General features: G+C 66.0%; 60 protein-coding genes and 1 pseudogene (1 of these 61 cut by a window edge). 28 read left to right on the forward strand and 33 right to left on the reverse strand.

The window, feature by feature from the left end; genetic code table 11:
• Positions 1 to 2: 2 nt before the first annotated feature.
• From FV230_RS30455 to FV230_RS01045, 4 genes are all read left to right on the forward strand, one after another.
• Positions 3 to 1,427, forward strand: a complete 1,425-nt coding sequence (locus FV230_RS30455; RefSeq protein ID WP_246694678.1) for a DNA polymerase Y family protein — start codon at positions 3 to 5, stop codon at positions 1,425 to 1,427.
• Positions 1,424 to 4,747, forward strand: coding sequence for an error-prone DNA polymerase (locus FV230_RS01035; protein WP_246694679.1), 3,324 nt, complete (start codon positions 1,424 to 1,426; stop codon positions 4,745 to 4,747). The genes FV230_RS30455 and FV230_RS01035 overlap by 4 nt, the downstream gene beginning before the upstream one ends.
• 53 nt (positions 4,748 to 4,800) lie before the next feature.
• Positions 4,801 to 5,238, forward strand: coding sequence for a hypothetical protein (locus FV230_RS01040; RefSeq protein ID WP_147840873.1), 438 nt, complete (start codon positions 4,801 to 4,803; stop codon positions 5,236 to 5,238).
• A gap of 67 nt (positions 5,239 to 5,305) precedes the next feature.
• Positions 5,306 to 5,932: a Uma2 family endonuclease gene (locus FV230_RS01045; RefSeq protein ID WP_147840874.1), complete on the forward strand. Its 627-nt coding sequence runs from the start codon at positions 5,306 to 5,308 to the stop codon at positions 5,930 to 5,932.
• A gap of 9 nt (positions 5,933 to 5,941) precedes the next feature.
• On the opposite strand, the gene fae is transcribed toward FV230_RS01045, so the two are convergent.
• Complete coding sequence (fae, locus tag FV230_RS01050; protein WP_147840875.1) at positions 5,942 to 6,481, reverse strand: formaldehyde-activating enzyme; 540 nt, start codon at positions 6,479 to 6,481, stop codon at positions 5,942 to 5,944.
• Positions 6,482 to 6,660: 179 nt separating this feature from the next.
• Here fae and FV230_RS01055 point away from each other — a divergent pair, with 179 nt between their 5' ends.
• The gene (locus FV230_RS01055) at positions 6,661 to 6,894 is read left to right on the forward strand and encodes a hypothetical protein (RefSeq protein WP_147840876.1); all 234 of its coding nucleotides are present in this window, start codon (positions 6,661 to 6,663) and stop codon (positions 6,892 to 6,894) included.
• Between the two features lie 4 nt (positions 6,895 to 6,898).
• Here FV230_RS01055 and FV230_RS01060 read toward each other — a convergent pair whose 3' ends face one another.
• The 8 genes from FV230_RS01060 to FV230_RS01095 form a co-directional block, all read right to left on the reverse strand.
• Complete coding sequence (locus tag FV230_RS01060; RefSeq protein WP_147728159.1) at positions 6,899 to 7,345, reverse strand: hypothetical protein; 447 nt, start codon at positions 7,343 to 7,345, stop codon at positions 6,899 to 6,901.
• A 95-nt stretch (positions 7,346 to 7,440) separates the two neighbouring features.
• A complete protein-coding gene (locus FV230_RS01065) occupies positions 7,441 to 7,842 on the reverse strand; it encodes a type II toxin-antitoxin system VapC family toxin (protein ID WP_147840877.1) in 402 nt (133 codons plus the stop codon).
• A complete protein-coding gene (locus FV230_RS01070; protein WP_147840878.1) occupies positions 7,842 to 8,096 on the reverse strand; it encodes an AbrB/MazE/SpoVT family DNA-binding domain-containing protein in 255 nt (84 codons plus the stop codon). The genes FV230_RS01065 and FV230_RS01070 overlap by 1 nt, the downstream gene beginning before the upstream one ends.
• 64 nt (positions 8,097 to 8,160) lie before the next feature.
• The gene (metH, locus tag FV230_RS01075) at positions 8,161 to 11,913 is read right to left on the reverse strand and encodes a methionine synthase (RefSeq protein WP_147840879.1); all 3,753 of its coding nucleotides are present in this window, start codon (positions 11,911 to 11,913) and stop codon (positions 8,161 to 8,163) included.
• Positions 11,914 to 12,080: 167 nt separating this feature from the next.
• Positions 12,081 to 13,001 (reverse strand): methylenetetrahydrofolate reductase [NAD(P)H], encoded by a 921-nt coding sequence (gene metF, locus FV230_RS01080; protein ID WP_147840880.1) that lies wholly within the window; start codon positions 12,999 to 13,001, stop codon positions 12,081 to 12,083.
• Positions 13,002 to 13,057: 56 nt separating this feature from the next.
• Positions 13,058 to 14,068, reverse strand: a complete 1,011-nt coding sequence (locus tag FV230_RS01085; RefSeq protein WP_147840881.1) for a metalloregulator ArsR/SmtB family transcription factor — start codon at positions 14,066 to 14,068, stop codon at positions 13,058 to 13,060.
• A gap of 69 nt (positions 14,069 to 14,137) precedes the next feature.
• On the reverse strand, positions 14,138 to 15,064 hold the full coding sequence (locus tag FV230_RS01090) for an ROK family protein (RefSeq protein ID WP_147840882.1): 927 nt from the start codon (positions 15,062 to 15,064) through the stop codon (positions 14,138 to 14,140).
• Positions 15,061 to 16,452, reverse strand: coding sequence for a dicarboxylate/amino acid:cation symporter (locus tag FV230_RS01095; protein ID WP_147840883.1), 1,392 nt, complete (start codon positions 16,450 to 16,452; stop codon positions 15,061 to 15,063). Before FV230_RS01095 ends, FV230_RS01090 begins: the two co-directional genes overlap by 4 nt.
• 258 nt (positions 16,453 to 16,710) lie before the next feature.
• Here FV230_RS01095 and FV230_RS31325 point away from each other — a divergent pair, with 258 nt between their 5' ends.
• Together FV230_RS31325 and FV230_RS31330 are read left to right on the forward strand one after the other, a co-directional pair.
• The gene (locus tag FV230_RS31325; RefSeq protein ID WP_348642115.1) at positions 16,711 to 16,935 is read left to right on the forward strand and encodes a L,D-transpeptidase; all 225 of its coding nucleotides are present in this window, start codon (positions 16,711 to 16,713) and stop codon (positions 16,933 to 16,935) included.
• A 27-nt stretch (positions 16,936 to 16,962) separates the two neighbouring features.
• Positions 16,963 to 17,136 carry a L,D-transpeptidase gene (locus FV230_RS31330; protein ID WP_348642116.1) on the forward strand — a complete coding sequence of 58 codons (174 nt, stop codon included), beginning with the start codon at positions 16,963 to 16,965 and terminating at the stop codon, positions 17,134 to 17,136.
• A gap of 89 nt (positions 17,137 to 17,225) precedes the next feature.
• Here the strand turns inward: FV230_RS31330 and FV230_RS01105 are convergent, their stop codons facing one another.
• Positions 17,226 to 17,441, reverse strand: a complete 216-nt coding sequence (locus FV230_RS01105; RefSeq protein WP_147840884.1) for a hypothetical protein — start codon at positions 17,439 to 17,441, stop codon at positions 17,226 to 17,228.
• A gap of 75 nt (positions 17,442 to 17,516) precedes the next feature.
• On the opposite strand from FV230_RS01105, the gene FV230_RS01110 reads away from it, so the two are divergent.
• Genes FV230_RS01110 through FV230_RS01120 form a run of 3 tightly spaced genes read left to right on the forward strand, consistent with a single transcriptional unit; the run spans position 17,517 to position 18,913 of the window.
• Positions 17,517 to 18,110 carry a hypothetical protein gene (locus tag FV230_RS01110; protein WP_147840885.1) on the forward strand — a complete coding sequence of 198 codons (594 nt, stop codon included), beginning with the start codon at positions 17,517 to 17,519 and terminating at the stop codon, positions 18,108 to 18,110.
• Positions 18,111 to 18,113: 3 nt separating this feature from the next.
• Positions 18,114 to 18,509, forward strand: a complete 396-nt coding sequence (locus FV230_RS01115) for a hypothetical protein (protein WP_147840886.1) — start codon at positions 18,114 to 18,116, stop codon at positions 18,507 to 18,509.
• The gene (locus FV230_RS01120; protein ID WP_147840887.1) at positions 18,506 to 18,913 is read left to right on the forward strand and encodes a hypothetical protein; all 408 of its coding nucleotides are present in this window, start codon (positions 18,506 to 18,508) and stop codon (positions 18,911 to 18,913) included. Before FV230_RS01115 ends, FV230_RS01120 begins: the two co-directional genes overlap by 4 nt.
• Before the next feature lie 450 nt (positions 18,914 to 19,363).
• On the opposite strand, the gene FV230_RS01130 is transcribed toward FV230_RS01120, so the two are convergent.
• On the reverse strand, positions 19,364 to 19,690 hold the full coding sequence (locus FV230_RS01130; protein WP_147840889.1) for a hypothetical protein: 327 nt from the start codon (positions 19,688 to 19,690) through the stop codon (positions 19,364 to 19,366).
• Positions 19,687 to 20,313, reverse strand: coding sequence for a ParA family protein (locus FV230_RS01135; protein ID WP_147840890.1), 627 nt, complete (start codon positions 20,311 to 20,313; stop codon positions 19,687 to 19,689). The genes FV230_RS01130 and FV230_RS01135 overlap by 4 nt, the downstream gene beginning before the upstream one ends.
• A gap of 413 nt (positions 20,314 to 20,726) precedes the next feature.
• Between FV230_RS01135 and FV230_RS01140 the strand changes: the two genes are divergently transcribed.
• Positions 20,727 to 21,323, forward strand: coding sequence for an AraC family transcriptional regulator (locus FV230_RS01140; protein ID WP_187275336.1), 597 nt, complete (start codon positions 20,727 to 20,729; stop codon positions 21,321 to 21,323).
• 65 nt (positions 21,324 to 21,388) lie between these two features.
• Positions 21,389 to 22,147: a sulfite exporter TauE/SafE family protein gene (locus tag FV230_RS01145; RefSeq protein ID WP_082559464.1), complete on the forward strand. Its 759-nt coding sequence runs from the start codon at positions 21,389 to 21,391 to the stop codon at positions 22,145 to 22,147.
• Positions 22,148 to 22,463: 316 nt separating this feature from the next.
• On the opposite strand, the pseudogene FV230_RS30460 reads toward FV230_RS01145, so the two are convergent.
• Both FV230_RS30460 and FV230_RS01150 read right to left on the reverse strand, forming a co-directional pair.
• Positions 22,464 to 22,568, reverse strand: a pseudogene (locus FV230_RS30460) (LysR family transcriptional regulator); the annotation flags it as partial.
• A 202-nt stretch (positions 22,569 to 22,770) separates the two neighbouring features.
• Positions 22,771 to 23,481: a TetR/AcrR family transcriptional regulator gene (locus tag FV230_RS01150; RefSeq protein ID WP_187275337.1), complete on the reverse strand. Its 711-nt coding sequence runs from the start codon at positions 23,479 to 23,481 to the stop codon at positions 22,771 to 22,773.
• A gap of 90 nt (positions 23,482 to 23,571) precedes the next feature.
• On the opposite strand from FV230_RS01150, the gene FV230_RS01155 reads away from it, so the two are divergent.
• On the forward strand, positions 23,572 to 24,060 hold the full coding sequence (locus FV230_RS01155) for a DUF892 family protein (protein ID WP_147840893.1): 489 nt from the start codon (positions 23,572 to 23,574) through the stop codon (positions 24,058 to 24,060).
• Positions 24,061 to 24,213: 153 nt separating this feature from the next.
• On the forward strand, positions 24,214 to 24,660 hold the full coding sequence (locus tag FV230_RS01160; protein WP_243953560.1) for a hypothetical protein: 447 nt from the start codon (positions 24,214 to 24,216) through the stop codon (positions 24,658 to 24,660).
• A gap of 269 nt (positions 24,661 to 24,929) precedes the next feature.
• On the opposite strand, the gene FV230_RS01165 is transcribed toward FV230_RS01160, so the two are convergent.
• On the reverse strand, positions 24,930 to 25,172 hold the full coding sequence (locus tag FV230_RS01165; RefSeq protein ID WP_147840894.1) for a hypothetical protein: 243 nt from the start codon (positions 25,170 to 25,172) through the stop codon (positions 24,930 to 24,932).
• A gap of 308 nt (positions 25,173 to 25,480) precedes the next feature.
• Here FV230_RS01165 and FV230_RS01170 point away from each other — a divergent pair, with 308 nt between their 5' ends.
• From FV230_RS01170 to FV230_RS01190, 5 genes are all read left to right on the forward strand, one after another.
• Positions 25,481 to 26,125: a hypothetical protein gene (locus FV230_RS01170; RefSeq protein WP_147840895.1), complete on the forward strand. Its 645-nt coding sequence runs from the start codon at positions 25,481 to 25,483 to the stop codon at positions 26,123 to 26,125.
• Complete coding sequence (locus FV230_RS01175; protein ID WP_147840896.1) at positions 26,122 to 27,090, forward strand: site-specific integrase; 969 nt, start codon at positions 26,122 to 26,124, stop codon at positions 27,088 to 27,090. Before FV230_RS01170 ends, FV230_RS01175 begins: the two co-directional genes overlap by 4 nt.
• The gene (locus tag FV230_RS01180) at positions 27,087 to 27,485 is read left to right on the forward strand and encodes a DUF2513 domain-containing protein (protein ID WP_147840897.1); all 399 of its coding nucleotides are present in this window, start codon (positions 27,087 to 27,089) and stop codon (positions 27,483 to 27,485) included. Before FV230_RS01175 ends, FV230_RS01180 begins: the two co-directional genes overlap by 4 nt.
• Positions 27,486 to 28,038: 553 nt before the next feature.
• Positions 28,039 to 28,839, forward strand: coding sequence for a hypothetical protein (locus FV230_RS01185; RefSeq protein WP_147840898.1), 801 nt, complete (start codon positions 28,039 to 28,041; stop codon positions 28,837 to 28,839).
• Between the two features lie 90 nt (positions 28,840 to 28,929).
• The gene (locus FV230_RS01190) at positions 28,930 to 29,154 is read left to right on the forward strand and encodes a hypothetical protein (RefSeq protein WP_147840899.1); all 225 of its coding nucleotides are present in this window, start codon (positions 28,930 to 28,932) and stop codon (positions 29,152 to 29,154) included.
• Between the two features lie 11 nt (positions 29,155 to 29,165).
• On the opposite strand, the gene terL is transcribed toward FV230_RS01190, so the two are convergent.
• From terL to FV230_RS01245, 12 genes are all read right to left on the reverse strand, one after another.
• A complete protein-coding gene (terL, locus tag FV230_RS01195; protein ID WP_187275338.1) occupies positions 29,166 to 30,626 on the reverse strand; it encodes a phage terminase large subunit in 1,461 nt (486 codons plus the stop codon).
• Complete coding sequence (locus FV230_RS29320) at positions 30,580 to 30,951, reverse strand: DUF5681 domain-containing protein (RefSeq protein ID WP_187275339.1); 372 nt, start codon at positions 30,949 to 30,951, stop codon at positions 30,580 to 30,582. The genes terL and FV230_RS29320 overlap by 47 nt, the downstream gene beginning before the upstream one ends.
• A 95-nt stretch (positions 30,952 to 31,046) precedes the next feature.
• Complete coding sequence (locus FV230_RS01200) at positions 31,047 to 31,586, reverse strand: hypothetical protein (protein ID WP_147840901.1); 540 nt, start codon at positions 31,584 to 31,586, stop codon at positions 31,047 to 31,049.
• A complete protein-coding gene (locus FV230_RS01205) occupies positions 31,586 to 31,888 on the reverse strand; it encodes a hypothetical protein (protein WP_147840902.1) in 303 nt (100 codons plus the stop codon). The genes FV230_RS01200 and FV230_RS01205 overlap by 1 nt, the downstream gene beginning before the upstream one ends.
• Positions 31,885 to 32,376, reverse strand: a complete 492-nt coding sequence (locus FV230_RS01210; protein WP_246694680.1) for a helix-turn-helix domain-containing protein — start codon at positions 32,374 to 32,376, stop codon at positions 31,885 to 31,887. Before FV230_RS01210 ends, FV230_RS01205 begins: the two co-directional genes overlap by 4 nt.
• Positions 32,373 to 32,624 carry a hypothetical protein gene (locus FV230_RS01215; protein ID WP_147840903.1) on the reverse strand — a complete coding sequence of 84 codons (252 nt, stop codon included), beginning with the start codon at positions 32,622 to 32,624 and terminating at the stop codon, positions 32,373 to 32,375. Before FV230_RS01215 ends, FV230_RS01210 begins: the two co-directional genes overlap by 4 nt.
• An 8-nt stretch (positions 32,625 to 32,632) precedes the next feature.
• On the reverse strand, positions 32,633 to 32,890 hold the full coding sequence (locus FV230_RS01220) for a hypothetical protein (protein ID WP_147840904.1): 258 nt from the start codon (positions 32,888 to 32,890) through the stop codon (positions 32,633 to 32,635).
• Positions 32,887 to 33,717 (reverse strand): hypothetical protein, encoded by an 831-nt coding sequence (locus tag FV230_RS30465; RefSeq protein WP_246694681.1) that lies wholly within the window; start codon positions 33,715 to 33,717, stop codon positions 32,887 to 32,889. The genes FV230_RS01220 and FV230_RS30465 overlap by 4 nt, the downstream gene beginning before the upstream one ends.
• Positions 33,717 to 36,677 (reverse strand): DUF927 domain-containing protein, encoded by a 2,961-nt coding sequence (locus FV230_RS01230; RefSeq protein ID WP_147840905.1) that lies wholly within the window; start codon positions 36,675 to 36,677, stop codon positions 33,717 to 33,719. Before FV230_RS01230 ends, FV230_RS30465 begins: the two co-directional genes overlap by 1 nt.
• Positions 36,678 to 36,942: 265 nt before the next feature.
• A complete protein-coding gene (locus FV230_RS01235) occupies positions 36,943 to 37,365 on the reverse strand; it encodes a hypothetical protein (protein ID WP_147840906.1) in 423 nt (140 codons plus the stop codon).
• Entirely contained in the window at positions 37,362 to 37,610 is a 249-nt protein-coding gene (locus FV230_RS01240) for a hypothetical protein (protein ID WP_147840907.1), read from the reverse strand. The genes FV230_RS01235 and FV230_RS01240 overlap by 4 nt, the downstream gene beginning before the upstream one ends.
• Positions 37,611 to 37,897: 287 nt before the next feature.
• Positions 37,898 to 38,149 carry a hypothetical protein gene (locus FV230_RS01245; RefSeq protein ID WP_147840908.1) on the reverse strand — a complete coding sequence of 84 codons (252 nt, stop codon included), beginning with the start codon at positions 38,147 to 38,149 and terminating at the stop codon, positions 37,898 to 37,900.
• Between the two features lie 296 nt (positions 38,150 to 38,445).
• On the opposite strand from FV230_RS01245, the gene FV230_RS01250 reads away from it, so the two are divergent.
• The 5 genes from FV230_RS01250 (at position 38,446) to FV230_RS01270 (ending at position 46,669) form a co-directional block, all read left to right on the forward strand.
• Positions 38,446 to 38,955 (forward strand): hypothetical protein, encoded by a 510-nt coding sequence (locus tag FV230_RS01250; RefSeq protein ID WP_147840909.1) that lies wholly within the window; start codon positions 38,446 to 38,448, stop codon positions 38,953 to 38,955.
• A 318-nt stretch (positions 38,956 to 39,273) separates the two neighbouring features.
• Positions 39,274 to 39,906 (forward strand): hypothetical protein, encoded by a 633-nt coding sequence (locus tag FV230_RS01255; RefSeq protein ID WP_147840910.1) that lies wholly within the window; start codon positions 39,274 to 39,276, stop codon positions 39,904 to 39,906.
• A complete protein-coding gene (locus FV230_RS01260) occupies positions 39,906 to 40,835 on the forward strand; it encodes a hypothetical protein (protein ID WP_147840911.1) in 930 nt (309 codons plus the stop codon). Before FV230_RS01255 ends, FV230_RS01260 begins: the two co-directional genes overlap by 1 nt.
• Before the next feature lie 7 nt (positions 40,836 to 40,842).
• On the forward strand, positions 40,843 to 43,155 hold the full coding sequence (locus tag FV230_RS01265) for a hypothetical protein (RefSeq protein WP_147840912.1): 2,313 nt from the start codon (positions 40,843 to 40,845) through the stop codon (positions 43,153 to 43,155).
• Position 43,156: 1 nt separating this feature from the next.
• Complete coding sequence (locus FV230_RS01270) at positions 43,157 to 46,669, forward strand: hypothetical protein (protein WP_147840913.1); 3,513 nt, start codon at positions 43,157 to 43,159, stop codon at positions 46,667 to 46,669.
• A gap of 4 nt (positions 46,670 to 46,673) precedes the next feature.
• Here FV230_RS01270 and FV230_RS01275 read toward each other — a convergent pair whose 3' ends face one another.
• Positions 46,674 to 47,063 carry a hypothetical protein gene (locus FV230_RS01275; protein ID WP_147840914.1) on the reverse strand — a complete coding sequence of 130 codons (390 nt, stop codon included), beginning with the start codon at positions 47,061 to 47,063 and terminating at the stop codon, positions 46,674 to 46,676.
• A gap of 37 nt (positions 47,064 to 47,100) precedes the next feature.
• Positions 47,101 to 47,304 carry a hypothetical protein gene (locus FV230_RS01280; RefSeq protein ID WP_147840915.1) on the reverse strand — a complete coding sequence of 68 codons (204 nt, stop codon included), beginning with the start codon at positions 47,302 to 47,304 and terminating at the stop codon, positions 47,101 to 47,103.
• 97 nt (positions 47,305 to 47,401) lie between these two features.
• Here FV230_RS01280 and FV230_RS01285 point away from each other — a divergent pair, with 97 nt between their 5' ends.
• Complete coding sequence (locus FV230_RS01285; RefSeq protein ID WP_147840916.1) at positions 47,402 to 48,217, forward strand: hypothetical protein; 816 nt, start codon at positions 47,402 to 47,404, stop codon at positions 48,215 to 48,217.
• An 86-nt stretch (positions 48,218 to 48,303) separates the two neighbouring features.
• Here the strand turns inward: FV230_RS01285 and FV230_RS29325 are convergent, their stop codons facing one another.
• From FV230_RS29325 to FV230_RS01305, 4 genes are all read right to left on the reverse strand, one after another.
• Positions 48,304 to 48,633 (reverse strand): hypothetical protein, encoded by a 330-nt coding sequence (locus tag FV230_RS29325; protein ID WP_187275340.1) that lies wholly within the window; start codon positions 48,631 to 48,633, stop codon positions 48,304 to 48,306.
• 675 nt (positions 48,634 to 49,308) lie between these two features.
• Positions 49,309 to 49,803, reverse strand: a complete 495-nt coding sequence (locus FV230_RS01295) for a hypothetical protein (RefSeq protein WP_147840917.1) — start codon at positions 49,801 to 49,803, stop codon at positions 49,309 to 49,311.
• An 81-nt stretch (positions 49,804 to 49,884) separates the two neighbouring features.
• Entirely contained in the window at positions 49,885 to 50,103 is a 219-nt protein-coding gene (locus tag FV230_RS01300; RefSeq protein WP_147840918.1) for a hypothetical protein, read from the reverse strand.
• A gap of 48 nt (positions 50,104 to 50,151) precedes the next feature.
• Entirely contained in the window at positions 50,152 to 50,928 is a 777-nt protein-coding gene (locus FV230_RS01305; protein ID WP_147840919.1) for a helix-turn-helix domain-containing protein, read from the reverse strand.
• 708 nt (positions 50,929 to 51,636) lie between these two features.
• Here FV230_RS01305 and FV230_RS01310 point away from each other — a divergent pair.
• From FV230_RS01310 to FV230_RS01320, 3 genes are all read left to right on the forward strand, one after another.
• On the forward strand, positions 51,637 to 52,521 hold the full coding sequence (locus tag FV230_RS01310; RefSeq protein ID WP_147840920.1) for a hypothetical protein: 885 nt from the start codon (positions 51,637 to 51,639) through the stop codon (positions 52,519 to 52,521).
• A 490-nt stretch (positions 52,522 to 53,011) separates the two neighbouring features.
• Positions 53,012 to 53,392 carry a hypothetical protein gene (locus FV230_RS01315; protein ID WP_147840921.1) on the forward strand — a complete coding sequence of 127 codons (381 nt, stop codon included), beginning with the start codon at positions 53,012 to 53,014 and terminating at the stop codon, positions 53,390 to 53,392.
• 2 nt (positions 53,393 to 53,394) lie between these two features.
• Positions 53,395 to 53,557 carry the 5' portion of a hypothetical protein gene (locus tag FV230_RS01320; RefSeq protein WP_147840922.1) on the forward strand. The gene runs 44 nt beyond the window's last position, so 163 of the gene's 207 nt are visible here — the first part of the coding sequence; it begins with the start codon at positions 53,395 to 53,397; its stop codon lies beyond the right edge, outside the window.

Consider the following 53,557-nt stretch of genomic DNA (forward strand, 5'->3'; position numbering starts at 1 on the left):
CCGTGAACCCCGCCGCAGCCGCCCTCGGCCTGCGACGCGGCGAGCCGCTGGGCCGCGTGCAGGCGCGGATCTCGACCCCGCTCCACGTCCACCCGGCCGATCCGGCCGCCGACGCAGCGGCGTTCGCCAGGCTCTGCCTCTGGGCGCAGCGCTACACGCCGTGCGTCGTCCCCTTCGGCCCGGCCGAGGCCTGCGACGGCCTGTACCTCGACGTCACGGGGGCGGCCCACCTCCTGGGCGGCGAAGCCGATCTGGTCGCGGACCTCGCCGCGCGCCTCGCGCGATCCGGGATCCCGGCACGGATCGCACTCGCCGACACTCCCGGCGCGGCCTTCGCCCTCGCGCGATACGGGCGCGGCGAGACCATGTGCGTCCCATCGGAGAGGACCGAGCAGGCCCTGAGGCCCCTCCCCGTCGAGGCCCTGCGCTGCGAGCCAGCCGTCGCCGTCGCCCTGAAGCGGCTCGGCCTGCGCAGGATCGGCGCCGTCCTCGACGCGCCGCGCCCGCCGCTGGCCCGCCGCTTCGGCGCAGCGCTCCTCGTTCGCCTCGACCAGGCGGCCGGGTGCCGGCCGGAGCCGCTCGTCCCGGTCACGGAGCCCGTGCGCTACGGCGCCGCCCGCGGCTTCCTCGATCCGATCGGCAGCCAGGAGATCATCGTCGCCACGGTGCGGAGGCTGATGGCCGAGATCGCGCCGCGCCTGGAGGCGGACGGGCTCGGCGCCCGCGGCTTTCGCCTGTCGCTGCACCGGGTCGACGACGTGGTGCGCGCCCTCGACCTCGGCCTGTCCGAGCCGAGCCGCAGCCCCGACCATGTCGCGCGCCTGCTGCAGCTTCGGCTCGAACGGCTCGGCTCTGGCCTAGATGCCGGCTTCGGCTTCGAGACGGTCCGCCTGGACGTGTCCGCCACCGGCCCGATGCCCGGCCGGCAAGCTACCCTCGCCACCGGCCCCGCCCCTCAGGACGACCGGACCGCCGGCCTCGCCGACGCCCTACGCCAGCGCTTCGGCCGACCCGTGATCCGCCTGAGCCCCCGTGCGAGCCACGTGCCCGAGCGCGCCGACCGCATCGCCCCCTGGGACACCGAACCTTGGCGCATCGAGCGCGTCGTCCTGCACTGGCCCGATCCCGATGCCGGCATCGGTCCCCGGCCGCTGGTGCTGTTCGACCGCGGCGAGGCGGCCGAGGACGTGATCGCCCTGGTGCCGGAGGGGCCGCCGCGCCGTTTCCGCTGGCGCTCCCGCCTCCATCGGATCGCGCATTCGGAAGGGCCGGAACGGATCGAGCCCGAATGGTGGCGCGAGTCCGGCGTCCCGCGCGACTACTACGTCGTCGAGTGCGAATCCGGCCGCCGGCTCTGGCTCTACCGCGACGGCCCGAACCTGGCCGACCGGCCGGCCGCCTGGTTCGTGCACGGGCTGTTCGCGTGACGGCGGCGGCTTACGCGGAACTGGCCGTCTCGACCAACTTCTCGTTCCTGCGCGGCGCCTCGCATCCGCAGGAATACGTCGAGCAGGCGATCGCCTACGGGCTTCGCGCCATCGGCATCGCCGACCGCAACACCTTCGCCGGGGTGGTCCGCGCCTATGCGGCGGCGCGGGTGAAGCCGGAGCGACCGGGCGCGAAGGACATCTGGAACATCCCGTTCCTGCCGGGGGTGCGGCTCGTCACCGAGGACGGGTTCGAGGCGGTGACCTACCCGATGGATCGAGCGGGCTACGGCCGCCTGTGCCGGCTGCTGTCCTCGGGCAACCGGCGGGCGCGCAAGGGCGGATGCCGCTTCTCCTTCGCGGAGATGCTGGAGGCGGCCGAGGGACAGGTCTTCATTGCGATGCCCCCCGGGCGGCGGCTGGTGCCGCCCGCGGCCTTCTCCGCCCGGGTCGAGGCGCTGGCAGCCGCCGCCCCCGGAAGGGTCTGGCTCGGTGCCAGCCACCGCCACCGCGGCGACGAGCGCCGGCGTCTCGGCCTCCTCGCCGAGCTCGGGCATCGCCTCGGCGCGCCGATGGTCGCGGTGTCCGACGCGCTCTACCACCATCCCGACCGGCGTCCGCTGCAGGACGTGATCGCCTGCATCCGCGAGGGCTGCACCCTCGCGGAGGCCGGCTACCGCCTGGAAGCCAACGCCGAGCGCCATCTCAAGCCGCCTTCGGAGATGGCGCGGCTGTTCGCCGACCATCCTGAGGCGCTCGCCCGCACGGTCGAGATCGCGGAGGCCTGCGGCTTCTCCCTCGGGATGCTGAGCTACGAGTACCCCGAGGAGCCGGTGCCGCCGAACCGGACGCCTCAGGACTACCTGGAGGAACGGGTCTGGGACTGCGCGCGCTGGCGCTTCCCCGACGGCGTCCCCGTGGACATCGAGAGGACCCTTCATGGGGAGCTCGCCCTCATCGCGAAGATGAACTACGCGCAGTACTTCCTCACCATCCGCGACATCGTGGAGTTCGCGCGCGGCCGGGGCATCCTGTGCCAGGGCCGCGGCTCGGCCGCCAACTCCGCCGTGTGCTTCTGCCTCGGCATCACCGCGGTCGACCCGACCCAGATCCGCCTGCTGTTCGCCCGCTTCATCTCCGAGAACCGCGACGAGCCGCCCGACATCGACGTCGACTTCGAGCACGAGCGCCGCGAGGAGGTGATCCAGTACCTCTACGGCAAGTACGGCCGCGAGCGCGCGGCGATCTGCTCGACGGTGATCCACTACCGCCCGCGCTCGGCCATCCGCGAGGTCGGCAAGGTGCTAGGGCTGACCGAGGACATCACCGACTCGCTCGCCGAGACGGTGTGGGGGTCGTGGGGCAAGGACCTGCCGGACAAGCACGTGGCCCAGGCCGGCCTCGATCCCGGAAACCCGGCGATCCGGCAGGCGGTGGACCTCGCGGTCTCGCTGATCGGCTTCCCACGGCACTTGTCGCAGCACGTCGGCGGGTTCGTTCTGACCCGCGGGCGGCTCGACGAGACCGTGCCGGTCGGCAACGCCGCGATGCCCGACCGCACCTTCATCGAATGGGACAAGGACGACATCGACGTGGTCGGCCTGATGAAGGTCGACGTGCTGGCGCTCGGCATGCTCACCTGCATCCGCCGCGGGCTCGATTTCCTGGCCCGCGACTACGGCCTCGACTACCCGACCCTCGCCGACCTGCCGCCGGAGGATCCGGAGGTCTACGCGATGCTGTCGAAGGCCGATTCCGTCGGCGTGTTCCAGGTCGAAAGCCGGGCGCAGATGTCGATGCTGCCGCGGCTGAAGCCGAACGCATTCTACGACCTCGTGGTGCAGGTTGCGATCGTCCGCCCCGGCCCGATCCAGGGGGACATGGTGCACCCCTACCTGCGGCGGCGGTCGGGTGCCGAACCGGTGGAATACCCGGCCCCCCACCCCGATCACGGGCCGGCCAACGAGTTGGAGAAGGTCCTCGAAAAGACTTTCGGCGTGCCGCTGTTCCAGGAGCACGCCATGCAGATCGCGATCACCGCGGCCGGCTTCACCCCGGCCGAGGCCGACGGCCTGCGCCGGGCGATGGCGACCTTCCGGCACGTCGGCACGATCGGCGGCTTCGAGCAGAAGTTCATCGGCGGGATGACTGGACGGGGCTACCCGAGGGACTTCGCTGAGCGCTGCTTCGCGCAGATCCGCGGGTTCTCCACCTACGGCTTCCCGGAGAGCCATGCGGCGAGCTTCGCGCTTCTGGTCTACGCCTCGGCCTGGCTGAAATGCCGGCACCCGGACGTGTTCCTGGCCGCGATCCTCAATTCGCAGCCGATGGGCTTCTACCAGCCGGCGCAGCTGGTGCGCGACGCCCGCGCCCACGGCGTCGAGGTGCGCGGGCCCGACGTCAACGCCAGCGACTGGGACTGCACCCTGGAGCCGGCCGCAGAGGCTCCCCCGCCCGGGGTGCCGAAGCGGCTCGCGGTGCGGATCGGCCTGCGGCAGATCACCGGGCTGCCGCAGGCTGCGATGCGCCGGCTCGTGGCGTTGCGGGCCAACGGCTATGCCAGCATCGAGGGCCTGCAGGCGGCCCTGGCGCTGCCCCGCAACGCGCTGGAGCGGCTGGCCGAGGCCGACGCGTTCCGCTCCCTCGACCTCGACCGGCGGGCGGCCCTGTGGATGGTGCGGACGCTGGAGGGCGGTCGCATCGCCAAGCCCGTGCCGGACGAAGCCCTCGGCCGCCGCGCGCACCTGCTGGAGGCGCCGTTGCCGCTCTTCGCCTTCCATGCCGACGACGGGCTCTTCCACGACGAGCCGACCGTGGCGCTGCCGCCGATGCCGGCTTCCGAGCAGGTGGCCGAGGATTATTCCGCCACCGGGCTCTCGCTGAAGGGCCACCCGGTCGCGTTCTTCCGCGCCCGGCTCGCCCGGATCGGCGCCGTTCCGGCCCGCGAGCACCACGATCTAGGCTTTCCCCAGAACGGCCGCGTCACCGTGGCCGGGCTGGTGCTGACGCGGCAGCGGCCCGGCACCGCCAAGGGCGTGGTGTTCCTGACCCTCGAGGACGAGACCGGCATCGCCAACGTTATCGTCTGGAAGAAGGTGTTCGAGGCCAACCGCCGCGCCGCGATGAACGCCCGCTTCCTGGCGGTGCAGGGCCTGGTGCAGCGGGCCGAGGGCGTGGTCCACCTCGTCGCCGAGCGGTTCCGCGACCTGACGGAGGAGTTGCGCGAGCTTCGCGCCGGCGGCGTGCGCCTGCCGCCCGAGACCAACGATTTCGGGGCTCCCACCGACCGGCGGACCTATCGCAGCCGGGATTTCCATTGAGGGCGCCGCGCGCCGAGCCTCGACAGCCGACCGGCTGCGCGTATGGTGCGGCCATGCTTCGCTTCGCCCTCGCCTGCCTCCTGCTGATCCCCGCCGCTGCCCGCGCCGACGAATGCGACGGCCTCGCCCAGAGGATCGCCGCCGCCACAGGCGGCAAGGTCGGGCGCCGCGCCGGCCCCAGCATCGACATCCGGGTGCCCGGCGCGATCAAGCTCGACCTGACCTGCCGGGCCGAGCCGATCGTCCAGGCGAGCTCCGGCGAGACGACGCCGTCGGCCGCCTTCTTCCGCGACCTGTCGATCGCCTCCGAGCTGCTCGTCGGCGAGTCGGCCGGCGCGGTCCAGGCCATCATCGCCACGGCGCATGCCACCGCGCTCTCGGAGCGGCGCAAGTCGTTCATCCAGCAGAACGGCTGGTCGGCGAGCTGCTACACCGACAGCACCGGCTCGATCCGCACCCTCTGCTCGGTCGGCCGCATCCCGCCGGGCTGACATGCGCTTGACCGGTCGTGCGGTCGGGCCGATCTCTCTCGCAGACGTTCTCGGCACGGAGCCCATCATGCCCGCCTTGCTGACGGACGCTTCCCGCCTCGACGCGCATCGAACCTTCTGGGACTTCGTCGCGTCCCGCCCCGACGAGGAGAAATGGGAACTCATCGAAGGGCGTTTCGTCATGCAGGCGCAGCCGAGCATCGATCATCAGATCATCGCCGGAAACCTCGACCGGCGGCTGAGTGAGGGCCTCGAACGGATCGGCTCGGACCGGGTGGTCCTGCAGAACCCGGCGATCGACCTGCGGCCGGTGATCGAGGGGAACGCCTACGTTCCCGACGCCGCCGTGATCGATCGATCCGACGTCGAGCCCGGCCGAAGCGTTTCCGGGACCTGCTACCTCGCCGCCGAGATCATCTCCCCCAGCGACCGCCGGAAGCCCTCGAGCTCGAACCGCGGGAAGATCGCGATCAAGTTGGCGGGCTACCAGGCCCTGCCGATGTGCGACGTCGTCCTGCTGATCGAGCAGCGGGTCGTCGCGGTGACGCTCGCCATCCGCGACGCGGGCGGCTGGATCACGCGACGCCTGACCGATCCCGGCGAGCGCCTGATCCTGCCCGCCGCCGGCCTGGATTGCCGGGTCCTCGACCTCTACGCGCGCACCTCCCTGGCACGCGCGCGGAGGACGGCCTGAGCGTTCGCCTCAGTACTCGACGACGTCCTCGAGCGCGTAGTGCTTCACCGTCTTGCGGTTGGCGATCAGCTCCTTGATCGTCGGCTCGCCCCGCATGGCGCGGCCGATGGCGAGCTTCGTCGCCTCGTAGTTGGTGCGGTAGAGGTCCTTGCGGTCCACGTTCGGATCGGCGCCGCAGCGCTCGTCGAGCCAGATCATGATGATCATGCACAGCTCGTCCAAGCCGTCCTTGGGCAGGATGCCCTCGATCACGCAATCGACGATCGCGTCGCCGGTTGCGGCCTGAACCACGCCGCCGAGAAGCTCGGCGTATTCCGCGGTGTGGATCGTGACCTTCGTGGTCATCATCGTCGCCGGGCGCACGAGCTGGTTGAGGTCGCGCACCACGAACATCCGGGTGTGGCCCTGCACCTGGCCCATCATGCCGGCGAAGGCCTGGCCGACCGGGCCCCGCGTCGAGCCGATCAGCACCTCGGGCATCGCGTCGGTGTATTGCCCCTCGGCGGCGAGCACCGTCGCCTCGCCCGTGCGGAACCAGATCTCGGACATGTCTCTCGGCCTTGGAAGCGGCGCCCCGGCGAGGCGCGGTCGGCCGCGCAGACATCATCCCCGGAGGGCTTCGTCAACCGCCGGACCGGGCGGCCGCCTCGATAAAGCCCGGCGCCGGCTCTGGCCTCCGCGGGCGCGATCGGTCATGCAGGACGGCGACCGAACGGGAATGCACGACGATGAGCGATCCGGAGCAGGAACCGGGCCCCGCGGGCGAACGCGGCTGGAGTCTGTCCGCGGCTGCGGCGGGCGACGGCGTGCGCCTCGAGCTCGGGCTGCCCGACCTCGACGGCAAGCCGGTCACCGCCATCCTCAGCCTGAGCCGGGCGGAGGCGCGCGCCTTCGCCCGCACGTTGCTCGCCGCCTCGGGCGACGCCGCCGAGCGCAGCTTCCCGCGGCCCGCCAAGCGATAGCGGCTCAACGCAGCCCGATGCCGGGATTGGTGCGCCCGGGCAGGCGCGGCACCTTCGCGGTGCGCGGCTCGATCGGGGCGCCGCAGGCGTAGACGAACTCGGTCTGCAGGTCGGTGAACACCGTCTCGCCGGTGATCCTGCAATCCTCGCGCACCGTCTCGTCGAGGTAGGTCCGCGCCGCCAGGCGGAAGCGCGCCGCCCGCGTCTCGCCGGGGTCGCGGTCGGCATAGCGGTCGCCGATACCGCAGCCGGTGAACTCGCGTACCGCGTTCGAGACGATCAGCATCCGTCGTTGCTGGCGCTGGTCGTAGACCTCGTACGGGTCGTTGCAGGAGATCGTCACGACCTGGGGCGTCAGGCTGACATAGGTCTTGGAGATGTGGGAAAACCCGGTGCATCCGGTGACCGCGAGGCCCGTCGCGACGGCGATGACAAACGCCAGCCGCTTCATACCCGTCTCCACGCAACCGACCCGCGGACGACCCGCACGGGCATTGAAGCCGCGACGGCCGTTCGGTCAAGCTCCGCCGGGACACAGGCGCCGGCTTATGCGCCGCCGCCTTCCCAATCCTCGACCCGCAGGCCGGGGACGCGCGAGAATTCGCGGACGTTGCGGGTGACGAGCGTCACGTCGCGCGCGAGTGCCTGCCCGGCGATCAGGACGTCGTAGGGGCCGATCGGCGTTCCGGCCGCGGCGAGGACCGCACGGATCTCGCCGGCCTTGCGGGCGTCGGCGACGGTGAAATCGATCACGGGGAAGCGCAGGGCATCGATCCCGGCGAGCGTTTCGTCTTGGCGATCACCATGATAGGCGCCGAAGAACAACTCGTGCGAAACGATCGCCGAAACGCCGGAATCGCGCCGCCGATGTGCTCGCAACCGCTCCCAAACCCGTTGTCGTTGCTTCAGCAAAGCCACTACGACATTGGTATCAAGCAGATAGAGCATCAGAGTTCGTCGAGCGCCGGGCGGTCTTGCTGCGGCACATCTTCATCCGTGGCTTCCAGGATGGCATCGAGGACGTCAGGGTCGAGCTTGACGGCGATGGCTTCGAGCCAAGCCCACTCATCCACGATCGGTTCGAGGATGACCGCCTCGCCGTCGCGTCGGATCCGCACCGTGTCGCCCTCGAACTGGAAACCGGGCGGCAATTGTACCGCCTCCTCCCCGTCCGATCGGATGATCTTCGCGATGTTCGACATGCCGACCTCCCGATGTCCGTCACGAGGATAGATCGGGAGGCCGGAGCCGCAAAGTCGAGGCGGCCTACTCCGCCGCCACCGCCAGGTAGCGCACCGGATCGTAGTTGAGGATCGGCCCGAGCCAGCGCTCCACGGCGTGCAGGTCCATGCCCTTGCGCATCGCGTAGTCCTCGACCTGGTCGCGCTCCACCTTGGCGACGCCGAAGTAGTGCGCCTTCGGGTGGGCAATGTAGAGCCCTGAGACCGACGAGCCCGGCCACATCGCGTAGGATTCGGTGAGCTTCACGCCGATGCGGCGCTCGGCCTGGAGCAGGTCGAACAGCGTGACCTTCTCGGTGTGATCGGGCTGCGACGGGTAGCCCGGGGCCGGGCGGATGCCGTCGTATTCCTCGCGCACCAGCTCTTCCGGCGTGTAGGTCTCGTCCGCCGCGTAGCCCCAGAACTCGCGCCGCACGCGCTCGTGCATGCGCTCGGCAAACGCCTCGGCGATGCGGTCGGCGAGCGCCTTGACCAGGATCGAGCGGTAGTCGTCGTTGGCGCGCTCGAACTTCTCGGCGATCCGCACCTCTTCCAGGCCCGCCGTGACGACGAAGCCGCCGACGTAGTCGGCGATCCCGGTCTCGGCAGGCGCCACGAAGTCCGACAGGCACGTGTTCGGCCGCCCGTCGCGCTTCGACAGCTGCTGGCGCAGGCCGTGGAAGGTCGCCAGCGTCTCCGAGCGGCTCTCGCCGGTGTAGAGGCGGATGTCGTCGCCGACCGCGTTGGCCGGCCAGAAGCCGAGGATCGCCTTCGGGTTGAACCAGCGCTCGGCGACGATCTGCTTGAGCATCGCCTGCGCGTCCTCGAACAGGGCCTTGGCCGCCGGGCCCTGGTTCGGGTCCTCGAAGATCGCGGGGTAGCGGCCCTTGAACTCGTAGGTCTGCAGGAACGGCGTCCAGTCGATGTAGGGCACGAGGTCGGCCACCTCGTACGAGCCGTAGACGCGCGTCCCGGTGAAGCTCGGCTTCTTCGGCGCGTAATCGGTCCAGTCGATCTTGAACGCGTTGGCGCGGGCCTTGGCCAACGGCAGGCGCTGCTTGTCGAGCTCCGAGCGGGCGTGGGCGTCGGCGACCTTGGCGTATTCCGCCTGCACCTTCTCGATCACCCCGCCGCGGGTCTCCTTCGAGATCAGGCTCGAGACCACGCCGACCGCGCGGCTGGCATCGGTGACGTAGATCGCCTGCCCGCGCTGGTAGGACGGGTGGATCTTCACCGCGGTGTGGACGCGGCTGGTGGTCGCGCCGCCGATCAGCAGCGGCACGTCGAAGCCCTCGCGCTCCATCTCGGCGGCGACGTGCACCATCTCGTCCAGCGACGGCGTGATCAGCCCGGAGAGGCCGACGATGTCGACGTTCTCGCGCTTGGCGACCTCGAGGATCTTGGTCGCCGGCACCATCACGCCGAGGTCGATGATCTCATAGTTGTTGCAGGCCAGGACCACGCCGACGATGTTCTTGCCGATGTCGTGGACGTCGCCCTTCACGGTGGCCATCAGCACCTTGCCGGCGGCGCGGCGCTGCCCGTCGCCGCCGTTGGCGAGCTTTTCCGCCTCCATGTACGGCTCGAGGTAGGCCACCGCCTGCTTCATCACGCGGGCGGACTTCACCACCTGCGGCAGGAACATCTTGCCCGAGCCGAACAGGTCGCCGACCACGTTCATGCCGGCCATGAGGGGGCCCTCGATGACGTGGAGCGGCCGCGCCACGCCCTGGCGGGCCTCCTCGGTGTCGGCGAGGATGTACTCGGTGATGCCGTTGACCAGCGCGTGCTCGATGCGCTTCTCGACGGTGCCCTCGCGCCAGGTCAGGTCGGCAGTCTTGGCCTGGGCCGAGGCGCCGCTCTTGAAGCGCTCGGCCGCCTCCAGAAGGCGGTCGGTGGCGTCGTCGCGCCGGTTCAGGACCACGTCCTCGCACAGCTCGCGCAGCTCCGCCGGCAGCTGGTCGTAGACCGCGAGCTGGCCCGCGTTGACGATGCCCATGTCCATGCCGACCTTGATCGCGTGGTACAGGAACACCGCGTGCATCGCCTCGCGCACCGGCTCGTTGCCGCGGAAGGCGAAGCTCAGGTTCGAGATGCCGCCCGAGATGTGGGCGTGGGGCAACGTCTCGCGGATGATGCGGGTCGCCTCGATGAAGGCGACGCCGTAGCCGTTGTGCTCCTCGATGCCGGTCGCGACCGCGAACACGTTCGGATCGAAGATGATGTCCTCGGGCGGGAAGCCGACCTCCTCGGTCAGCACCTTGTAGGCCCGGGTGCAGATCTCGACTTTGCGCTCGAGCGTGTCGGCCTGGCCGTCCTCGTCGAAGGCCATCACCACCACGGCCGCGCCGTAGGAGCGGCACACCTTCGCGTCGTGAACGAACTTCTCGATGCCCTCCTTCATCGAGATCGAGTTCACGATCGCCTTGCCCTGGATGCACTTCAGGCCGGCTTCGATGACTTGGAACTTCGAGGAATCGACCATCACCGGCACGCGGGCGATGTCGGGCTCGGCGGCGACCAGGTTGAGGAACTCGACCATCGCCTTCTCGGAATCGAGCAGGCCCTCGTCCATATTGATGTCGATGATGCTGGCCCCGGCCGCGACCTGGTCGCGGGCGACGTCGAGGGCGGCGGCGTAGTCGCCGGCGGTGACGAGCTTCCTGAACTTGGCCGAGCCGGTGACGTTGGTGCGCTCGCCGACGTTCACGAAGGGGATTTCCTTCGTCAGCGTGAACGGCTCCAAGCCGGACAGGCGCATCAGCGGCGCGATCTCAGGAATTACCCGCGGCGTCTTGCCGGCGACGGCCTCGGAGATGGCGCGGATGTGGTCCGGCGTGGTGCCGCAGCAGCCGCCGACCATGTTGACGATGCCGCCCTCGGCGAACTCGGCGACGAGCTTGGCCATCGCCTCCGGGCTCTCGTCGTAGAGGCCGAACTCGTTGGGCAGGCCGGCATTCGGGTAGGCGCAGACCAGCGTGTCGCAGACGCGGGACAGCTCCGAAATGTGGCCGCGCATCTCGCGGGCGCCCAGCGCGCAGTTGAGGCCGAAGGTCAGCGGCCGGCAATGGCGCAGCGCGTTCCAGAACGCCTCGGGGGTCTGGCCCGACAGGGTGCGCCCGGACAGGTCGGTGATCGTGCCGGAGATCTGGATCGGCAGGGTGACGCCGCGCTCGTCGAACACCTGCCAGGTGGCGGCGATCGCCGCCTTGGCGTTCAGCGTGTCGAAGATCGTCTCGATCAGGATCAGCTCGGCGCCGCCGTCCATCAGGCCGCGGACCTGCTCGGCATAGGCCTGCTTGACCTGATCGAAGGTCACGGCGCGGTAGCCGGGGTTGTTCACGTCCGGCGAGATCGAGAGCGTGCGGTTGGTCGGGCCGACGGCGCCGGCGACGAACCGGCGGCGGCCGTCCTGCTCCTCGGCGAGCTTGGCGGCCTCGCGGGCGAGGCGCGCGCCCTGCGCGTTCAGCTCGTGGATCACCGATTCCATGCCGTAATCGGCTTGCGCGATCGTGGTGCCGGAGAAGGTGTTGGTTTCGCAGACGTCGGCGCCGGCGAGGAAGTAGTCGAGGTGGATCTGCCGGATCGCATCGGGCTGCGTCAGGATCAGAAGGTCGTTGTTGCCCTTCTGGTCGTGGGCGTGGTCCTTGAAGCGCTCGCCGCGGAAGTCGGCCTCGCCGTAGCCGAGGCGCTGGATCACGGTGCCCATCGCCCCGTCGAGGACGAGGATCTTCTCCCGCGCGCGCTGGCGCAGGGCGGCTTCGATCTCGGTGCCGTCGACGGGACGAAGGTCGTTCATGGATGTCTCACTCGTCATTCCGGGGCCGCGCAGCGGAGCCCGGAATCCAGAACCGCGACGGGTCCGGAAGGCCGGTTTCGGCTGCCGTCAAAGACTTGTCGGCAAGGTTCGCGCGTCTGGATCCCGGGCGCGCCCGCGGCGCCCCGGGATGACGGGAGGTCGATCGATCAGGCCGCCTTCGCCGTCGCCACCTTCGGTGCCTGGGCGCGCAGGCCAAGCAGGTGGCAGATCGCGTAGACGAGGTCCGAGCGGTTCATCGAGTAGAAGTGGAAGTCGTTGACGCCCTCGTCGACGAGGTCGAGCACCTGCTCGGCCGCCACCGCCGCCGCCACCAGCCGCCGGGTCTCGACGTCGCCCTCGAGCCCGTCGAAGCGCGCCGCCAGCCAATACGGCACCGAAGCGCCGGTGCGGCGGGCGAAGTTGGCGGCCTGCTTGAAGTTCTGCACCGGCAGGATGCCGGGGATGATCGGGATGTCGATGCCGGCGGCGCGCACCTTGTCGACGTAGCGCAGGTAGACGTCGTTCTCGAAGAAGAACTGCGTGATCGCTTGGTCTGCGCCGGCGTCGACCTTGGCCTTCAGCGCGTCGATGTCGGCGTCGAGCGAGGCGGCCTCGGGGTGCTTCTCGGGATAGGCCGAGACCGAGACCTTGAAGTCGCCGATGCGCTTGATGCCGGCGACGAGGTCCGAGGTCTGCGCGTAGCCGCCGGGATGCGGGCGATAGGCGTGGCCGACGCCCTCGGCGGGATCGCCGCGCAGCGCCACGATGTGGCGCACGCCGGCATCCCAGTAGGACTGCACCACCGCGTCGATCTCGTCGCGGGTCGCGTCCACGCAGGTCAGGTGGGCGGCCGGTTTGAGGCCGGTCTCGGTCACCATGCGGGCCACGGTGTTGTGGGTGCGCTCGCGGGTCGAGCCGCCGGCCCCGTAGGTCACCGAGACGAATTTCGGCCCGAGCGGCGCCAGCCGCTCGATCGAGGACCACAGGATCTTCTCCATCTCCTCGGTCTTCGGCGGGAAGAACTCGATCGAGACGCGGATCGGGTGGTAGCCGTCGCGGCTGGCGCGGTGGCGGTTGGCGTTCGGCATGGGCTTCGTCCTCAATGTCGTTCGGTTCAGACGATCGTGGAAGGGCGTCGGCCGCCTCAGGCGACGGCGCGTTCGGGCTGGATGGCTTCGGGGGCGACACGGCCGTCCGCCGCGAGCCAGAGGGTGACGGTGAGCTGGGCCTGCTCGGTCGGTGCGAGGTCGCGGGTCACCACGGTGTCGAGCCCGGCGTCGGACAGCCAGCCCGAGACCTGATCGGCGGCGAAGCCGAGACGGCGGTGGGCCTGCGACTCGCGCAGGAACTCGAGGTCGTGCGGGGCGAAGTCGACCACCAGCAGGCGGCCGCCCGGCGCCACGAGGCGGGCGGCCTCGCGCAGCGCCCGCGCCGGCTCGTCGAGGTAATGCAGCACCTGATGCACCACCACGAGGTCGAAGCTGCCGCGGGCGAAGGGCGGGGCGTGGATGTCGCCCTGGCGCAGGTCGACCCGCGCCAACCCCATCCGTTCCAGGTTGGCGCGCGCGACCGAGAGCATGGCGTGGCTCGAATCGAGCCCGGTCGCCCGGCCGGCGAGCGGCGCCAGCAGCCCGAGCATCCGCCCGGTGCCGGTCCCGAGATCGATCAGGCTGCGGACCGGACGATTGCCCAAGGCCGCCAGCACCGCCGCCTCGACGGTGGCCTCGGGCACGTGGAGCGAGCGCAGCTCGTCCCATTTCGGTGCCAGCCGCGCGAAGAAGCTCTTTGCGGTCTCCGCCCGCTGGCTGCGGACCGCGTCGAGGCGGGCGCGGTCCTCGGACAACGGCGCGCCGTCGCGCGACAGGCCGGCGATCAGCGGGTCGACCAGGCCGGCGCGGGTCTCCGCGAGCCGAAAGAACGCCCATGCCCCCTCGCGGTGGCGCTCGATCAGCCCGGCTTCGACCAGGAGCTTGAGATGGCGCGAGATCCGCGGCTGGGACTGGCCGAGGATGTCGGTAAGGTCGGAGACGGAGAGCTCGCCCTCGGACAGCAGCGCCAGGATGCGCAGGCGCGTCTCCTCCGCCGCCGCCCGCAACACGCCCAGCGCGTCGGGGAAGGAGACCGGTGCCGTCGGGCTGGCGCGATCGTTAGACATAAAGATATCTTTATGTCCGATCGCGGCCGGTGACAAGTGCCTTTTCGCGCGTCGCGGGCGAGCGCCGCGCTATCCGGCGTTCCACAGCCAAGCTGCACCGCGCACGCCCGAGGCGTCGCCATGCAGGCTCTCGCGGATCGGCGTGTCGAAGCGGTCCGAGAAGACGTGCGGTGCGGTCGCCGCCGGCAGGCCGGCGATCAGTTCCGGGACCCGCGAGAGCCCGCCGCCGATCACGACGACGTCGGGATCGAGGATGTTGACCACGTGCGCGACGCTGCGGCCAAGCCGGTCGAGATAGGCGGCGAAGGTCGCTTTCGCGACGACGTCGCCCTCGCGCATCGCCGCGACCACCGCCTCGGCCGAGACTGCGATCCCGGTGCGGCGGGCGTGGTCGGCCGCGAGGCCCGGCCCCGACACCCAGATTTCGATGCAGCCGCGACGTCCGCAATAGCAGGCCGGCCCAGGCCGCTCGTCGTCGCCGGGCCGCGGCAGCGGGTTGTGGCCCCATTCCCCGGTGATGCGGCCGCGGCCGGCGAGCGGGCGCCGATCCCAGGCGATGCCCGATCCGACGCCGGTCCCGAGGATCACCGCCCAGACCAGGCTCGCCCCGGCGCCTGCGCCGTCGACCGCCTCGGACACGGCGAGGCAGTTCGCGTCGTTCTCGATGCGGACGGACCGCCCGAGCGCGGTCTCGAGGTCGGCACCGAACCGTTGCCCGTTGAGCCAGTGCGAGTTCGCGTTCTTCACGAGGCCGGTGGCCGGCGAGGTTGCGCCCGGCATCCCGATGCCGACCGTGCAGGTGCCGCCCGCCGCCGCCTCCAGCCGGGCGACGAGGTCAGCGATCGTCCGCACCGTGCCGGCGTAATCGTTCCGGGGTGTCGGAACGCGGGCCTCGGCCAGAACGCGACCGCCGGCATCGAGGACGATGCCGGCGGTCTTGGTGCCTCCGAGATCGATGCCGAGGCGGTGAACCGCCCCGGTATGCGATGCGCTCACTCCGCGGCGGCGACCTTCGGCGCGCGCGGACCGCTCTCGACCGTCATCGGCTCGGGCGTCTCGTCGGAGATGTGCGTGCCGATCGAGACGGGGTGCGCCATCACCTGGTTGAGCTTGGCCTTGTCGAGCTCGCCCTCCCAGCGGGAGACGACCACGGTCGCGACGCCGTTGCCGATCAGGTTGGTCAGCGCGCGGCACTCGGACATGAACTTGTCGACGCCGAGCACCAGCGTCATCGCCGCCACCGGCACCGGGGTGCCCGGGATCGCGGCCAGCGTCGCCGCCAGGGTGATGAAGCCCGCGCCGGTGACGCCCGAGGCGCCCTTCGAGGTCAGCATCGCGACGAGGAAGATCGTCGCGTACTGCCCGAAGGTCAGGTCCGCGCCCACCGCCTGCGCCAGGAACAGCGTCGTGAGCGTCATGTAGATGTTGGTGCCGTCGAGATTGAACGAGTAGCCCGTCGGGATCACGAGGCCGACGACCGAATCCGAGGCGCCGAGGCGCTTCATCTTGGTCATCATGTGCGGCAGCACCGTCTCCGACGAGGAGGTGCCGAGGACGATCAGGAGCTCGTCCTTGATGTAGGCGAGGAACTTGAAGATCGAGAAGCCGCAGAAGGCCGCGATCCCGCCGAGCACCACGAAGATGAACAGCAGCGAGGTGGTGTAGAAGGTGCCGACCAGCCAGGCGAGGTCGATGACCTTGCCGATGCCGTACTGGCCCACCGTGAAGGCCATTGCGCCGAACGCGCCGATGGGAGCGAGCTTCACGATCAGCCCGATGATGCGGAAGAACACCTGGCCGGCCGCGTCGATGCCTTTGGTGATCGCCTCGCCCTTCGCGCCCATCCCGGTCAGCACGCAGCCGGTGAGGATCGAGATTAGCAGCACCTGCAGCAGGTCGCCGGTCGCCATCGCGTCGAAGAAGCTCTTCGGGATCAGGCCGAGGATGTGCGCGACGGTGGAGTCGGCGGCCGCCTTGCTGGCGTAGCCCTCGACCGCCTTGGCATCGAGCTTGGACAGGTCGGCGCCGAAGCCTGCGCCCGGCCGGACCACCTCGCCGACGATGATGCCGATCAGCAGCGCGAAGCTCGAGACGACCTCGAAATAGATCAGCGCCTTGAGGCCGACGCGGCCGACCTTCTTCAGGTCGCCGATCGAGGCGATGCCGTGCACGATGGTGCAGAAGATGATCGGCGCGATCATCATCTTGATCAGGGCGATGAAGCCGTCGCCGAGCCACTTCATCGACTTGCCCCAATCGGGGCTGAGGTAGCCGAGCAGGATGCCGAGCGCGATCGCGATCAGCACCTGGATGTAGAGCACCTTGTACCAGGGATCCGGGCGTATCGCCTTCTCGGTCACCGCTACGTTCGTCGAACCGTGCATCGCCTGCGCCATAATCTCGCCCGTGCACGCTTGCCGTGCACCCTCCCATTTGGCCGGAGGCTAGCGAAGTTGGCTTCGGGCCTCAACGGCGGCTGAGTATTTCGACACGCCGAAGGTGTGACAAAAACCTGTTCCTACAGGAAAAACGGTCTTTTCGCGGCAGAGTACAGTGGGCACTGAAGTCATCGCGGTCGCGTCGAAGTCGACGCCGGACGTCCGCGTCCGTCGGCCGACTTTCCCGAGCGCCGGAGCTTCGTCGTGCCCCTCGTCCGTGCCGTCTTCACCGCCGCGAGCGGTCTCCTGAGCCTGGCCCTCGTCGTTCCCGCGAGCGCCGGCATCGTCGCCCAGATCGACCAGTCGCGCCAACGCATGCGCGTCTACGTCGACGGGGCGCTCTCGCACGATTGGCCGGTCTCGACCGCACGGAACGGCTACGTCACCCCGAACGGCAACTTCCGGGTCGGGCTGATGGCACCGATGTGACGCTCGCACAAGTATCACGGCTCGCCGATGCCGCACGCAATGTTCTTCCGGGGCGGCTACGCGATCCACGGCACCTACGCGGTGGGCCATCTCGGACGGCGCGCCAGCCACGGCTGCATCCGCCTCGCGCCCGGCCATGCCAGCCGGCTGTTCAGCCTCGCCCGCAGCCACGGCGGCGCCAGCGTGATCATCCGCAACTGAGGTCGCCCGCCGAACGCGAAGGACCGCCGCTGCGGGGGCAACGGCGGTCCTCGAAGGTCGGTGACGTCGGGGTCCGAAGCGGCAGACGCTCAGGTCTGCTGCGTGCGCCGGGGGCGGACGGTCCAGCGTTCGAAGGTCGAGGCCGGATCGTCGGAGGCGGGCTCCTGCGGCTGCTGGATCGCGGCGCCGAGGGCCTGGGACAGGCTCTCGATCACGTCGTCGATCCGCGCATCCTGAGGCGGCGTCTCGGCTACGGCTCGCAGCTTCGGCAGCGGAAGGAGGAGTGCGACGCCCGCGCCGAGCAAGAGCGCGCCGCGTTCCTAGAGCTTCTTCACACTCCGCTCGCCACTGAGGCCGAACGCCTCGCCTACGCCACGGCCGTGATCGCGCGTGCCTCGGGCGCCTACGGTCTCGAATGCCATGGCAGCGGTCGCGCCGCTTGGATGCCGACCGCTTACCGCAACCTCGCCTTTGGCGAATACGCGCCGGAACCCGACACGGCAGATCATCAGCCTGCCGCCCTTGCGACGCCCGCTAGCCTGTCCACCGTGGAGGCCGGATTGACGGCTCTAGTCGCGGAATATGAGGGGTTTGCCCGCGTTAGCGATGAAGCCATGACCCGTGAGGACGAGGCCGACTTGCCGCGCCCCGATGATTTGGACAACGCGATTGATCGGGTTCGCCTTTTCACGAACCTGGGCCGTGAGGATGCCGTTCGGCACGCCATGGCTCTCCCGGCGACCACGCTTCTCGGCTTCGGGCTTAAAGCTCAGATCCTAGAGCACGATGCAGGCGCGGCCTGGGACGCGAGCGACGCCGATGCAGACAGCGCGCGCTGCCGGGCGCTCTTGCACGGGCTGATCGCAGCGGCCGGGCTCTCGCCGATCCCGCGGCTTGAAGTGACCTCGGATGAAATCCGCGGCTGGCTCGCGAAGCCTGAAACCGCCCCCGGCGCCCCGCGCGTGAAAGCCTGACCTATGAGCAACGTTCTGACCTTCCGTCCGCGCGCCCCGCAGGCGCAACCCGCTTCGGCGGCATTGCCCGCCGCTATCCGTGCTCAGATCGAGGAAGCGGCACAGACCGCCCTCGACACCGCCGACACCCTGCTCGGCATCCTCGACCGCCTGGACGGGGACACGGACGCCGAGGACACGGAACCCGCCCTCGCCGCTCCGGAGAACCATCACGGCAGCCAGATCGTGTGGCTGCATGGGAACGGCGGGGACCGGGAGGCCGAGGCGCCCGAGACGGTGCCGCCGGTCGTCGTGGCCGAGCACGTGGTTATCCCGTTCGCACCGCTTCCCTGGCGCGGCTCTGGCAACGTCGTGGCGGCTGCTGGCGTCGCGCTGCTTGAAATGGTGGTGGGGCGGTGAAGAGACCGCACCGCATTCCCGACGCATCGGAGATCACCGACGAGACGCCGTTACTCCTGGAGGTTGCCGCGCGTCTCGCCTTCCCCGATGGCTCGGTTTCGGGCCTGGCGCTGCGCAACGCGGCCGGGCGCGGTGAACTCGGGTATGAGCGGATCGGCGGCCGGATCTACACCACCCTCGCGGCGATCGGAGAGATGCGCGAAGCATGTCGGCGAAAGCCAAAGCCCCGACGCGCGGAAGCATCGGTGCTGCCGGCGATCAGCGACCAAGAGCCTGAACCATCCCCGACGAAAGAGGATTTCGAGGCCGCACGGGCATCCGCACTTCTTGTCGTGGAAAGGCTTCTGGCCGAGCACAAAGCAAAATCACCGAGCGGCCGTCGTAAGGCTAGGCGGCCGGCTTGAACGCACCCGACCGCGTACTAGCTGGTACGCAGCTATGTGGTCGCGCATTCATGTAATCACATAGCTATGTAAGCTAACGCATTCTCTGAGCTTGTTATCTCGCCTCATCATTGCCCAGCGCCCGGATAAGATCCCGCCCGGATCGTGTGAGGAACCGGGCCATCTCGTCCGGCCTCGCCGAAGGCCACCGTGCTTGCCGTTCCTCGACCAGCCCGAGTTCGATCAGCGCCGGCATGGCGGATGGATGGGCGGAAAGGCGTAAGCCTTGGGGCGATGCGGTAGCGACGGCGCGGAGGGCGGTGAGGGCGCGGCCGCGGATGGGAGCATCGGACATCCTGGCCGTTTAGAGCTGCCCGGCCCGCCACGCGAATACTCTGATCGCGACGGTGATGAGGGATGCGCAGATTAAATCACGCACCAACGTAATCACATAGCTGCGTGCTCGTGTGTTTATATGTCCTCGGGATCGTTCCCTCTCGCGTGCCCGCGCTTCTGGAGCATGAGGAACAGCCCCTCGCGGTAGAGCGCCTGGGCCGTGGTGTTGGTCTCGAAGGCCAGCCGGCGGATCAGGTCGAACGTCTCGGGCTTCGCGTAGAGGCTTCGGTGAACGTCGCCCTCTCGCGTGCCGCGCGCCGCCCTACCCTGCCCCTTACCGCCAGGGATCTCATCATCACGTAATTGCGTAGGCACATCTTCAGGTGACTGCGTAGCTATGTGATCAGGTGACTTCCGAAAGATGCCCTGCTCCGAGAGCTTTGGGACCGGAGGCTTGCTCACGCGGTGGTCTCCATCTGAGCCTTGGTCCATTCCCATAGCGCGACGATCTCGGCCGCTGCTTTCCCGGTCGGGTTGATCTCGGTCACGCCGAGCCCCGATGCGGCTGCGTCCCGGAAGTCGGTCCGGTCGGCGACCGGAGGGGCGACGACGCCGCCGGCCTCAAGCGCGGCTAGAGCGTCGGCGGTCCGTCCCTGAGTGACGGGGTTTGTAGCGTTGAGCACGAAGCCGAACCGTCGCTTCAGCGCTTCGATGCGTTCCACGGTCGGCCGAGCTGCGCGAAGGTCTAGCGCGGACGGACGGACCGGGACGAGTATGAAATCGGACTGCTTCAGGGCTGTATCGACCTCGGGTCCGAACGTGCCGGCCGTGTCGAGTATGACCAGGGACACACCCTTGATCTTCCGCGTGTCGGCGATCCAGCGGACCAGAGCGGCTGGCTGGATCTCGCGGAAGATGATGCCTTTCGCCTCGCGCGTCCGGCCCCACTCCGCGAGGGAGCCCTGAGGGTCCAGATCGACGACGACGGCACGCTCCCCGGCCTGCTGGGCAGCAACTGCTACGGAGGCGGCGAGCGTGCTCTTGCCGCTGCCGCCCTTCTGGCTAGCGAAGCAAAGGACTTTCATGCGGTCAGGTAGTCACATGACTGCGCGACCGTGCAAGCGCGTAGATATGTGGCTGTACGATTTTGGGGCCGGCTGTGGCATGCAGGTGCCAGGCACTTCCAGTGATAAAAACCTGACGGATGGCACCCATCCGAAGCGTCCGAGAAGGGTGGGGAGCAGACCCAGACCCTTCGCCCGGAAGCGGACGTTCCGTCTCCGACCCAACCCAGCCGCTAGGACCGCTGTCGGCGCTTCTCCTAAGCGGTCGCCAGCCAGCGTCCGGCAACTTCGGCTCGGGGTGGCTTTTTGCCGGTCCGCTCTTGGATGAGATAGCATGTGAAGCGGACGTTTGTGCGAGGGGTGGCATCCTGAACGCAGTCGCGGACTATCTCAACGGGTGTAGTCGGTCCCATCATGTGAGAGGAGGAGGTTCCGTGTCATGGCGCTACGTGCGGTCAAGTATTAATCAAGATATCGAGCTGGCTGTGTGCTGTGATGGCTACAATAAATCTCTCGTCCTGCATTTCCATCAAGAAGCGCAGATCAGCTTCGTTCTAACCGGTTGGCGTCAGTTTCTGGTCGGCGGCCGCTACATCGATGTACCGGCTGGAAGCTCCTGCATCATACCTGCTGGTGTCCCACACCGGGGGATTAATTGTGCTCCAGACACGGTATCCCTCAATCTCTACGTTCACTCTGACCACTTCATAGCCCTGATGAGCATGACGAGGCCGCTGGCGGAACTCTTCCCAGATATGCCTTCCTCTAACGGGGCTGCGTCAATCGCTTGCGTCGCAGCCCAGGCTGGCTTGAGCCGAGAGGGTTTCACGCGCCGCTTCTCGCGCCACCACGGCATGCCACCTCATGCTTACAGACGCATGCTCCGCCTCAATAATGCCCGTCAGATGCTACGGACGGGTACGCCCCCCGCACAGGTGGCTGCGGCGACAGATTTTGCTGACCAAAGCCATTTCGGCCGCTCGTTCAGGCATGCCTTTGGGACCACCCCCTCCCGCTACCAGCTTGCCTGAGAGCGGTCACAAACGTTCCAGACATCTCGTCTCGCAGCCATCACAACCGGTGCTGGAGGTGCGTGATGGATTGGATGACGGCACTGTTTCTGATGGGGGCAGGAGCGGTCGGCGGCGTGATCAACGCGGTAGCGGGCGGCGCGACGCTGATCACGTTTCCAGCTATGCTCCAAGTCGGCCTGCCTCCCGTGATCGCCAATGCTTCGAATGCCGTGGCCATCATGCCGGGTCATCTTATCGCTGTCCTCGCGGACCCTGGTCGATGGCCGCCCTTTGACCGCCGCCTCGGGTGGCTGACTGCCGCATCCCTCCTCGGAGGCGCGTCAGGTGCACTTCTCCTGCTCTGGCTTCCCGAAGCCTTGTTCACCGGCCCTGTGCCGGTGCTCATCGCGTTCGCCACGATCTTGTTTGCGTTCGCACCAACGATACAGGCCCACCAGGCGAAACGTGGCCCGAGACCCGTCGATACAATGACTGGTCCTGCGGTGATCGGAGTGGCTTCCATCTACGGCGGCTTCTTCGGTGCGGGGCTCGGTGTCATCCTGACTGCACTTTTGTCGATCAGTGTCAGCCGGGATATTCGCACGGTTAAGGTGCTCAAAAACCTACTTGCGACTGTTGTTAGCGTCGCATCCACGACGATATTTATTACTCAAGGCGCAATAAGTTGGCCGGAAACTTTTATTATGTTGCTAGGAGCGCTTATAGGCGGCTTTATGGGAGGTTATCTCATAAGGATTTTGCCAGCCGAATGGGTGCGGCGGGCGGTGATTGTTGCTGGATGCTTGATGTCCATAACATATGGAATTAAATATTGGGCGTAAGATACACAATCTCACATGCCCATTCCGTAAGCCTTTACGGGGAAGGTCCGTTTCTGAGGACGATAGAAACGACCTTCAACTACCAAGTTGGGTCGCGAGCGGTCCCTGCGGCTATGTCCGCTTCGATGCATCTGCCGCCCGAAACCGGAACAGCGGAAAACCACCCACCTTGGACATCGGTCCTAGCGGGTCTGATGTCGCGTACCCGGATCGGCGGCAAGGGCGTCGTGAGCATGGATTAGGAAGCTTGCGCTCAGCTTCCGGCGATTATGACGCCCGTATCCTACCGAGCTGCCTGGATACGGGAGACAGACCGTCAGCCTCGGCGGCGCAAGGCCTCGACCAGGACGGCGAAGACCGGCGCCTGCCGGCGGCGGCCGGGATAGTAGGGATGGTATCCCGGAAAGGGTTGGCACCAATCCGCAGGTAGCCCTTCGGGCGACAGGGATCACGGGGCCACTGGCCTCGTGATGACGGCGACCGACCAGCGCTCCGCCCCCTCGCGCAGGTCGGTCGCCGCTCACCATGATAGGTGATCGGCCGCATGGAACGCTTTGGCTTGGCCGTGTGATGGCACCACCTTCAATAAAGGCATTTTGGGGGGCGTCGCGTCGATCCCGAGGTCAGCGTACGCCCGGCCCACCCCAATCGGACATCCCGTCCGGACCCGTTTCCCCGAACGGGATCAGGCCGTCCGCCACCATGTCGACGACGCTTGAAACGTCACGGCGGGCACGCTCGCGCAGCGGGGCCAGATCGACGCCGTAGAGCGCGTGGATCTGAAGCGGTAGCAACGCCATTTCAACGATCCGAGTGGCGATGGGGATGGCCGCAGAAACCCGGTCCGGCGCATGGACGCCTCCGGCGATGGCCTCGGCGACGCATCCGACGCATCCCCCGAACCCGATTTCGTAGGAGGCCCGGGCCATGTCGGGGAAGCGCTCCGTCTCGACGATGGTGATACGCATCAGCGCGATGACGTCCGGAACGAAGGTCTCGTCGGCGAGCATGACGCACGCCCGCAGTATCCTATCCCTGACGGTACCGCCGTCGCCACCGTCCGAGATCCGCGCGAGCGAGAGCGCCACCCTGCGCCGGACCACCTCCTTGAACAACGCTTCCTTAGTCGGGTAGCGGGCGTACAGAGTCGCCTTGCCGGCATGGGCCAGCTCCGCGATTCCCTCGTACGTCGTTCGGTCGAAACCCTGCTGTAGGAAGAGACGGGTCGCGATGTCGAGCACCCTCGCCTCGACCTCGCCCGTTTGGTCAGCGCGAGGCCGCCCCCGTCGGCGAACCGACACGATGCCGGTCGGATCTTCGATCCGCTCACTCACAATTATCTCCCTGGCCCCGGAACAAGCAGACACCCCAAACGCTTCATTAAATGAACGCTACCGTTCATTTAATGATCCGGGATATTCGACATGGCAGAGAACGCATACGCCGACTGGTACGTCACGGGCCTGCAGGCAATCAAAAGCGCCGACGAGCAGGGCAAGGAGGCCGCGCAGGCGGCCACTAAGGACCTGAGCGATCCCGAGCTTCGGAAAATCGCCGAGGAAGGCGCCGCCGCCGCCGAACGGCACTCGGAGACGATCTCGCGCCTCCTGAAGGATGCCGGAGGCCAGCCGGGCGGCATGCCCAACGTTATCATGGAAGGCATCCGGGCCGGTACCATCCAGACGATGGACGCCGCTAAGGACCCCGAGGTGAAGGACGCCAGCGGCGTCGCCGCGGCCCAGATCTCGATCCACTACTACATCGCCGTCTATGGCACCCTTGCGTCCACCGCCAAGCACCTCGGTCGCGAAGAGGACGCCGCGGAGCTCAAGCGCATGACCGACGAGATGATCGCCTTCGACACGCGCTACACCGAAATCTCCGAGGCGCGGACCAACAAGCGCGCCAGCTAGCCGCTTCTTCGTCCCAAAGGTCGATGCGACGGCCGGCATATTCCCAACTCGGGTGTGCCGGCTCCGTCTCCCGACGATGTCGACACGTCCGCCGTCCGGCGGGCCTCGTTGCGAACCACCTGAGGGGGTGAGACGCATCAGGGTACCCTCAAGATGATCATCAAGTTCTCGACCTCGGTTTTTCTCCTGACCTGCCTTGCAGGTCCCGCGCTGGCCCAATCGGCGTCGCCGCCAAGCCCGATGCTTCACGGGAATTATTGCGGACCGGGCAACAACGCTCCGTTGGCGCCCGTCGATGCACTCGACGCCGCATGTGCCCGTCACGACGCCTGCACGCCGAACGGCGCTTTGGCGTCCAAGGCCTGCAACCTTCGCCTTCAGCAGGAAGCGGCACTGATCGCACGGGATCCTCGCCAGCCCGAGGACGTCAAGACGATGGCCGGCTTCGTCTCGGCAGGTGCGGCCATGATGCCGTCCGACGACTCGGCGCAAACTGAAACGGTCGCGATGCCGTCCCTGGAGGATCAGGTTCATCGGCCAAAAGCGATCCGTCGGATGGAACGCCATGTGGCGTTCCACCACTCGGCGACACGCGACTGAGGCGTCGGTTTGTCGACCGTCGATTTGGTCGACCGACCTACGGGTTCGGTGCCCGTCATCCCGACGGGCATGTCAGCACACCACTGAAAGCAGCCAGACTGCTCTCCACCCATCCCGGACGCTGGCCTCTACCTCAATAGCCAGGAACCGGACCTTCCGAAGGTCGCCAAAGGGTCGGGAGCGGACCCAGCCGCGGGGGGCAAGCGTCATATTTCTCCCCTAGCCTTCGTTCAGGACTAAGGGAGAGCTTTTGGCTGCGCCTAGCAACTCTAATCCTTGATCCCGCCAACTTCGGGATCGTAAACATTTTCAATCGCCGCCCATACCTCATCGTGGAGCAAATCATCATCTAGTTCTGGATCGCTTAGATCTAAACCCGCTGTTCGCGCGTCCGCTTTCAGTTTTACTATTTCCGCAGCAGTCCGCTCACCTATTCTATCACCCCATGTCGGGTCATTATGGATGTTTTCCGAGATCCAATCTCGCATGAAACTCGATGCGCTTTCCGCCATGGCCTACCTTCCTGCTGGGCGCCAAGCGTAGGCTACGAAGAGGAAGCAAGCCAGCGAGTGGAATGGAAACCCGAGCCAACCCCGCCCCCCCCCGATGCAATAGCCCTGCGATTATGTGCTCACATAACTACGCGAAAACGCGACTGCGCTAGTGCATGAGCAGGTAACTTCCGATAAACGTCCTTCTCGGAAGTTTGAAGAAGGTGCGATCGCAAGGGCCGTGAAAGAATGAAGCAGAGGCTATGTCGAGGAACCTAGTGAATGGTCGCCGCCCGCTCGCTTGCCACCACGAAGCCGGCCATGCCTTGGTGCACTGGTACTTCGGCTACAGCATCAACCAAGTTGTGGTCCTAACCGCTGATGAGTTTCTGGACGGCGTTCCGATCGTGACGAGTAGGGGGTTTGAGGTTCGGTGCGAGGCACACTGTGACGCCGATGACATCCATGATGCCCCCTACGGACCACGCATTGCGCCTAGTTGGGATGAGGAAGATCTGGCAGAGCACAACCGACTGCGGGCGGCCTCACGGGACGTTGAGCTAATCAACTGTCTTGCTGGCGCCTATGCGGAAGCTGCTTTCCGTGGCGTTTCGGTCGCTACCTGCCTGAAAGGTGGAGGCAAGGGCGATCTGAGCCACTTCCACACCATTGCTGGTGCGTGGGGGTGGGGCCAGCGCTCGACTGAGAGTGCAAGGGCTAAGCAACTCGCTGGTGCTAGGGCCGAGGCACTTATCCGATCTCCGATGGGGGCGGCGGCGATCAAGAGCATCGCGGAATCCCTCCTTGAGCGCGGCAAGGTTGATGAGGACGAAATTGGCCGCCTTTGCCGGACCGCCTATGGCGATAAGCAATGCAAGCCGGCGGTGTGGCCCGGTCACTGGCCGCCTACGCTGGCTCAGATCCACGCGGGACATATCCCTGAAAGTGCAGACCGTTTGCGGGCCGCGTCATGACCGCCAACGCGCTGCCCGTCGAGTTTTCTGCCGGGTTGGGCGCGAGCCTGCCGGCCGATACCCTCGCCCTCGTGCGGGACTATCAGCGCGCCTCGAAGGCCAGCGCCACGATCCGCGCCTACAAGTCGGACGCGGCGGCGTTCACAGCCTGGTGCGACGGCCATGGCGTCTCGTCGCTGCCAGCCTCGCCGGAGACAGTGGCGGCGTTCCTCTCGCACGAGGCGGCAGCCGGGCGGGCTTCATCCACGATCGGCCGGCGTCTCGCGGCTATCGCCTACGCGCACAAGCTCGCTGGCCTGCCGGACCCTGGCGCGCACGAGACAGTGCACGCGGTCATCAAGGGTATTCGGCGTCGGCCGGACATGGAGATCCGACAGAAGACGGCCGCGACCGCCGAGGTGCTGGCGGCCATGCTCTCGCACGCCCCACCTGGTCTCGCGGGCAAGCGCGACCGGGCTCTGCTCGGGCTCGGGTTCGCGGGGGCTTTCCGGCGATCGGAGTTGGCCGCGTTGCTGGTCTCGGACCTGACTGACCACCCAGACGGCATGCGGGTGCTGATCCGGCGGTCGAAGACGGATCAGGAGGGCAGGGGGGCCGAGAAGGCAATCCCGCACGGTCGGCACGTTCGACCGGTGGCGCTGCTGCGAGAATGGCTCGCGGCTGCCGAGATCACGGATGGCCCGGTGTTCCGCCCGGTGTCGCGGTCCGGTCGGATCAGAGCCGAGGCCCTGACCGATCGCAGCATTGGGGACATCGTGAAGCGCTACGCGGGGGCGGCAGGGTTCGACCCGGCGGCGTTCGGCGGTCACAGCCTACGCGCCGGCTTCGTGACGACGGCGGCCGAGCGCGGGGCCGACCTCGCTCGCATCATGCAGGTGTCGGGCCATCGAGACCCGCGAACCGTCCTCGGGTACGTTCGCCGAGCGAACGCCTTCAAGGATCATGCGGGAAGTGGATTTCTATGAAGCGCGATATGAGCTTGATCCGCGAATTGCTCTTGAAGCTTGAAGTACTTGAAAAATCAACGTTTGACATTGCCACAGTTAGCTCCTCAGAGCCGGAAATTACCATTGATGGATACAGTGTGGATCAGACTGATTACCATATGAGCCTGCTGTACGAGGCCGGTCTAATTACTAGCGGCGCCGACACAGACATGATGATGGACGGAACGTGGATCTTCCGGCGTCTGACTTGGAGCGGTCACGATTTTATTGAGACTGTGCGCGATCCCGAAGTCTGGAAGCGTACAAAATCGGGAGCCGGCAAGTTGGGCGGTCTCGCGTTCGAAGGCATAAAGAACATGGCGACTGCCTATGCCAAGCACCTTGCCAAGGAACGATTGGGGCTGGACCTTTGATCGGCGCCGACCTCATCAGGATCATGGATCAGCCAGACCACCGCGATCTGCGGGCAGTGATCGGTCAAATCCAGAGGGCGAACGGGTTCAAGCGCTATTCGGTGAGCGAGTCTTTATGAAGGAAAATCCCGCGCTTACCGTGGAGGAGCATGATGATCAGGCCGCCATCTATAAACCCTACTAAGGAACTTCGCGCTGAACTCACACGCCTTGTGCAGTTCGGGCCTGGAAGAACTTATGGGCTATCTTATGAAGAAATCCGGGCAAGGTTCGGAGGAGTGGGATGGGGCGATCCCCGAATTCAGCAACGGCTTCGAAGAATCGCACGATTTCATGGTTGTCGCCTACGAGACAGTGCAGGACAGCAGATAATACGCTTCCGCCAAATCCTCCCTTCAGCAGGAAACCCTTACGCACATAGTCAAAGCAGTTTTTCCCGTCGCCGAAGGTTGGTTCGCGGTGCTTAGTGCGCTTTTCGAACCTCAAAGCTAATATGATCCTGTTATAATTATGCATTTATCTTTGTATTTCGGTATGCCGATCAAGGAACTAGATGCCTGAAGGCGACGCCCTGCATCAATCTTTCTTCCCGGAAGCGGAGCTTGAAAGGCTTAACTCGGCCTACGAAAGCGTTGGTGAATTTATAAATAAGCTCGCTGAACCGTTCCTAATAAGGCCATACAAAACGGACAAAGGACGCGTGAACGCGCATCACGGTTTCGTTCGAAGGTTATCTATACTGAAGCGCTCGATCGAAACGGTGTTCGAGCTTATACCGCCCAATCTTTCCGAGATACCCTCTCGTGATGTCGTTGGCGATGCAACGATACATCTCCACGCCTTCGTTTTGAACGTTTTTGGTGCAGTCGATAATTTAGCTTGGGTTTGGGTCTCGGAGAGAGGACTGAAGGACGCAAAGGACAAGCCTATACCGGACACGTGGGTCGGACTTCGGCCGTCGAACACATTAATCCGAGAATCCTTCTCCGAGCAATTTCGAACAGAGCTTAGAGAGCTTGACGCTTGGTTCGGATATTTGATCGATTTCCGCGACTCCCTATCTCATAGAATCCCACTTTATATACCGCCGTTTGTAGTTATTAACGAGCATGTAGAAGCCTATAATAAAACCGAGCGCAAGGCGGTCGAAGCCTTACAACACGGCGACCTTAATGAACATCATCGGCTAAATGAAAGCCTACGGAAATTCGCGGTCTTTCGGCCATGGATGATGCATACTCTCAACGAAGCGAAACCGGCTGTCGTGTTTCATCCTCAGATGTTGACTGACGTTCACACGCTCGATGTGATAGGCCGAGGTATCCTTAGGGAGCTTGATTCACTGCGAGATTGAGCATTATTTTTGGTGGAAGCCTGAGTGCTGCGGACCGAACATATTCGAGCAGCACACGATATTAAGCCTTCCCGCAGACAGGTCCCTCGAATGAAGAAGGACGAAGCCGAGCGCGCTATCCGCATACTCTGCCACGACTGGCGGCGTGAGACCGGCCAATCGGAGGTTCCTGCGCTCGATCTCCATTTCAACGCCTTTTGGGCCTGGATGAAGGATCGGCATTTCCAGTACACGGACTTCCGAGCCACGGCCGGGGCCGCCTACATGGCCGAGATCTGGTTTGATCAGGAATTCGGTCTGACGTGGACTCGCTGACAGCGCAGTTTCTACACCCGCCACGAGCTTGATCCGGTCCGAACCGCGCTATAGCCGCCGCCCGCAGGCTTCGGGGCCGCGGCCGTCTTCGCGACGTGGCCGGGGCGGACGGTATCGAGAAGCTGACCGATCAGGCCGAGGGCGTCCGCTTGGTCGTCGTGAACGCCTGCGGGGAAGCGTAGAAGCTCGCTCTCGAAGTCGAGCCGCCACGGGGCATCCTGTGGGATGAACAGGCCACGCATCGACATGCGGGCGCGGATGGATTGCGCTCGAACGGCCTTGTCGCCCCGGGTCGGGAACTGCCGACGGCGGGTGTAGGCGCTCGCGGCACGGGCTGCGGACTCGATGAAGGGGCCGAGGGCGGCCTTGATCTGGCCCGTCTCCTCCGCCCACTCGAACGGCTTCCACTTCTTCACGAGATCGCACCAGGCGGCGATCCACTCGGCGCTGTCGGCCTGCCGGCGCCAGAGATCGAGCACGTACATGTTGCCGGACGGATCGACACCGACGACAATGTGCACGGTGTAGTCGCCCCCATCGCGGGTCACGGCGTAGTCGGATGCGCCGTAGACGTTCAGGGTCTCGCGCGGCGGGACCGTCGCCACGGGGGTGAGCCACGTCTTCTCGAAGTAGCTGCCGCCGTCCGGGACAGGGCTCTGCTGGTACAAGCTCGCCCAGGTGCGGGCGTCGCACTCCTCCTTCCGCTGCCGAAGCTGCGAGCCGTAGCCGTAGGCGCCGTCATCCCAGAGGAAGTCGCCGGGGCTGCGGCCGAGCGGATCGCCCAGGCCAGCCTGCGCCGGCAGGGACAGGATGCGGTAGGGGCGACGGATCGCATCGAGTTGCCGAACGATCCGGCCGGCGAGGTCGTCGTCGTGCCAGCGCGTGTGCATGATGACGCGCTTCGAGCCGGGCTTCAGGCGGGTCGAGAAGTCGTCCGAGTACCAGTCCCACACCCGGTCGCGAGATCGGCGACTCTCTGCATCCTCGCGGCTGCCGAACGGATCGTCGATGATGCCCAGATCGGCTCGGAACCCGGCGATGCCGACGCCGACGCCAACGGCATAATACTCGCCCCCCTGAGTGGTCGCCCAGCGGTAGGCGGCGGAACTGTCCTCGGACAGGGCGATGCCGAGTTCGTTGCCGTGCGCGATCACGAGGTTGCGGGTCTTGCGGCCCCAGCGCTCGGCGAGTTCGGCGCCGTGCGAGGCCGTGATGACGTTCCGGTCCGGGTTCCGGGCGATGAACCAGGCCGGGAACAGGTTGTTCACGTAGGTGCTCTTGGCCGAGCCGGGCGGCATGAACACGAGCAGCGTGTCCGGCCCCTGGTCGCTCTCCAGAAGCTCAAGCTCGGAGATCAGGAGTTCGTGGTGCGGGGCCGGGTTGTAGCCGGCGGCCACCGACCACGCGACCATGGACTGCCGGACCTCAGTGCGCAGTCGGCGGCTCTCCGCCTCCTGCCGAAGGGCCTTCACCCTCGCCATCGACGCCGCAACGTCGAAGCTCTGCGGCGGCAGCGGCGAGTTCGGCTCGAAGCTCGGCATCGGACAGGTTCCCCAGGTTATCGGTGGTGATGTGCTGGGGAGCCTTGCCCCATGCGCGATCCAGCAGAGTCGAGGCAGCCGCCACACGCGCAGCAGCCGGGGCTTCGACGTTCTGCATCACGCCGGCCAGGGTCTCGATCGCGGCGCGCGTGTAGCCACGGGCGAGTTGCTTGGCGTCCTCGGGCAGGCGAGGGCGACCGCCTGGATTGCCGGACTGGCCGGCAACGAATTGTTTGTCTCGGGGCGGGGTCGGCATGATGATCTCAAATGTTTGAGTAGGAAGTATAGCTGATGCTATGTAACCTCAGAACAGGGAATGGAACAGGGGTCCCGGGTTTGATCTGAACTGGATCACGGTGGCGGCTCGTTCGTAGCGATCAGTCCACGGATCAGGGGTTCAAATTCGCCCTCGGCCAGGTAGGCCATCCGCGTGTACTTCAGACCGAGGTCTGCAAGTGCTTCGCTTTCCGGCAGAAGGAATGCGCCTTTGTCGATTAAGCCTTGGCGCTCCAGGCTCTGCCTCAAGTTGCTGTGACGAGGAGCAGCCTTGGCAGTGCGGAGCAGGGATGGCTCTCCGATCACGCCGCCGGGGAACTCGATCCAGGCGTGACCATCCCAGGCGGACGAGTTCGACCTATCGGTCACGAACGGGCCGCTATACTCGAACGACGGAATGCCCCCGCAAGACAGAGATCCAAGTGCGACTTTGTTCGGGACACCATCCTTGGTGAGACGCCACGAGATGGCCGCGCATAGCCCGACGCACTGACCGACCGTATTGCGGAAGTTCCGCAAGGCGTCCGTGGTGCATGTCGCGAAGGCCCTGCCGAAGCCTTCCGGACTCGCGGTCACATGCCGGTCGGGATTGGTTATACGGTCGTGATCGGACATCAGTAGCTCTCCGGGCGAGCGGCCGGGTCGTCCAGCATGGCGAGCGCTGGCGATGGGACGAAGGGGTGCGCTGGGTCGGCTTCGATCGGCGCCATTATCGCAGGAACCGCATCCGGTGCCGGCGGCGGGTCGAGGAACGCGACCTTGAGCCCGGCGGCGAGGCCGTGGAGCGCTGCGGCGGCGGCCTGCTGTCGAAGCTCTCGGGCGTCGTCGCGGACCTCGATAGTGACGGCTGCCGTCATGGCGGCTTGGCGTGCGGCTTGGATGCCGGCGGCGAAGGCGGCCTGCTCGCGCGGGGTCATCGGGTCTTCTCCAAGGCCGCCTTCGAGGCAGAAACCATGAGGGGCAGGGCGGCCAGGTAGGCGTCGATGTCCGACCGGAGGATGATGGTCGCGGAGCCGAGCTTGCGCGCGCTGAGTGCGCCAATCGCGATGAGTTCGTAGATGGTAGCTTGGCTCACGCTCAACGCGGCAGCGGCTTCCCTCGGGCGATAGGCCAGAGGCGGCGCCTGATCCGGGCCTGGTGCGGCCTCGGGGGCGGGTCGTCTCGGGGCTTGCTCAACGACAACAGCCGGCAGCGTCACGGGTTTGCTGATCCGCGTGCGCTCGGCCTCGGCCAGCAAAGCGGCCTGCACCGCGATCTTGGCCTCCCGCTCGATCACGCCCCGGATGAAGGGCTCAGAGAACATGCTGCGCAGGGCCGCGATCGTGCTGTCGGCGACGCGCGCCGCGGTCTCGGCGACGAGCCGGTCGAGGTCCGATGCCTTGGCTGAGGTGGGGCGAGCCTTCACGCTGCGTTCCCCCGCAGGGTCTCAAAGAACCCGGCAAGCTCCTCGTCGTAGTCATCCCAAGTGTCGTCGTCAGGGAGCCCAAAGGCTTCGAGTGCGCCATCGGTGCGGCGGATGATGCACCACGCCGTCACGCCAGGACCGGGAGGAACGCTCCACTGAGCAGCCTCGCCGGGCGTCTGCCGGCGCAGGCGGTAGGCGCGATCCGGGTTGCTGTGAAACCAAGCGCTGTCGAGGTCGGTGGCGGGCATGCGATTCCTCAGTTCGAACGGTGAAGGGCAGCGAAGGAACAGAGCACTGCGCGGCGATCCAGGGACGCGAGCGCGTCGAGGCGGGCCAGTGCCGGCTCAAGCTGTGCGGGGTCGGTCTCGGCGCGGTGTAGGGCCTCGGCGAAGGCGTCGCCGCGGGGGCCGAGGGTGAGCCGGGCGATGGCGCGCATTGAGCGGAGTCGGGCCAGCCGCTCGGCCGGGTCGATGCCGTCGCGCCAGGGTCCGAAACGGCTCGCGGCGAGGATCACTGGCCGACCCCCCAGACCGGAACGCCCTGCGGCCGACCGGGCATGTCCCGGTGCGTCAGGTGCCCGAACGAGATCGTCGCGGCCGTGATGGCGCGGACGGGACCGCCTATCGGCAGAACGAGGCCACCGCAGGCATCAACACGGATGATCCCGGCTTCTGGGTGGACGCCGAACAGGCGGTGCGCGGTCCAGCCTAGCGCCTCGGCCTGATCCCCGAAGGCATCAAGGAAGGCGAGGGCGCGGGCGTGAACCAAGGCCCAGCCTTCCGGCGTGTAGCCGGGGCAGGGCGCGCGAGAGGCCGACAGGGAGGCGAGCCCAGCCCGCCATTCCGCGACAGCGCTCGGGTTGTGCGAGTGGGCGGCCTGAGAGCGAGCCTGTGCCTCCGCCTCGGCGCGGGACAAACCGCCATCGTATTCCATGATGGCGGCGCGCTCGTCGGTCTCGTCAGAGTCGGAGACGGCCGGCAAGGGATTGGAATTTCCCGTTTCTCTCTCTTTTTCCCGTTTTCTAGAAGGGGAACGGGAAATGCAAGTATCTGGTCCTGCTGGCTTTTCCCGGATTTCCCGGATTTCCCGCCCCTCAATATAGGGACCTCGCGTGCGCGCCCCCGCCCGCACGCCCGCGCCCGCCTGGGGGTTATTATTTTCAAAAAACCCATTCCCCCCATTCCCCTGGCGGGAAATCCGGGAAACGCGGGAAATGCTTTTATCTTCAGTGACTTGACCATTCCCGGAAGCGGTCCGGGAACCGGGAAATCCGGGAAATTCCGGGTTGTCACCGGCCTCAATAGAGGCGGCGGTCTCGGCAAAAAAGGCAGCGAGATCCATTAGGCCCGCCCCCCGGAATGAACCGCGAAAGCCGGCTCGTGGCGGGCCGACATCCTGAATTCGTCTCGCCGGAGAGCGTAGGCTTTGACCTTCCCAACCCTCGGCACATACGCAACAAAAAAGCAGTCCTCATCTTTGGTCTTCCTAATCAGACCTTGAGCCTTCAGTGCGCGGCCAATCTCGATCTCTTTCAGCGTCCCGCCGGCCGCCTCCACGATCCGGTGCGCGGGAATGTAGACCGCCTCGTCGTCGTACCAGCCGAGGGCGTTACGGTTCGCCGCCCGCGTGCCTTCCTCAGGCTCGGTTGCTTGGATGTCGGAGCCCCACCGCTCGGCAACCCAAGCCCGCAGGTTCGTGACGGCCTGCGTCTCGGGGTCCAGCGCCACGGCATCCGTCGATTTCTGGAAGCGCGCCCACGCCCACCGGATTGCGCCGTCGATATCCATCGCTGCCGGCAGCAACTCGAACTGTCGCGCCATCCGTCCGGCGGTTAGAAGGATCGCGAACGGGCTTGCGGCGCGCACCATGGCGCCGTCTGCTCCCTCGCCTGCTATCTTGCTCGCCGTGGTGTTGATCCCGGCTCGGATCGTCTGCGCCTGCTGGTGAATGCCGGCCTCGATCATGGCTTTTACGAACGCGGGGCCGGCGTGCCCGAAGTTGCGATCCACCGCCTGGATCTTCGCCATCACGGCGTGATCAACGGCGCGGTCTACACCCGAGATGTCGATATCGGGGATGCGGGCGGCCATGCCGCCGTACCACTCGCCGCCGTCGCCCCGGACCTTTTCCTCAAGCGACTTCTCGGCCGACAGGATGATGAAGGTTGACCAAGTGTGCGAGGCCCGAAGCTGCGCGTCCGCTGTCATCCGGGCTTTGCCGACCCCGGATGCGAGCGAGTAGATGATCTTGCCCAATTCCTTCCCGTTGACGTGCCCAAGCTCATCCATCGCCAAGACGCTGCCGTTCGATCGGGCCGCCATCATCTCGACCCCGTTCGCGGTCGCCCTGGCGCTCTGCAACAGGCTATCGCGCTGATCCAGGGCAGCCCGGCACCACACCGAGACCGCGAGCCGTTGCGCCGTCGTCTTTCCGCCGGAGGTGATGCCGGAGAGGTTGACCCCGCACGTATCGAGGCCGACGAGCGAGAGCAGCGGCGCCGCGAACCCGGCGATCGTGCCGATGATCCAGTGCTCGCACCGGGGGACGCTGGCGGCTGCGCCTACAGCAGCCTTCCACCCTTCAAGGGTGCCGCCGGTCGCAATGGCGGGGCGGATGCGAGCGTTCACCGAAAGCTCGGGCAGGGAGTCGGCCGGCGCCCCGATCACCCTGCCGGACGGGCAGACGAAGAACCGATCCTCAACGCCTGCCAGTTCATGCCAGCCGGGGCGCCGGAACACGACGATCTCGGCCTCGGGGTCGGCCGCCTTAAGCGCCTTCACGGCCGTCAACTCGCCGTCGTTCTCAGACCGCATCCCGGCCTCGAACAGCATCGCACGGGTGTCGGCGGCGCCCTGTCGAGCGAAGGCGGCGCGGTCCACGTCGATTTCACGGCGCTTACCGCCCATGTCCTCGACCACGAGGCGAAGGCCGTAGGTATCTCCGTCGTCGGCGTGACGGAGCCGGGCCACCACACCGAACGGCGTCGCGATCGGCTGGGGCACGATCTCGTCGCCCACCTTCACGAACTGGTGGACCTTGATGCGCCCGGCCTCGGTGCGCTGGTAGGCCAGCTTGAAGCTGTCGAGCGTCGGTAGCGGATAGTCGCGCTCGACCTGGCGTAGGGACGCGACCCCCTCTGTCCGCTCGCGCTCCTCCTCGACCTCCTCCGGGGTCGGGACATAGGCGACAGCGGCGAGGATACCTGAACGGACCGCCTCGGCGCCGTACTCCGCATGAACATCGAGCCAGTCGGCTGAGGTTCCGGGCGTGCCGGCAATCGCAATGGCGGTGGTAACGCGCACCCGGTTGCGGATGCCGAACACACGGGCGGCCCGCTCGCCTCTGCGGGTCGGGTTCGGCCGAGTGATCTTGGCAGCCTCGTCACGGTCGGCGGCGATGGTGACACGCTTCGTGGCGGGCCAGGGTCCAAACGCCTCGATGCCACCGGCATTGATCGCCGACGCCACCGTGACCTCGCCGGCCTCGATCTCCGCGCGGAAGGCGAAGGCGACGGCCGCGGCGGTCTCGATACCCTCGGCGACGATGCACCAGGGGGAACGGGAAGGGTCGCCCCAAAAGACGGAGCGGCCGGCAGTGCTTTCCTCGCCGACGCGCTTGGCCGACTTCTTCGGGTCGCGGGTGTAGCCGGATGCGTCCGTTCCGAGGTCGGCCTTCCCGCTGCCGCCGGGGGCGAGGTAGATCCGGTGGGCGTGCTGGCGCTTCTCCGCGTCTACGGTACCGAACACGGCGCAGGGCCACTCGCCGGCCTTCACGGGCTTACCAGTGCCCTTGCCCTTCGGCGGGTCGAAGTACGCGAGCGCCTGGAAGCCGACGACAGGCGTGGTCGGGATCGGCACGTCGCCGGTATCGACTCCGAGCCGATGGGCCAGGTAGGTGCCGGGCAGCGTGTCGTCGCGCCGAGCGGCTGGGGCGCTCAACAGGCTCGCGGCGTCGGTCTTCTGGAATGCCCCGCCTTCTCCACTCTTGGTGCGGATCAGGTCGTCGCGGCCGATGATTTCGACACAGCGGAGCTTGGCGCCCTCGATATCGCATCCGTCCATCTCAATGACGGCATCGAAAATTGAGAAGCCCTTTTTGCAGGTGCAGTAGCCCTTGCGCTTGCGGGCGTCCCAACGCCAATCGTCCGTGCCCCCGTGGCCGGGGAACGGGCAGGTGATGTGGCCGCGCTGGCTCTCCCGCCACTGGATGCCGAGGGCTCCCAAGATTTCGGTCTCGTGGCCTTCGACCGCCTGCTGCGCAGCCCGTGTCGGGACGTAGCGTTCTGCCGTGGTCGCCGTCATGCTTGGGAGACTCCATTGCCGGAGCGCGAAGGCGTCGCGCCGGAGCGCGCGACGAGGTTCGGATGGGAGGGGCGGTAATCGAGGCACCAGTCGTCGCTCCCGACGACGGGCCAGGCCGCGGTGGTGGCGCTGATGCCCTCGGGATCGATCGTCGGCGGGCGGGCGCGGCACTGACCGACCGGCTCATCGGTGGCAGGGCCATCCCCGCGGGAGACGCGCTGCGACCCCCATGGGCGCCATGCGGCGCAGTCGATGCAGGCGCGGGTCATGGTTTGCCCCCGCCGCTGTAGGGGCTGCCTAGCTGCGCCATAGCCAGCCGCATCATCCGCTCTTGCTTACGGATCTGAGGGTGCTTGTCGGCGTACCCCTCGAACACATCTCGCGCGTCGGCTTCGCAAAGTTCCTCCCCGATCGCCTCGGCGGGGCCGAAGACGACGACCTTGAGGCGAACGCCGGGGGCGACCTGTTTGAGGGCTATGAAGGCAGCCGGAGTGGCGGCCGTCAGGTTGAAGGTCCCACCCTCGATGAGTTCGGTTTGCCTCTGCTCGGCCTTGCTGATCAGGCGGACGCGGTATTCCCGGCTCGGATGCCTAACGAAGAACCGGCGGTCGCCCTCGATTGCCTTGTCGGCCTCGTTGGCGAGCCGTTGCATGGTGCGGCGCTGCTGACGTGAAAGCTGTATCGTCATGCGGCGCGCTCCCCGTTCTGGCGGGAGGGGCGCACTTCCTCGACCAGATCCGCCGCCGCCATCAGGCACGCGGCTGCGGATCTAACCGCGTAGGCCAACCCGCGCGGGTCGCGGATCTCGGCGAACCGGGCGGCGTTCTCGGCGTAGGTCGCCACGGTCGCCATGGTCTCGGCGAGCGCATCGTAGATCGGCGCCATGTCGGCGGGCGGTACGACGTAGGGGAAGGCGGTGGCACGGCGGCTCATGCGCGCCCCCCCCATGTCTCGGGGACAGCGAAGGCCAATTCCGCAACGGCACGGGCGGCGGCGGGGCTCAGTCCGAAGCGGTGGGCTACGGTTCGGGCTTGAAGGGTGCAGGGGGTTGAGGCATATGTCTCAGGGCGTGCTGCCAAGAACGCTTTTCTGAGACCCGCCGTCGCCCCGCGCGATGCGCGGGTTTCTTCATTCATGGACTAGTGTTCCTGCTGTTGATGCGCCGGCCGGATGGCTCTGCGCGGTGATCCAACGGGACGCGCCCGCCGGGATGGCGGGGCCTAGGCGGCCTTGTTCAGGGTGATGCCGAGGAACGAGGCGGCCCCTTCGGGGGTCAGTTGGATCTTCCGGCCACAGCGGACGACCGAGGCTTTCCCGGTGGCGATCCGAGCGTAGACTCCGCTCGGAGACCAGCCGCTCGCCCGCGCAGTCGCGCGGACCTCGACCGGGACATTCGCCATCACGTCAGCGATCACTTCAGCGCGGACTTCCTCTTTCGATCGAGTCCACGGGTCCATTCGGCGGCTGCTCATGCCCGGCTCCATCTGTCATGCCTCAGCACCACACAAAGCTGTGTACGCCGTGGACATGACAGATGCAAGCGTGCTAGTTGGCCTCGGACGCAGTGGACACGGAGGAATCGATGGCGAGGCGCGTTGCGGCCGGCGAGGATCGAAGGAATCCTGTCAACACTAGGATCAGGGACGCGCTACGATCTAGGCTAGAAGATGCGGCCAAGATTACAGACCGCACGCTAAGCCACGAAATTGAAGAACGGCTTGAGCGTTCCTTCTATGAGCACGACGTACTTATAGAAAAATTCGGGACCATGAAGAACGTCTCGATTGCCTCGGCGATCGTATCGGCTTGGTCAGTGATTGAAACTGTTTCTGGCAAGCCTTGGACCGCTAGTGTCGAAAGTATCCGAATGGCACGAGAAGCTGCGGGCCACGTACTTGACCTTGTGAAGCCGGATGACGGAGGAAAGACCGAAATTCGACCTATAATAGGGTCTTATACTCTATCGAAACTTGGGGAAGTCCATGGAGATGCTAACTTGAGTTTCGAGTTAGGTGTGGTGGCAGCTATGGCAGCAAGTATCGCGGTTTCCAAAAAGCGTGGAGAGAGCACCGACGAGGCGGTATCCACCCTGATCGATGCCGCCTCTCGGGCCTCTCTAATCGACGTTAAAGCGCTGGTTGCATTAGCAACCAATGAAGCGGAGCCGGAATCCAAGGGTTTCCTCACTGATCAGGCATCTCCTCGGGAGCCCTCCGACCCCAATCCAGCGGATATTGTTGCTAACCGGAAAAAGAAATCGCCTAAGAAATCGACGTGAAGTAATCAGTGTATTCAGTGGACACCGTGGACCAATTATTTTGTAGCACATTCGATCAGACTGGCGTTTACTCCCCGAGTGCTTTCACGACGGGAGAATTGCCGTGCGTTCCCGACACGACGAAACCCTTCATCTTCGCCTTCCTGCCGCACTGCGGGCTGATCTCGACGGACAGGCCCGCGCCGCAGGCGTCCGCCTCTCGGTAGTGACACGGAACGCGCTCGCGGTCGGCCTCGCCTCGATCCGCACGCGGCCCTTGCCCGATCCGCGAGACCCATCGCCGGGCGCCCCTGGCGCCTCGATGCAGGCGGCGGCGTGATGGAGGGCGACGACCGAACCCTCGGCGAGATCCTGGGCGTTCCTGAGTGGACTGCGCGCCCGGCCGGCGAACTTACGGGCGGTCGTCCTGATGCGACGCAGGCCGACGTTGCGGCTGCGGTCGCCGAGCTACCGGGCGTCGCTAACCTATCGAACCGGCCGGTCCGTCTTGAACTCGGCGATACCGAGGACGTGATTGCAAATTGGGTCAAGATCGGCACCGGGCGCCCGCTCGGCGGTCAGCCGATGTGGCTGCGGTTCATCCATGTGGCCCGGAACCGCGGCCTCGTGCTCGTCGTCAACGCCCCGCATCCATGCGGCGAGGCCGATCTAATCGTCGTCGGCGAGCCCGGCGTCCTCAACCGCTCGATCATCCGCGATGTGTGCCGGTGGGCCTTCTGGGGTGTCGGGCTCTGGCGCCTGGTCGCCCGCATCCCGGCCGATCGGCCCGACCTGCAAGACCTCGCCCGGCGTGGGGGCTTCCGTTTTGAGGGCACGGCCCGCCGGTTCTTCGGCGGCATCGCCGACGCTCAGGTCTGGGCCATGACTGGGGAGGAATGCCCCTGGCTGCCCCATCAGCCGCCCGTGATCCCGCCCGACACTTTCCCCCGATCCAGCGAACAGGTGCACTGATGGGCCTCCTCGATCTTTTCACGGGGGCGGCTTCCGAGCGCGCCGCTAAAAACAACCAAAGCACGATCGCAACCGGTCTGAACCAGACCGGGACGGCTCTGCAGGACACCTCCAAGGCAGCCCTCAGCTACCTGTTGGACGGCTCCAATCCGTCTGCGTTGACCTCTCTTGGGCAGGGCTACGGACAGGCTCGACAGGACATCGGCAGCCAATACGGGCAGACGCAAGGGTTCCTCGGCCAGCAGGGCGACCTTTACGACCACATGGCAGCCGGCGGGCAGGGTGCTTATGACCGATACCTCAACGCCACGGGCGCCAACGGTGCCGCGGGATCAGCGCAGGCCGCGACAGATTTCCAGGCTGCGCCGGGCACGCAGTACGCGATGGATCAGGCACTAGATGCGGTCCAGCGCACCGCTGCTGCTCGCGGTGGTCTCGCCGGAGGCAATGCGACCTCTGATATCTTGAAGACCGCGACCGGCCTCGCGGATCAGTCTTATCAGCAATACGTCCAGAACCTCGGCAACGCCGCCGGTAGCTACGGCACGGCACTGGCCGGACAGTCTGCGGGCCTCGGCGCGCAGGCGAGTGCAAGCCAGAATTACGGTGCGCAGCTTGGTGCGCTCGGCACGGGGCTCGGGACCGCGCAGGCTGGCGTCTACGGTCTCGGGGCAGGGGTGCAACAGAACCTCGGCAATCAGACCGCAAGCTCGATCGCCAACGCGACAAACGCCTACGTCGGGAACAACAACAACCTCGCGCAGAGCGAAAACGCGGCCGGCGCGAACATCCTTGGGGGCGTACTCGGCCTTGCCGGCCTGGGCTCCGGCTCGGCCGGCGGCGCGGCGGGACGTGCGTCCGGCGGCTCGACCGGCGGCGGATCGCTCGGCAGCAACATCTATTCGGCCTTCACCAGCCTTTTTAAGTGAGCGCACCATGAGCGGCGGTTTCGGTCTCCCGATCATCAATCTTCAATCTGCGCTCGGCTCTCTTGGTGAGAACTATGACGCTAACTTTGAAAAGGAGAGGAGCCGCGTCGCCCTCGCCAAGCTCGGCGAACACCTCAAGGTCGGCGACTACACTGGCGCAGCCTCGACGGCGTTCGATAGCGGCGACCCGCAGACGGGGATCGGGCTTCTGAAGCTCGGGCAGCAGCAGCGGCAACAGCAGTTGCAGCAGGCCGCCTCGGAACAGTTCTCCAAGGATCTCGGCGGCGGGTTCGGGCTCAATGGTCCGCAGAGCGTCGGCCCTCAGGCCGATGCCGCGCCTAGCGCTCGCGCGCTGCCTTCCTTCGCGGACACTGGCGCCCCGTCTGGCTCCTATGTCGCGAACCTGTTCAAGCGGGAGAGCAACAACAACGATCTGGCCCAAGCGCCAACCTCGTCGGCCCGTGGCGCCGGGCAGTTCACGAGGGGCACGTGGAACCGCGTCGCGGCTCAGAACCCGGACTTGAACCTCACGCCTGTCGGCAACGGTCAGGACGGGCGCACGGATCGCGGCCAGATGTTGCGGGCCACGAACGCTCTCACAGCGCAGAACGAGCGGATTTTGCAGAGCCGGGGCCTGCCGGTGAACGACGCGACCCGATACGCGACCCACTTCCTCGGGGCTGGTGGCGGTCCTCGGCTCGTGGCCGGTGCGATGCAGAACCCGGACGCTCCCGCCCTGAGCTATGCCAACCCGGACCAGGTTCGCGCCAACCGCAACGTATTCTTCAACCGCGACGGCTCGCCCAAGTCGGCCGGTCAGGTGATGTCGGATTTCGGTCGCTCATTCGGTGGAGGCGGGGGCTCGCGGCAGGCATCGGCTCCGACCAGCCCCGGCCGTGTCGCCTATGCCGACGACGAAGCTCAGACACAGGCGCTCGAACAGCGCATGGGCATGGTCCCTCGGCAGACCGCTTCCTTCGACCCGCGCGCCGACATGCCGGCCGAGGGTGCCGAGCCTGCGAACTTCGTGATCCCCGGCGGTTCCAACCCGGTCCCGCCGGGCCTGAGCACTGACATGAACCGGGCGCCTAATCCCGCAACGGTCCGCACCGCGCCTCCGAGCGGGATGCCCACCCTCGATGTGCCGACGCTGGGCGGTCCCGCACCGACCGGGCGCCGGATGTCGATGCCGGGCGAGGAACCTGCCGACACGGGCGCTGCGCCGGTCCAGGTTGCCGAGAATACCCGTCTCGGCGGCTCGACGGTCGGTGCTGTGATGGGCTCGCCCCTCGGCACCAAGATCCCGCTGCTGATGCGGGCGGCAGCCAACCCGAACCTGCCGGACGGCCAGCGCCAGCTTGCGCAGACGCTCCTCAAGAGCGCGCTGGACGAGACGCGGATGCCCGACGAGGTGAAGCAGTACATGTTCGCCCGTGGGCAGGGGTTCACGGGGTCGATCATCGACTTCAAGAACGAGCAGCGGAAGCCCCTCACGCCGACGACGGTCAGCCCTGGGCAGGCGGTCATCGCACCCGGCGAGCGCTCCCCGTTTTACGTGGCGCCCCCCGCCGAGAAGGCGGAGCGCGACGAGGGCGCCAAGATCACGGCGGGGGTTGAGGCGCGCAGGGCGTTGGCGCCAAGCCTCGGCCTTGAGGAGGGTTCTCCCGCGTGGAAGTCCTACGTTGGCGCGGGCAAGCTCGGCGCGGACCGCGACATGTCGGCCGGCGAGAAGAAGTCGATTGAGACGGCGGACGGGCTCGCCCTAACGGGGCGCACCTCGATCTCGGTTCTACAGGAAGCCAAGAACCTGTCGGCCAAAGCCTATGCCGGGCCGTTCGCGAGCCAGCGCGGACAGTTCACCAGCGTGTTCGGCAGCGAGGCCGGACAGGCGACGCAGGAACTCGACAACCTCGTCACGGCGAATGCCCTGGCGAGCCTGAAAGCGGTCTTCGGTGCGGCGCCGACCGAGGGCGAGCGCAAAATTCTGCTCGACATCCAGGGCTCGTCCAGCCTGCCGCACGCCCTGCGGGTCAAAATCTACGATCGCGCCATCGCTGCGGCGGAGGCACGTGCGGATCAGAACGAACAGAAGGCCGACGCCATCCGCAACGGCACGTACTTCAAGCGGGGCGGCGGGGCGGCCATCCGAGCCCCTGGCGGGGCCGTGGAGGCCGATGCGGGCGCTGCCCGCTCTCTGCCCGCTCCGTCGCCTGCGAACCGCCCTGGTGCCGTCCCTGCGGCCGATCGGTTCAAGCAACTCTCAGCCTCCGGGCTGTCGAAGGCCGAGGCATACCAGCGCCTCCATGATGAGGGGTACTGACATGGCCGCGGGTGTCGAGTTCGATCCGGCCGAGTTCGCGGCCTTCAAGTCCCAAGGGGCTCCACCGGCTCGCGCCGCGGCGCCGGTCTCGAATGGGTTCGATCCGGCTGAGTTCGCATCGTTCAAGGCGCAGCGGTCGCCGCCGCCACGCGAGGCCGGGCGTGATCCTGGCGCCCTACAGATACGGGTCGGCCGGCGACAGGAACCGGAGGCGGGGCCGTCGTTCGATGAGCGGTTCGGCAACGGACCGATGGCAAGCAACCTCGACACCTCGACGCCTGAGGGGGCAGCCCTGCGGGCGAAGGCCGACGAGGCCCTAGTCGGGAAGCCGGACGGCTCGACGCCCTTCCTCGCGGCCCTGTATCGGGCGGGGAACACGGCGGCGCTGAACCTGCCTCGGAATGCTGCGGCAGGCATCGCGACCGGCCTCGGTACCGTTGGCGTGCCGGGCTACGGCAACCGCTCGTTCTCGGAGAACTACGACCTAGCGAAGGATCAGGAAGAAGCGTTCGCCCGGCAGGCTCCGAAGTCGGCGCTCGCTGGAACGGTCGGGGGAATCGTCGGCGGCGCGCTTGCGTTGCCGGCCTGGGGCGGGGCCGCGACGGCAGCCCGACGAGCGGGGCAGGCCGCAGTTACAGGTGGCGCTTATGGCCTCGCGGCAGAGGCGTTCGACACGAAAGATGCGGACAAGGCAGTTCGGGCCGGCGTGATCGGTTTCGGTCTCGGTGGTTCCGGTGGCTATGCCCTCGAAAAGCTGGCCCCGGTCGTCATGGGGTCGTTGCGCAAGGCTTCGGTCCCCTTCCGAGACCAGACCGGGCAACTCACGGCCGAGGCCCGCGCGGCGATGCAGAGCGCTGGGATCGATCCGACCGACATCACGCCGGAACTGGCTGCCCGGCTCGAACAGGCGTTCACGGTCAAAGGTCCGTCGCCGGCCGCTGCGCGCGAGGCCGTAGCTGCGGATCAGGGCATCACGCTCTCGCGGGGGCAGGCGACGCTTGATCCGCGATCCGTCGATCTCGAACGCGGGGCGCTGGCCGGCTCGCGTGGTCCTCGTGCCGAGAACATCGGACAGGAATTTGCGACGCGGCAGGCCGGCGAGGTCGATGCTGCTCGCGGTCGGCTTCAGGGCATGGCGGCGCGCGGCGAGCCCTTGATCGACAACCCACAGACCGCCTTCGAAGCGGCGGCCGACCGGGCGCGCATGGCCGGTGGCGATGCTGCTCGACGCGTTGCGGCGGCGCAGCGGGCGCAGGACGAGGCGCTACAGGCCGTCCGTCGTCGTGGACAGGGCGATGCCCTCGACGGGGCGACCGCTGCCATCCAGGGCGTGCGTGACGCGGCGGAGCGCAGCCGTGGCGCCTATCGCGCTGCCTATGATGAGGTCGCGCAGATACCCGGCGAGTTCACGCCCGGCGCCCTCGACCGGATGGGAACGCGGATGCGCGCTCGCCTCGGGGCCGACGTGCCGATTGACGATGTGCTGACGCCCTCGGCGACGCGGGCGATTGCCGACCTCGATGCGGTGCCGGGACTGTTCAACCTCGAACCGGGCGCCGGACCGAACCTTCAGCAGGTGGACCAGCTTCGGAAGCGCCTCGTCGCCTATCGCGGCGCGACGGCGCAGAACCCGACCGACCGCCGGGCGATGGATCGCATCCTGCGCGAATTCGATGACCACGTGACCGACGCCATGGATCTTGGGCAGTTCGGCCAGCGCACGGCAAACGGTGCCGATGCTGGGGCCGACGACTTCCCCGGCTCGGCCGCGATCCGCGCCCTGGACGCCCCGGCCGACGCGATCACGATGCCGGCGGGGCCGGCGGGCTCGCCCGAGACCATGGGTCGGTTCATGGCTCGGAACGGCGGCGTGCAAATGACGGGCGATGCCCGAGCCCTGGACCTGCACCGCGCCTACTATCCCGGCGCCGGCACCTTGGGCCGTCGTGACGGAATCCCTCTCGACCAGTGGCGGGTGAAGCTGACCGAGGCCGGGTATCTGCCGCCGGCTGCGGACGGCGAGGCGGCCCAGGAAGCCTCGAACCGGATCATGGATGCGCTGCGTGCTGAGCGGATCGGGCAGCCGCACTACCGCATCGAGGACGAGGCTCGGGTCGGCGGCAGTCGTGAAGCTGGCCGCATCGCCGAGGACAATGCTGCGCACGCCGATGCGGTCTCGGGTCAGGCCCGGCGCATGGCTATCGAGTTCGACGGCATGGGGCTGCGCTCGCGCGATCTCGACGGGGGCGCGCTGCATGAGGCAGCCGAGCGGATGGTGCTCGGGCATGCTGATGACGCCGCGACTGCTTATGAGCAGGCCGTGGCTCGCCGCGGTGTTACCACCGCCGACGATGATTTCGGGGCTCGATCCTCGACGCCTCACGATGCGCCGTTCCCTGAGGTGGGCGAGGCTGCGAGCGTCCGGGCACCGGATGTGGCCGGCTTCCCTGCCGGCGATACGGCGCCGGCCGAGGCGATGCGGAACGCGCGTGGCCTGTTCCGAGCGCATAAGCAGGCGTTCGCCCCACGTGGTCCTGGCGATGTCGCCGGGCAGCGGTTGCAGAAGATTGTGGAGCGGGACGCCTCGCCGAACGATGTCGTCACGGCTCTGTTCGGGACGACAACGGGACGGGTCTCGTCGGGGCAGATCCAGACTCTGACGCGCCTCCGCTCTGCCGTTGGTACGGACAGCGAAGCATGGGGAGCGGTCCAGAACTCGATCGTCGCCCGCTACATCAGCGGCGACGGACGCGATCTCGCCGGCCGGCTCGATTACCTGCTGCGCGGTGAGGGTCGAACCATCGCGACGCAGTTCCTCTCGGACGAGCAGCGCCGCGGGCTCGGGCAGCTACGTGCCGCGATCAGTCAGACCGAGGCGGCGCACACGGCGGCACCTGCCTGGGTCGCGGACCTCGAACGGTCCGGGTTTGATCCCACCCGCATTGCGTCCAGCCTGTTCGGCTCCGGCGTACCGGGGGCGAAGGTCGGCGCCATGAACGAGGCGCGGGCGGCGAAGGCGTTCCTCGGGGCGGACAGCGCCGAGTGGTCGATGCTGCGGCAGGCCGCCGTCCAGAAGCTCACGGACCCATCCCTGAGTGCGGCGAAGACGGTCGAACGCCTTGGCGCCTTCACCAACGGGCCGGGGGCCGGTGTCGCTCGCGAACTGTTCAGCCCTGAGGAGCTTGCGCAGGTGCGTCGGTTCTCGGGCGCATTGCGGGCGACGATCCTGCCGGATGGCTCGATGCGGCCTGGCGGCGAGCGCACGGCCGGCGTGGCGGCGAAGGCTCTTGACGTGCTCGCGGGCATGGTCGCGTTCAAGGTCGGTGGTCTGCCGGCGGCGGCGGGCACCTATGGCGCCAAGGTCGGGCAACGCGCGCTCGTCGGCGGCATCGGTGCCGCGAAGGCGCGGCGATCGTTCGAGAGTGGCGCGCCGCGGATGACGCCTCCACCCGTTGCCCTACCCCTTGGTCGTCTCGGCGCAGGTGCCGGCCTTGAAGCCGCCGAGGCATATTGAGCCGTCAGCGGCCAGTGAAGAAACCGATGAACAGGGCCAGGGTGAAGGCGACGGAGGCGATTGCCGGGAATGCACGTTCTCGCCATGGCCTGCCACGCATCACCACGAATGCCTGGACCAGTACGAAGGTGACGACGACGCCGAACGCTTCGCCGAACAGAGCAGCCCCGAACAGAGTCAGGTAGCCACGTGCCGGGGCTTGACCTTGAGCATAGGCAAAAGCAGCGGCGCACAGGCAGTAGCCAGCCAGCCCGAGTCCGAGCCACCACGGGTCTTTCCCCTTTGCGCGCTCCGCCTGATGCCCTCGCCACATCAGGGCGAACAGGATGGCATTGACGATGGTCGCCGCAGCGATCGGCGGGAACAGGTGCGTGACCGTCAAGGCGGGCTGCATCAGGGCAACATGGCCCGTTGCCGCTTGTGCGGCAATGTCAGATCACATTCCCAGCTTCGAACTGGCTTCGGAGTGCGAGTAGTTCCGCGAGGTCTCGACGGTAGCCAGCCAGTGACTCGGCTGTCGTATCGGACTGGCCGTCATAGGTCCGCATCGTCTTGGCCTCCATCAGATCGATTCCCTGACGGAGATCGGCAATCCGCTTCTCGGAGTAGGATAGGAATGCCTCTGTCGGGGTCATGCTCGCGTCTCCTTGTGGAGGCCAGTCAGTCATCCTGCTTACGCGATTGCAGAACACGCGGGAGTGCCAAGGGCAAGGCTGAGTGTTACGATGAAACATGCAAAAAGTGATTGACAGCAATTTCCTTCAGGACGAACGCCTGAGGGAATACTTGAAAGACTCAAACAAGAATATTGCTGTTATAACCGACTATGCTTGCATGGAAGCCTATAAAGGTAACTATGCCGTTTCAGTTCCTAAATCTATGGATATAATTTCAAGGTACCCAAATCAAGTTCTCGTTCTAAAAGGAACAACAGCAATAGGGGCTTTAAGTGGTCGTAGCTCCGGTCTTGTACGGCGCATGGTTTCAAGTAAAGCTATCCAAGAATTTAAAGATTTTTGTTCCAAACTCGAAGAAATCCGTAACGGAAGCAAGAGATACGATCCGTCTATGGCAGAGCATAGCCGTGTTGCTTCCGAACATTTGGACAAGATGTTAGATGATGCCGTCGGTCTCCCAGCCACGTTTCACGATATCGTTAAGGAGGTTTTTACTGAATCCGAGATTGCAATCATTAGAAAGAACGAACCTTATAATCGCGAGATAATCAGAAAAATAATCCAATCAACTTTTATCATGACAGCAAATCTATTCAGAAGTCACCCGCACGGCCTAAGACTTCCGCGACAATATGATGTAGCAAATACGTTCATCTTCAGGTTTTCACTATGTGCTTTCCTACTAGTATTGCGTTGGATTGAAGGTGGAAGACAGGTTGGGGCTAAATCAGAGCGAATAAGAAACGATATGGTTGATGTGAATTTTGCATCATACGCGACTTATTTTGATGGGATTTTGACAAGCGATAAAAAGCTGATTGGTATCTACGAGGAAGCAAATTATATAATACGCTATGTCAAAATGAATTAGCTTAGAAGAAACAATGTATTCTGAAACAGGCCGGATCTGATTGATTGCAAGGCGCCGAGAGTGCCAGCTTCAGCACCTGCGCAGTCCTACCGTCTGCCGCTTTTTCCACGAGCCTTGCCTGTGTCGCTGTCCTCGAAGGCGGCCACGACCGCGGCTGAGATGCGGAGCAGCCGCCCACCGAGCATGCTCCCTGCCAGGTCGCCCCGCTTGATCAGCACGCGAATGTGGTTGGCGCTGCACTGCCACCGATCAGCCAGGGTCTCCGGCGTGTAAACGTTGTGGTAGCCGGGCCATTCCTTCGACATCAGGGGCGGAGCCCTCCGCTTCCCTGCATCTTTCGGTCCCGGCCCCTGATGAGCCGGTGGCACAAGCTCCTGCTCGACGGGGGCAGCCTCGAACGCCGTGTCGAGCGCCATCCGATCCCAGACAGCAGCTTCGCCGAGCCGGCGAGGACAGGGCAGCTTCTCGTTCTCCACGAGGGCCCTGAAGGCGGTTGGGGTGAGCCCGAGGTATCGAGCAGCAGCAGCGAGATCGAGGCCCCGCGGCGGATAAGCGTAAGGGTCTAGGACAGCGATGTGGTCGAGGGTGATGGCAGAAGGCATCACAGCAGGATGGTGGTGGGGGAGGTACAAGGCAACTATGGTCGCTTAGGCGGGCAGGGAGAGATCCCTTCGTCCTAAGCTAGTCGCGTGGACCAATTACCTCAGGCAGATCGGCAGGTAACGCGGGTACGTCTTTCGTCCAATCCGTAAATCCGACAGGTAAAGCAGAGAGCCGAGCACGGGCTTGAGCAGTAAAATCAGATGATGGTTGATCCATAGCGGCTTTGAGTCTCGCCGCTTTGACCGCAACCTTTACCTTGCTAGTCCACTGCTTGTGCCTACGAATAGTACCGGCGTCAAACGTGCATACAGACTTTCCAGTTGCAATATCGGATTTTCGGATCGTACGACCAAGCTCAATTGACGTAATCCGTTGCACAGATGATGAGTCTCTGGGCACTGACCACGATGCCGAGTACACACGGGTTTTCCGCGAACTCACCGTGCGGAGAGCACCCTTGGCCGGATAGGAAGAAGGCAGTCTTGTACTCACGGTGCACCTCTACCCTTAGTTAGATACCGTGAATCGACCGACTTCACCAAATTCACATAACCGCGTCGCCGATAATGGGGGATAAGCTCCTCGAATGGATCGGAAATCCGCGTCTGTGGGAGGTCCATTGCTACGGCCTGTGTCTGCATGACGGCAATCGCGATATCCGTCACCCGACCTTTGAGCGGGTGTGGATACGGATTGCCTTCAAGGCGTTCGATCGAGAGCCAGCGGTCACCGGCAGGTCCATAGGCAAGTCCACACAGAGTTTCGTCGTGCCAAACGGCAAGTTCGAGGTAGCCGCCGTGTCTCCGCTTAATCACCTTGAACCAGTCCCAGGACACGAGACGGGGTGGGCGCTCCCATCTCAAAGTGGCCTTGATTGCGTCTGAGCCAATCCCGGTCAAACGCAGGCCAGGCGTGCGAAGGTCAAGCTGAACCAGTTCGCGGGCAAGATCCCGAGCAGCTTGATATTCGCTGTTGGTTGGCACGCAGCCCGCCTTCCGCTTTTACGAAGCTCCGATTGCACGACATGGGCCTGAGATCCAGGGCCTGTCCGGCTCGTCGAGACACTAGCTGGCAACGGCACGCCGTTCCGATCTTGCCCGCCATCTGTCACGCTCGGTCTGCGCCTTGACCAGTTGAGCATGCAGGTCCTCAAAGCGGGCATGCATCTCGCCAGCATCGACGGCGGTCTCGATCAGGAGTTCCTGTGCCTCGGCCAGCGCTGCGCACAGTTCCGCGTTCTCGGTCGCGAGCGCCAGGACCAGAGCCATCGTGTCGTCGCTCATCTGCATCTCAGGATCATCGCGTTCGGCATGGCGGACGGCTGTGTGCTGCTACCGCATGGCTCGGCTGGTTCTACCCGCCGCAGGGATTCCAGATCGAGCCTTGTCGGTGAGGTCGCCCGCCGCTTGTCGGCAGCCCTTTTTAGGTTTCCGAAGCCCTGAATTCACAAGGTATGGAACATCAGTATGCGTGCGCTTCGCTGATTTGCACCCTGTCCCCTTTTGCTTAGGAGTGAGCGAAAGCCCGCTCCCCGGAATGGGGGAACGGCGCGCCAGGCGCAGCCAGGCTGTCCACTCGGCCGAGACGACCCGGACCACGTTGGTGTCGTTGCGGAAGCCGGTCACGCGCCGTTCCTCGACCGTGACCAGCCCGAGCTTGCGGGCCTCGCGGATGGCGTTGCGCACGGTGGTTTCGGCCACGCCGACGATTGCCGCGAGATGTCCGACCGCGAGCCGGCAATCGCCACGCCGGGCGGTCTCGGTAGCGACGAGCGAGAGCACCGCCTGTTCGGCCAGCGTGAACCGTGCCGCGAGACCCGGAGGAAGCCGCCCAGAGGCCGCCCAGCGGCGACGACGCTCCATCGAGGCATCCGTGCGCGGTCGAGTGCCGGCGCGGCTCCTGGGGCTTCCTGTGCGGTTCTCGACCTGTTCGGCAGATCGTTCGGTTCCTGACAGTTGCCGCGCCTCGACCAGCCCGGCCAGCGCCTCGGCCTCAGCCTCGGACAGGTGTCCCTCTCCGAACGCCTTCCACAGCGCGGACGCGACGGCCGGCAACGCGGCGCGCGGGGCCGCCTCCACCTGTCGGCGGATCTCATAGGCGTAGTTCATCGGTCACGGTCCCTCACGGGCCGCGGCTAGGGTCCAGGCAAAGCCTTCCCGTTGACGGAAACACGTTCCGTCTTGACTCCCGAGGGAATCATGTGGCTTGTGAGGGGCATTCGATTGCGGGCCTCACAGCCCCAGGTTTTCAGCAGGCTCCCGTTTGGCGACGGGGGCCTGTTGGCTTTTCAGGGTCTATCTCGCGGCTTCGATCTCCTGATGCCGGCTCACGACTCGCCATAGGGCGCGCACAGGCCGGACATGGCATGTCGGCCGGCAGGTACGGCTAAGTCAACGGTGAGGCTGGCGATGTGGCGTCGGATTGAGAGAGCAGCGCTATGGGTGCTCTCGGTCATGATGGCGTCAGCCGGCGGCGGTCTGCTGCACTCGGCTTTCACGGGCTTCCAACCCGAGCCGGTTACGACGATGCTCGGGATTGCGTTCGTGCTGACGGGTGCCGCGATCTACGGGCACGTCCTACGGGTGCCGCGGTCCTGATCGGCTGAACTCCGATCGGAGGCAGGCCCGTCCCCCGATCTGATCACGGGGTGACGGGTGCGTCGTCCATCTCACCAGCGAACCGGTCCTGAGCCCGGCTTGCAGGCAAGGTGCCCTCGATCAGTTACCAGCGCGTCAACGGCATCTCGTTCGTAAATAATGACGGCGCTCTGCTCGGCTCTGTAGCCTCTGGCGATCATGCAGTCGCCAGGGAGACCGATGCACCGCCATACCGAACGAGACCGCCTGTCCCGCCTGAAGGCGGAGTTGCTGCGAAACACCGATCCGGCCGCGCACGCGCTCGCGGCGGAGCTTGCTGCCTGCGGCGTGGATTGGGGCGGTCGATACCGATGCCGATGCCCAGCCTGTTGGCGTTGCCGCCGCACCTACATCCAGCAGCAGCAGCGCGCCGCCGTCGCCTGGGTCGATGGCCTCAACAACGCCGACCTCGCGTTCGCATCGATCGTGGCGAGCGGGGACACAGACATCAACAGACTCGGTGAGACCATCGCCGGCCTACCGCGGCACAACCGCAACCGCATCGACGCGGAGCGCCGGGCCGATCCGGAGCGGTGGAGCAACGTGGCGCTGCGCGCGTGGATCGAGGTCGATGCCGTTGGTGGCGATCAGATCCCGCTACTCGGATCGAGCCGGCGCTCTCTCCTGCCTCAGATCGCACCCATTGCGCTCGACCAGCCCGAGCCGACGTGGCTCGCGACCTATCACGGCATCGTCTACGTCGGCGGCCTGAATGCCACCGAGATCGGAGACGCCTTCAGGCGCCAATGGCCGCTCGCTGGTCAGGTCGATGTCAGGCCGTTGGATCAGTCTCGGACCGTCGAGCACAACGTCGCGGATATCGTCTCCTACGCGAACAAGCACACGTGCACGACGACGGTCGGCACCATCCGCGAGCCGTGGCCGATCTCATGGCAGGCAGCCTATTATTCGATGATCGCTCATCGACGGAATGCCTTTGAGTTTCTACGCTTTGGGATAGGATCGTCATACGATTCCACATACATAGTGGATGAGGTTTGCACTAATGGTTACGAAGATGATGCAATGCCATTTGTGTACTCGTCTATCATACTTCCTATGTAGAATATTACTGAGGGAGCCGGCGAAACCGAAGCGAGCGCGATGCTGGGCCGGCGATAATCAGGGCAGGTCGGCTTTTAGGGACTGCACCCGCGCAGCCGACCTCGCTTGCACGTCTCTGATCTTCTGCTGGGTCTTCCGCATGCGGTCGTTGCGCTTGGCAAGCTGCTCGGGCGTCAGAGGCTTGCGGATTCCGCCTGCGCTCGCCTCGATAATCTCTCTGAATCTCATGTAAATATTTATCGGACGAATCATCGATATTGCCGAGATGAATCACAAATAATTATGGACGGAATGAAAAACGATTGGCTATTACCGGTTCCAACGCCGCACTGGTGCAAACATTGGTGATGCCATGAATCAATTAATTCCGTCACATAGTCCAAACAGATTCCACAACATCTTCAATTCCCTCACTCCGGCGCAGGACGCCGCAGTCCGGAGTGCGACGTACTACACATTGGAGGCATGCAGTACGTGGGGCGATGAGATCATGCTTGCCACGATCGAGGATGCTGAGGATGCCGGGGATCATCGCATCCATGTCGGTCTTCCCGATCAGCCTGCCATGCGGTCGGTCTTCATCTTTTCAGCCCTCTCGGACGCCGTGCAGGTGCTGGGCGCCCTGAAGGACGTGCGCAATGTCCCTCTGTGGCTCAGCACCCTGGAGGTCGAGGCCGAAATCAAAGGCACCGACCTGTGGGCCGCCCTGGTCGCCGCCAGGGCATCGCTCGACCCGACCGATACCGATTGCCCGTGGGTGCAACTCGCGGCCGACTTCGCTTCCGGCCAGGTCACTCACACGTCCTACGGGGACGATGGGCGGAAGCACTGGCTGCACGCCAAGATCGCCGAACAGATCGGGAGGGCCTGAGCATGGCCTGGTACCGGAGTCAGTACGAGTGCGAGGATTGCGGCTGCACCTGGGAGAACGAATGGTCCTGCTGCTGCAATGACGAGCGTGGCGAGTGCGGGGAGGCGCTGATCTTTTCTGATCGGGCGGGGGCCGAAGCCTATCTCGCAGTCAATGCCGAGGCCA

The organism is Methylobacterium sp. WL6, from assembly GCF_008040095.1.
GTDB lineage: Bacteria > Pseudomonadota > Alphaproteobacteria > Rhizobiales > Beijerinckiaceae > Methylobacterium.

What these genes read in the sequence shown, in the direction of transcription:
- FV230_RS01040 (WP_147840873.1), top strand. Translation starts at nt 4,801, where the DNA reads ATGCTTCGCTTCGCCCTCGCCTGCCTCCTGCTGATCCCCGCCGCTGCC.
- FV230_RS01045 (WP_147840874.1), top strand. Translation starts at nt 5,306, where the DNA reads ATGCCCGCCTTGCTGACGGACGCTTCCCGCCTCGACGCGCATCGAACC.
- fae (WP_147840875.1), bottom strand. Translation starts at nt 6,481, where the DNA reads ATGTCCGAGATCTGGTTCCGCACGGGCGAGGCGACGGTGCTCGCCGCC.
- FV230_RS01055 (WP_147840876.1), top strand. Translation starts at nt 6,661, where the DNA reads ATGAGCGATCCGGAGCAGGAACCGGGCCCCGCGGGCGAACGCGGCTGG.
- FV230_RS01060 (WP_147728159.1), bottom strand. Translation starts at nt 7,345, where the DNA reads ATGAAGCGGCTGGCGTTTGTCATCGCCGTCGCGACGGGCCTCGCGGTC.
- FV230_RS01065 (WP_147840877.1), bottom strand. Translation starts at nt 7,842, where the DNA reads ATGCTCTATCTGCTTGATACCAATGTCGTAGTGGCTTTGCTGAAGCAA.
- FV230_RS01070 (WP_147840878.1), bottom strand. Translation starts at nt 8,096, where the DNA reads ATGTCGAACATCGCGAAGATCATCCGATCGGACGGGGAGGAGGCGGTA.
- metH (WP_147840879.1), bottom strand. Translation starts at nt 11,913, where the DNA reads ATGAACGACCTTCGTCCCGTCGACGGCACCGAGATCGAAGCCGCCCTG.
- metF (WP_147840880.1), bottom strand. Translation starts at nt 13,001, where the DNA reads ATGCCGAACGCCAACCGCCACCGCGCCAGCCGCGACGGCTACCACCCG.
- FV230_RS01085 (WP_147840881.1), bottom strand. Translation starts at nt 14,068, where the DNA reads ATGTCTAACGATCGCGCCAGCCCGACGGCACCGGTCTCCTTCCCCGAC.
- FV230_RS01095 (WP_147840883.1), bottom strand. Translation starts at nt 16,452, where the DNA reads ATGCACGGTTCGACGAACGTAGCGGTGACCGAGAAGGCGATACGCCCG.
- FV230_RS31330 (WP_348642116.1), top strand. Translation starts at nt 16,963, where the DNA reads ATGCCGCACGCAATGTTCTTCCGGGGCGGCTACGCGATCCACGGCACC.
- FV230_RS01115 (WP_147840886.1), top strand. Translation starts at nt 18,114, where the DNA reads ATGAGCAACGTTCTGACCTTCCGTCCGCGCGCCCCGCAGGCGCAACCC.
- FV230_RS01135 (WP_147840890.1), bottom strand. Translation starts at nt 20,313, where the DNA reads ATGAAAGTCCTTTGCTTCGCTAGCCAGAAGGGCGGCAGCGGCAAGAGC.
- FV230_RS01145 (WP_082559464.1), top strand. Translation starts at nt 21,389, where the DNA reads ATGGATTGGATGACGGCACTGTTTCTGATGGGGGCAGGAGCGGTCGGC.
- FV230_RS01155 (WP_147840893.1), top strand. Translation starts at nt 23,572, where the DNA reads ATGGCAGAGAACGCATACGCCGACTGGTACGTCACGGGCCTGCAGGCA.
- FV230_RS01160 (WP_243953560.1), top strand. Translation starts at nt 24,214, where the DNA reads ATGATCATCAAGTTCTCGACCTCGGTTTTTCTCCTGACCTGCCTTGCA.
- FV230_RS01165 (WP_147840894.1), bottom strand. Translation starts at nt 25,172, where the DNA reads ATGGCGGAAAGCGCATCGAGTTTCATGCGAGATTGGATCTCGGAAAAC.
- FV230_RS01175 (WP_147840896.1), top strand. Translation starts at nt 26,122, where the DNA reads ATGACCGCCAACGCGCTGCCCGTCGAGTTTTCTGCCGGGTTGGGCGCG.
- FV230_RS01180 (WP_147840897.1), top strand. Translation starts at nt 27,087, where the DNA reads ATGAAGCGCGATATGAGCTTGATCCGCGAATTGCTCTTGAAGCTTGAA.
- FV230_RS01185 (WP_147840898.1), top strand. Translation starts at nt 28,039, where the DNA reads ATGCCTGAAGGCGACGCCCTGCATCAATCTTTCTTCCCGGAAGCGGAG.
- FV230_RS01190 (WP_147840899.1), top strand. Translation starts at nt 28,930, where the DNA reads ATGAAGAAGGACGAAGCCGAGCGCGCTATCCGCATACTCTGCCACGAC.
- FV230_RS29320 (WP_187275339.1), bottom strand. Translation starts at nt 30,951, where the DNA reads ATGCCGACCCCGCCCCGAGACAAACAATTCGTTGCCGGCCAGTCCGGC.
- FV230_RS01200 (WP_147840901.1), bottom strand. Translation starts at nt 31,586, where the DNA reads ATGTCCGATCACGACCGTATAACCAATCCCGACCGGCATGTGACCGCG.
- FV230_RS01205 (WP_147840902.1), bottom strand. Translation starts at nt 31,888, where the DNA reads ATGACCCCGCGCGAGCAGGCCGCCTTCGCCGCCGGCATCCAAGCCGCA.
- FV230_RS01215 (WP_147840903.1), bottom strand. Translation starts at nt 32,624, where the DNA reads ATGCCCGCCACCGACCTCGACAGCGCTTGGTTTCACAGCAACCCGGAT.
- FV230_RS30465 (WP_246694681.1), bottom strand. Translation starts at nt 33,717, where the DNA reads ATGGATCTCGCTGCCTTTTTTGCCGAGACCGCCGCCTCTATTGAGGCC.
- FV230_RS01230 (WP_147840905.1), bottom strand. Translation starts at nt 36,677, where the DNA reads ATGACGGCGACCACGGCAGAACGCTACGTCCCGACACGGGCTGCGCAG.
- FV230_RS01235 (WP_147840906.1), bottom strand. Translation starts at nt 37,365, where the DNA reads ATGACGATACAGCTTTCACGTCAGCAGCGCCGCACCATGCAACGGCTC.
- FV230_RS01240 (WP_147840907.1), bottom strand. Translation starts at nt 37,610, where the DNA reads ATGAGCCGCCGTGCCACCGCCTTCCCCTACGTCGTACCGCCCGCCGAC.
- FV230_RS01245 (WP_147840908.1), bottom strand. Translation starts at nt 38,149, where the DNA reads ATGAGCAGCCGCCGAATGGACCCGTGGACTCGATCGAAAGAGGAAGTC.
- FV230_RS01250 (WP_147840909.1), top strand. Translation starts at nt 38,446, where the DNA reads ATGAAGAACGTCTCGATTGCCTCGGCGATCGTATCGGCTTGGTCAGTG.
- FV230_RS01255 (WP_147840910.1), top strand. Translation starts at nt 39,274, where the DNA reads ATGGAGGGCGACGACCGAACCCTCGGCGAGATCCTGGGCGTTCCTGAG.
- FV230_RS01260 (WP_147840911.1), top strand. Translation starts at nt 39,906, where the DNA reads ATGGGCCTCCTCGATCTTTTCACGGGGGCGGCTTCCGAGCGCGCCGCT.
- FV230_RS01265 (WP_147840912.1), top strand. Translation starts at nt 40,843, where the DNA reads ATGAGCGGCGGTTTCGGTCTCCCGATCATCAATCTTCAATCTGCGCTC.
- FV230_RS01270 (WP_147840913.1), top strand. Translation starts at nt 43,157, where the DNA reads ATGGCCGCGGGTGTCGAGTTCGATCCGGCCGAGTTCGCGGCCTTCAAG.
- FV230_RS01275 (WP_147840914.1), bottom strand. Translation starts at nt 47,063, where the DNA reads ATGCAGCCCGCCTTGACGGTCACGCACCTGTTCCCGCCGATCGCTGCG.
- FV230_RS01280 (WP_147840915.1), bottom strand. Translation starts at nt 47,304, where the DNA reads ATGACCCCGACAGAGGCATTCCTATCCTACTCCGAGAAGCGGATTGCC.
- FV230_RS01285 (WP_147840916.1), top strand. Translation starts at nt 47,402, where the DNA reads ATGCAAAAAGTGATTGACAGCAATTTCCTTCAGGACGAACGCCTGAGG.
- FV230_RS29325 (WP_187275340.1), bottom strand. Translation starts at nt 48,633, where the DNA reads ATGGCGCTCGACACGGCGTTCGAGGCTGCCCCCGTCGAGCAGGAGCTT.
- FV230_RS01300 (WP_147840918.1), bottom strand. Translation starts at nt 50,103, where the DNA reads ATGAGCGACGACACGATGGCTCTGGTCCTGGCGCTCGCGACCGAGAAC.
- FV230_RS01305 (WP_147840919.1), bottom strand. Translation starts at nt 50,928, where the DNA reads ATGAACTACGCCTATGAGATCCGCCGACAGGTGGAGGCGGCCCCGCGC.
- FV230_RS01310 (WP_147840920.1), top strand. Translation starts at nt 51,637, where the DNA reads ATGCACCGCCATACCGAACGAGACCGCCTGTCCCGCCTGAAGGCGGAG.
- FV230_RS01315 (WP_147840921.1), top strand. Translation starts at nt 53,012, where the DNA reads ATGCTTGCCACGATCGAGGATGCTGAGGATGCCGGGGATCATCGCATC.